The following is a 57,037-nucleotide window of genomic DNA, read 5'->3' as shown; positions in this document are numbered from 1 at the left end:
GCGAGCAGGGTCTTCCTCATGATGATCTTCCTTCGGGTCGGGTCGGGTCGGGTCGGACTGATGGTGGGGATCGGTCATCGGACGGTCACGAGGACCGAGTGGCGGCCGGTCGCGCCGTCGGGGAAAGGCGGCGTCCGCTGCGACGGCTGGACCTCGCCGGCGGTGTCGGTGGCGCGGACCTCCAGGTGGTGGTCGCCGCGCGTGGCCGCCCAGTCCAGGTGCCACTGCCGCCAGGTGTCGGGCGTCGGCGTGGGGGCGAGAAGGGCCTGTGTCCACGGCCCCTCATCCACCCGGACCTCGACCGCGGCCACCCCGCGGTGCTGGGCCCAGGCGGTCCCGGCGATGGTCGTACGGCCCGCGGCGATGCGGGCGAACGGCTTGGGAACCTCGATGCGGGAGGCGGTCTTGATCGGGGCGCTCTCCGCCCATCCGCGGCGGGTCCAGTAGGCCTGCTCGTCGGCGAACCGGGTGAGTTTGATCTCGGTCACCCATTTGGTCGCCGAGACGTAGCCGTACAGGCCTGGGACGATCATGCGGGCGGGGAAGCCGTGCGCGGCGGGGAGGACCTCGCCGTTCATGCCGATGGCGAGCAGCGCGTCGCGGCCGTCCAGGACGGCTTCCACCGCAGTGCCGCCGGTCCATCCGTCGGCGGAGCGCGAGAGGATCTGGTCGGCCCCGGACCGCACTCCCGCCTCGCGCAGCAGCCCGGCCAGGTCGACGCCGAGCCAGCGCGCGTGCCCGGCGTACGGGCTGCCGACCTCGTTCGACACACAGGTCAGCGTGATGTCCCGCTCGAGCAGCGGCCGGGAGAGGATCTGGTCGAAGGTCAGCTCGACCGGCCGGTCGACGAGCCCGTGGATGCGCAGCCGCCAGTCCCGGTACGGCACGCGCGGGACGACCAGGGCGGTGTCGACGCGGTAGAAGCTCCGGTTCGGCGTGGTGAAGGAGCTCAGCCCGGGCAGGCGCAGGTCGCTGCCCGGGGGCAGGGGCCGTGCGGGATCGGAAGGCAGGGGCAGGGTGAGGCCCGCGCCGCCTGCCGCGGCGTCGCGCGCGGCGTTCACCGCACGCGCGGTCCCACCGCTGATCGCGGCGAAGCCCAGCACCGCGACTCCCGTTCGCAACAGTGCCCGCCTGTCGGCACGAACCGTCCCGGGCAGAGGCCCGGGCGCCGTCTTGGGCGCCGTCCGGGGCGCTGTTTCGCGGCGCGGCATCTGCGGTTGGCGGGCCCGGCGCAGCACCAGAAGGGCCGGCACACCGGTGACGGCCGCAATCAGTGACGGCAGCGCGTCGGTGGGCACCGCGTCGGGGCGCGACAGCGCCGCCACGGTCGCGATGGCGCCGAGCGCCGCCAGGCCCCCGGCCGCGACGCGGGGCCGGCGGGTCGACAGGACCCCGACGGCGGCCGCGCACGCGGCGACCGCGGTCACCAGACCGAGCAGCAGGACGGGCTTGTCATTGGCTCCGAACGTGCGGATCGCGAAGTCCTTGAGCCATGCGGGGGTGAGGTCGATGAACGCCGAGCCCACCGCGAGAAGGGGGCTCGCCTGCGGCCGGAGCAGGGCGGCGGCCAGTTCCGCCGCGCCCAGCGCCGCCGTCGCCGCCAGCAGGCCGGAGACGGCCGCTGCGATCGGAGGGCGAGCCCGCTTCTTGACTGTCACATCAGGGCTTCGGAGCCCCCGCGACTTCGGATTGGTCCGTGGCCGATCCGGTTTTCAGGCTGTGGGCAGGTCGAGCAGGAGAAGCGGCTGGGTGGTGGGCTGCTCCGAGCCGCCCGCGGGTTCGACGGTCACTCCGACCCTGGTCGCGCCGTCCGCCGTCGCGGCCACCACCGGCGCTATGTAGCCGGTGCCGTCCTGGCGGAGCAGACCCGCCGAACGGGCTCCCTGCGGGCCGATCTGCCAGAGCTGGTAGGTGCTGCTGTCCGGCAGGGCGGCCAGCCCCGAGGCGAGGAACACCATCTTGCCCTGGGAGCGGGAGACCACCACGGTTCCGCCCGCGGCTCCCGCCGGAACCGTGGTCGAGCGCGCGTCCGGTGCCGCGAGGACGGCGGTGACCTCCCGGTCGGCCGCTCGCAGCTGATCGAGGCCTGTCTGGGTCCGGACCGTCACGACTCCGAGCACGACCGCGGCCGCCACCGCCGTCGCGGCGATCGCGGCGGCGAGCCGGGGCCGCCAGCGGAGCCATCCGGCCAGGAGGCCCCGCCATGACCGAGCTGGAGAGCCGGAGAGCCCGGAACGCGGCGACGGCGCGACGAGAGGAGGCAGCTGACGGACCTGGCCGATCTCCGCCATGACCCGGTCACGCAGCGCGGGAGAGGGCACCACGGCCGCGGCCTGACCCAGCCGCGATGCCGTCTCCGCGAGTCCGCGCACCTCCTGGGAGCACTCGGCGCACCGGGCCAGATGTCTTTCGAACCGGCGCAGTTCGCCGTCGTCGTCGATGGCGTGCAGCGCGTAGGCCCCTGCCAGCGCGTGCACGTCGGACCCACCGCCCTGGCCGCTCATCGTTCCACCCCCAGGCAGTCGCGCAGGCGGATCAGCCCGTCTCGCATCCGTGTCTTCACCGTCGCCAGCGGGACCTTCAACAGCTCGGCGACCTCACGATAGGAGTATCCGCCGTAGTAGGCGAAAGTAACCGATTCCCGTTGAAGATCGGTCAATCCCGTCAGGCATCGCCGGAGCCGTTCCTGCTCCAGCCGGGCGGCCACCGACTCGGCCACCTCGTCGAACGGCCGGTGCACGTCCATCCGCGCCGCACGGGACTCCCGGTCGGCGCCGGCCTGGGCCGAACGGACTCGATCGATGGCGCGGCGATGGGCGATGGTCATCACCCACGCCATCGCCGAGCCCCGCTCCCGGTCGTAACGGGCGGCGGCGCGCCACACCTCCACCAGGGCCTCCTGCGTGACTTCCTCGCTCTGGGCCCGATCACGGACGATGCGCAGCACCACCCCGTAGACGGGTGCCGAGACCAGCGCGTACACCTGCTCGAACGCACCTCGGTCACCTCGCGCCACCCGGCGCAGCAGTTCGTCCAAACCGGGCGGGCCGGCATGCGGACGCCCCTCCGGCGGAGACTCGTCCTCCGGTCGCATGCGCGCCCTCCCATCGCAGCGTCGAGTCACCCGATGAAATCACCGGGCGGAACCATCCGCCCAGACTTCGGAGCCGAACGTCTGGCGGATTGGTCCCGTTACGCGACGCGTCGGCGATGGGCGGCGGACGGCGGCTGAGACACGACACCGCCCGTCCCTGAAGGGGGAGGGCGGCGTCGTGCCCGCGGTTCCGCAGGCAGGGGGAGTTGCCTGGGTCGGTCGCGGGGACGGTCCTGCCCCCGCGACCAGCGTCGCGGCTCAGTGGTGGTCGTGGCCGTGGTCGTCCTTGCGGCCCCAGGGTCCGGTGATGGCGAAGACGTAGCCGGGCGTCTGGATGTTGGCGAACAGGATCTGCGCGTCGTGGCTGAAGGTGGGGCCGGTGAACTCGCTGTCGTTGAGTTCGTTGCGCGCCAGCGTGTACGGCTTGCCCTGCTCGGTGACGCCGACCAGGTGGGACAGGCCCGCGCCGTCCTCGGCCAGGATGACGCCGCCGTACGGTGAGACGGTGATGTTGTCCGGGCCGTCGTAGTCGGTGTCGGCCTCCGGGTCCGGGTTCACGCCGAAGATCGTCTTGAGCGTGATCGTCTCCGAGTGGGGGTCGTAGAACCAGACCTGGCCGTCGTGCTCGTTGCGGCTGCCGTCGTCGTGGCGGGCGTAGCTGGCGACGAAGTAGGCGCCGCCGTCGCCCCACCAGGCGCCCTCGAGCTTGCGGCTGCGGGTGATCTGGTCATCGGTGAACTGCTTGCGCACCGAGACGGTCTTGGCGTCGCGGTCGGGGACGTCGACCCAGGTGACCTTGTAGCGCGTGCCCGGGGCCGTGGCCTCCGACAGGTCGCCGATGTGCTTGCCGCCCTTGGAGCACTTCATGGCCTGCAGCTTGCCCGCGGTGTCGCCGCCCCTGCCGAGCGCCAACTCCCGCAGTTCGCCCTTGCGGCCGTGGAAGTGCTTCGGGGGGAGCCAGCGGAAGTACAGCCCGTTCGGGCCGCTCGCGTCCTCGGTCAGGTAGATGGCCGAGGTGTGCGGGTCGACCGCGACCGCCTCGTGGGCGTACCGGCCGAGGAACTTCAGCGGGACCGGGTTCTGATTGGCCTTCCGGTCGAACGGGTCGACCTCGAAGACGTACCCGTGGTCCTTCTGGAAGACGCCGCCCGCGCGCTGTTCGGTCTCCTCGCACGTGAGCCATGTGCCCCACGGCGTGATGCCGCCCGCGCAGTTGTTGTGCGTGCCGGCCACGCTGACGTACTCGCGGACGCGGTTGCCGTGCCGGTCGACCTCGATGGTGGTGGTGCCGCCCTGGGCCCCCGGGTCGTAGGTCAGTCCGGGGAGGGGCGGCACGCCGTACGGCTCGCCCCCGCCGATCTCATGGTTGTTCACCAGGACGAAGCCCTTGGGCCCGCGGAAGCAGCCGGTGCCGTCGGCGTCACTGGGTGTGGGCTGGCCCGTCTCGAGGAGGGTCTTGCCGGCCTCGGCGACGATCTTGTAGGAGAAGCCCCGGGGAAGTGAGAGGAGGCCCTTCGGGTCCACGACGACGGGCCCGTAGCCGACGGTCCTGCCCGCGCCCGCCTGAGCGGCCTGTGCCGCCGCGGGACCGGCGATCGCCTCGATGCTGCCGCCGATGGCGATGCCCAGACCGCCGACCGCACCGGAACGGAGGAGGTTTCGACGAGAAATAGGAGAGGTCACAAGTGCACCTTTCTGGACGTAAAAGTTCAGATTTGGAGTGCAGATGATGAAACCCAATTCCGCCTGATTTAACAGTTACTTCCTTGTTCCGAACGCGAGGGTGAACGGGCGGCCAACGATCGGCTCCCAGGGTCTCACGCCGTCGAGCGACGGGGCGGCCGCGTCACGCGGCCGCCCTCGGTCACTCGTCGCCGGCGTCGCGGGCCTCGTCGGCCGCGAGGTTGGCCAGGGCCTCGTCGAGATCCTCGTCCAGGGGGTCGTCGAGCTCGGCGTCCCGGTCCACGTCCTCGTCCGTGAGGTGCACGGCGGCCTCCTCGGCGCTCGACGCGCCGGAGTCGATACCCACGTCACGACCCAGGAGCTCCCCGGAACGGTCCCCCTCCTCGCCGATCAGCCGGCCGCTGCGCGGCTCCTCCTCGTCCCAGCGTCCGGCGAGCAGGGCCGGGTCGAGTTCGGGCTCCTCCTCGGCCAGCAGTTGGTCGAGCGACTCGCCCTCCTCAGCCTCGGCCTCGGTCGTGCCGTACCTCTGACCGGCCGACCAGCGCTCGGCCGCCGTCAGCCCGGTGTCGAGCGGGTCGTCGCCGAGGTCGTCGGTCAGCAGGGAGTCCGAAGGCTCCAGGACTCCGTCGTCCTCAAGAACGTCCTCCTGGAAATCGCCGTCGAAGTCGTCGTCTTGGTCGGCCATGGAAAAGCCCCCTCCGCGGTGATGATCGGTATGACCCTGGTGTGTGGCGGCCGATCATGTCCAGTCGCCTGCGTGCCGCCGGACTTCACCCGGGACGGCACGCTTTCCTTCCGTCTCGAAAGATAGTGCCGTCTTCGTCCCGGCCGACCGGCAGGTGCCCGCCCCGGTTCCGCCCGGCCGTACGGCACGGCCAGCGGGTGCGCGACGGAGAGGGCGCCGGCCTCGCCGCGGCCGCCCGCCCGGGGGCGGCTCCCGTGTTTCGCCGAGCTGTGGGGGAACCGCGACCCGTGCGTGCCGTGCCGTACCGTCTCTGGGGGTGCAGACGATCATAGGATTGCGCCGCAGGTCAGGGCAGGTTCTACGGAGGAGGGGCGGGCCCGATGGAGGCGAAGCCGCGCATTCTGGTGACCGGCGCGGGCGGCGGTGTCGGAGGCGTCGGCCGCATGGTCGTCGAGTCGCTGCGCGAGCGGGGCGTCCCGGTACGCGCGATGGTGCATCGCGACGACGAGCGCGCCGCCCATCTGCGCGCCCTGGGCGCGGAGGTGCTCGCGGGCGACCTCACGCGGCCGGACGCCGTGGCCGAGGCGCTCGACGGCGTCGAGCGGATGTTCTTCAGCCTGAGCGTGTCGTCCTCCTACCTGGAGGCGACGGCGACCGTCGCCACGGTGGCCCGCGCGGCCGGGGGCCTCGAAGCGCTGATCAACATCTCGCAGATGACCGTGTCCCAGATGACCGCGGTGAGCACCGAGGAATCGAGCCAGCAACGGCTGCACTGGTTGTCGGAGCAGGTGCTGGACTGGTCCGGGCTCCCGGTCGTGCACGTACGCCCCACGGCCTTCCTGGACAACCCGCTCTTCACCACCCTGGTCGCACGGCCGGTCGCGGAGGCGGGGACGCTTCCGCTGCCTTTCGGCGACGGCCGCACGTCGCCGGTCGCCGCGGCCGACGTCGCCCGCGTGGTGCTCGCCGTCCTGGACGACCCGGGCCGCCACATCGGTCAGGTGCTCGAGCTGACGGGACCGCGGTCGCAGGACATGAACGGCGTCGCCGCCGAGTACTCCCGCGCGCTCGGCAGGCCCGTCACCTACGTGGACGTGCCGCCTGACGTGTGGGCCCGGCGGCTCGCCGCCCACCCCGAACTGCCGCCCCACGTGTGCCAGCACATCATCACGATGGCCCGGCTGACTCGGCACAACCGGTACGACCGTTCGACGCGCACCGTCGAGGAGATCACCGGGGTTCCGGCGCAGAGCGTCGAACAGTTCGTCGCGGAACACGCCTACCTGTTCACCGGGCCGGAAGGCCCGCCGAATGCACACTGAGCCACTCGACGGGCGGATACGCCGCGACGTGCGGGTGGAGGGCGTCGTCCAGGGCGTCGGCTTCCGGCCCTTCGTGTACGGCCTGGCCACCCGGCTCGGCCTCGCGGGCAGAGTGGGGAACGACGCGGGCGGCGTGTTCGTGGAGGTCGAGGGGACCCCCGCCGGTGTCGACGCCTTCCTGGCCGCGCTCGAACGTGACGCACCTCCGCTGGCCGAGATCGAGCGGGTCACCGTCAGAGCCGGCGAGCCCGGCGGCGCCGGCGGGTTCACGATCGTGGACAGCGACGGCTCGGGACCGCGGCGGGCCCTCGTCTCCCCGGACGGTGCGACCTGCGACGACTGCCTGGCCGAGCTGGCCGATCCCGCCGACCGCCGCTTCGGCTACCCGTTCATCAACTGCACCAACTGCGGGCCGCGCTTCACGATCGTGCGCGACGTGCCGTACGACCGCCCGAACACGACGATGGCGGCCTTCCCGATGTGCCCGGCCTGCGCGGCCGAGTACAGCGACCCGGCCGACCGGCGGTTCCACGCGCAGCCGATCTCCTGCTGGGACTGCGGCCCCAGGCTCCGGCTGGTGGACGCGCACGGGGCCGATCTCCCTGGCGATCCCGTGCGGGAGGCCGCGGCGTTGTTGCGGGGGAGCGGGGTCCTGGCGATCAAAGGCCTCGGCGGCTACCACCTGGCGGTCAGAGCCGACGACGAGGTCGCCGCGTCGACGTTGCGGGCCCGCAAGCATCGTGAGGACAAGCCGTTGGCGGTGATGGTCCCCGACGTGGAGACGGCCGCCGCGCTCTGTGAGGTCGACGAGACCGCCGCCGCCTCGCTCACCGGCAGGGCCCGGCCCATCGTGCTGCTCCCGCGACGGGGCGCCGCGACCCTGTGGTCACCTGCGGGGCCGTCTCCTGGGCCGTCTCCTCAGCCGCCGCCTGGGTCGTTTCCTGGGCCGTCGCCGTTCGCTGAGCCGGTCGAACGGCCGCCCGTGGCGCCCTCCGTGGCTCCGGGGAACCGCCGGCTCGGCCTCATGCTTCCGTACACGCCCGTCCACCTTCTGCTGCTCGCGGAGCTGGGCGTCCCGATCGTTTTGACCAGCGGCAACGTGTCCGATGAGCCGATCGCGTACGACGACGCCGACGCGCTGGGGCGGCTCTCGGGCATCGCGGACGCCTTCCTCGTCCACGACCGGCCCATCCACATCCGCACCGACGACTCCGTCGTGCGCCCGTTCCTGGGCAGGGAGTCGGTGCTGCGCCGCTCCCGGGGCCACGTGCCCGACCCCGTACGGCTCGGCCCTCCGGCGCGCCGGCCGATACTCGCGTGCGGCGCCGAGCTCAAGAACACGTTCTGCCTCGTCAAGGGGCGGCACGCGTTCGTCTCGCACCACATCGGAGATCTGGAGAACTACGAGACGATGCGGTCGTTCGTCACTGGCATCGACCACTTCACGAAACTCTTCGACGTCCGGCCCGAACTCGTGGCGCACGATCTGCACCCCGAATACCTGTCGACCAAGCACGCGCTGGAGATGACCGGTGTCGAACTGACCGGTGTGCAGCACCACCACGCGCACATCGCGTCCTGCCTCGCCGACAACGGAGAGGCGGGTCCGGTGCTCGGCGTGGCCTTCGACGGGCTCGGCTACGGCGCCGACGGCACCATCTGGGGTGGCGAGTTCCTGCTCGCCGACCTGGTCTCCTTCGAACGGCTCGGCCACCTCGCACCGGTCCCCATGCCGGGCGGCACGGCGGCGATCCGGCAGCCGTGGCGGATGGCGGCCGCCTATCTCGACGCGGCGTACGGCGGTCGGGCGCCCCAGGGCCTGGACGTGGTCCGCCGCAACCAGGCGGCGTGGGCGGACGTCCTCACGCTCGGCAGGGCCGGCCTGAACTCTCCGGCGACCTCCAGCGCGGGGCGGCTGTTCGACGCGGTGTCCGCCGTGCTCGGCCTGCGCGACACGATCACCTACGAGGGGCAGGCGGCGGTCGAACTGGAGCAGCGCGCCGACCCCGCCGAGCGCGGCGCCTACCGCGCGGCGATCTCGCGTGGACGCCCGCTCCAGGTGGCCGGCGCGGACCTGGTCCGAGCGGCGGCGGAGGACGTGCTCGCGGGTGTGGAGCCCGGGGTCGTCGCCGCCCGGTTCCACAACGGGGCAGCCGATGTCATCGTGCGGACCTGCGAGATCCTGCGCGACTCTTCCGGCGTCTCGGTCGTGGCGCTGTCCGGAGGGGTCTTCCAGAACCTGCTGCTGCTCGGGCGGACCGTCGGCGGGCTGAACGCGAGCGGCTTCCGGGTGCTCACGCACGTCCGGGTGCCGACGAACGACGGCGGGATCAGCGTCGGGCAGGCGGCCGTCGCAGCGGCGAGGGACCGCCTTCCGGTGACCGGGGACGGCTGAGGGCAGGTCCGGGGACGGCTGCCGGCGGCGGGGCGCGGGCTGCGGCGCGGCTGGGTGAAGGTGGTGCAGGGACACGGCGCGGAGCCTTTGCGCCACGTGTCCGCGGTCCTACGGTGCGTGTATGTCGGTACCTGGACAACACCATCGGATCGGCCCCGATTGCGGCACGCTGGTCGTGAAGACCTCACGGCAGGGCCTCGCCGGGCGGATGGGCCACGATCTCACCATCGAGGTGCGGCGGTGGGCGGGCGAGGTCTTCGTGGCGGAGGACGACCTCGCGGCGAGCACCGTGACCGTCACGGCCGAGATGGGATCCCTGCGGGTCGTGGAAGGCACGGGCGGCGCCGTTCCCCTCATGGACAGGGACAAGCGGGAGATCACGCAGACCGCCGGGAAGCTGCTGGACGCGGACCGGCATCCTGAGGTGAGATTCGTCTCCAGCGGGATCACCGCCACTGGTCCTGACGAGGGCGTCGTCGAGGGCACGCTGTCCGTTCGCGGTGTGGAACGGCCGTTCCGGCTTCAGGTCACCCGGACGGAGACGGGCCGTCTCCGGGGGACGGGCACGGTCATGCAGTCCGACCACGGCATCAAGCCGTACAGCGCGTTCTTCGGCGCGCTGCGGCTGGCCGACCCTGTCGGCGTGGAGGTCGAGCTCGACCTGGGGTGAGCGGAGGGACCCGGCCGGCGTGGCGCGGGCATGGGGTGTGCGGGTCGGGCCCTGGTCAGTGCGGATCGGTCACGGGAACGAAGTCGACGTCGTCCAGCGCCACCGCGTTGCCCGACTCGTCGACGAAGGCCACCGAGAGGCGCTCGTCGGTGGCGCGGCTGCGACGTTCCGAGGAAGGAGAGTCGTCGCCGAGACGGTGCCGATCACCCCACTGCTGAAGTGCGCCGAGCACGAGACGCAGTTCCCTGCCCGTGGGGGTGAGGTGGTAGCTGTGCCGCGCACGCTTGCCGGGCTCGTTGTAGGGGCGCTTCTCCATGACACCGGCCTCGACCAGAGTCGTCAGGCGGTCGGAGAGCAGATCGGTGGAGATGCCGAGGGCGGCCCCGAAGTCGCCGAATCTCGTGACTCCCATGAACGCCTCGCGCAGGATGAGAATCGTCCAGGGATCTCCGACGACCTCCAGGCTGCGCTGGATCGAGCACGCGGAGTCCTGCAGGGCGTCACGGGTGGTCCTTCTCACGCGACCAATGTACCTCCTGACTTGCTTTATCCAAGCAAGAGTGGCTAGCTTGGATTGCCGGACCTAGATGACCGTATCGCTTGAGATGACCGGTCACTTCGGAAATCCGACGCGTACGGCCGGTCGCTGACCGTCGGCCGGCGATGTCAGGTCCCACTGTGAAAGGGAGCACCATGAAGATCGAGAACTCTGTGGCGATCGTGACCGGCGGCAACCGCGGGCTCGGCCGTCAGTTCGTCGCACAGCTGATCGAACGCGGAGCGAAGGTGTACGCCGCCGCTCGCAGGCCCGAGACGGTGGACGTTCCGGGGGCGGTGCCGCTGCGGCTGGATCTCACCGACCCGGAGTCCGTGGCGGAGGCGGCACGGATCGCCACTGACGCGACCCTGCTGATCAACAACGCGGGCATCTCCACCCATACGCCGTTGATCGACGGTGATTTCGACACGATCCGTCTTGAGATGGAGACCCACTACTTCGGGACCCTCGCCGTGACGCGGGCGTTCGCGCCGATCATCGAGTCCAACGGCGGGGGCGCGATCCTCAATGTGTTGTCCGTGCTCTCGTGGGTCCACCCGGTCGACTACGGCGCGTACTCCGCGGCGAAGGCCGCGGCGTGGGCGATGACCAACGTGGTGCGGCAGCAACTGACCCCCAAGGGCATCCACGTCGCCGCTCTGCACGTCGGCTACATGGACACCGACATGGCCTCCTACGTCGACCCGGCCCACAAGATCGACCCGGCGATCGTCGCGTCGGCGGCCCTCGACGGGATCACCGCCGGGACACCGGAGATCATCGCCGACGAAGGCAGCCGCCTCGCCAAGCAGAACCTGTCCGCACCCCTGGCGGCCTCGGTCTGACGCCTGTACGGCGATGCGCGGGCCTGCCCGCCCGCGCATCGATCCGCCAGAGGTGGCCGCGTCCGCGGACCGCGCGCCGCCAGGCGGCGAATCCGCTGCCGGGGCTGTAGAGCGGCGTCAGCGGGCGGCCGCGGGGAGGTCGTCAGGTTCGTCGGCGCGCCGGCGCCCGAGTGCCAAGCCGAGTGCCGAGCCGGCGACCACACCCATGGCCCAAAAGACGATCATGACGACGATGAACTCGGGGCGCAGCACGTCGAGGACCGCCGCCTGCCACGTCGGCGGGACGGCGTCGCCGGTGCTCAGGTAGCCGGCCCGCTCGCGCATCCAGACCACGGCCTCGGGGATGCCGACGGCGAGTATGGCCACCAGGGCCCCGATCCCTCCCAGCGCTCCGGCGCGCAGCCCCGACCCGAAGGATCGGTCGCGCCAGGCCGTGGCGAGCGCGACGGCGAGCAGCAGTGCGCTCGGGGCGGGCACCCAGAAGCCGAGTATGCCGCCCCGGTCATGCGCGAGCGACCAGCGCGAGGCGGCGAACGACCCACCCGCCATGAGGAGTGCCACCCCGGCCGCCTGCATCCACGCGCCGTGCGGCCGCCCGGACCGCAGCGCGGCCCACGCCCCTCCGAAGGCGAACCTGCGGCGCTCGGCCGGCGGGTCGATCGCCGCGAGCTCGGACCGCAGCGCGGCACCCCACGCGGACCGGTTGCCGGGCAGGTCGGCGGTGGCCAGGTCGAGCAGGAGTTGCCACACGTCGCGTACCGCGTGCCGGCGGCCCGCGGTATCGGCGCGGGCGCCGAGCGCTGCTCCGAGGACGGGCCACGGCAGGGCCCAGATCAGCGCGGCGAGGAACACCTCGAACGGTATGAGCAGGTCGCCGCCGGCGAGGTTCACGACGACGGGAAAATCGCCGGGCGCCGCCAGGAAGGCGGCGCGCAGCGGCAGGTGCACGGATGCGGTGCCCGCGGCGACGGCGACGAGGGCGAGCAGCCCGGCGATGGTCCCGGCTCCGAATCCGCGGGCGCGGGCCACCGCGGCGGCGGCCAGGCCGGCGAACGCGCCACACCCGGCCGCCGCGAGCAGTCCGAGCACGATGGACAGCAGCACCACGTCGAAGCCCCAGCGCGGGCCGTTCGTGACCGTGGCCAGGTACGCGCGCCCCAGGCCGCCGGTGGTGAGCGCCGCACCGGCGGCGACACCGATCAGCGCCGGCCACACCGGGCGTCGGGTGCCGCCCCGCCATGCTGCGCGGATGCGGGCGGCGAGCGTGCCCACACCGCCCCGGCGTACGGCGCCACGCAGCCGGGCCGCGAGCACGACGATCGCAAGCAGGGGCGCGGGCGCGAGCACCCCCAGGAAGAGGAGGAAATCGAGCATCGAGGGCCTCCGAACGACAGGGCGGGCCGGGGGTCGGATGGTTGCGGGCCGGGTGGTCCGCGGGTCGAGCGTCGAGTGGTCACGGGTCAGGTGGACCGCGGGTCGAGCAGTCTCGGGTGGTCGTGGGTCAGGCGGTCGCGAGTCGGGTTGTCGCGGGGTCAGGTGGTTCTGGGCGCGAGCCGGGCCGCGCCGGGGGCGGGTGCACTGTCACCGGCGCGCGCCGGTACGGCGACGGAGCGCGCGAGCTCGGCGCCCGCGATGGTGAGCCGGTACAGGTGCCGGGCCGGCCGCCCGCGTGGCGGGTCGGTCTCCCAGGAGGTCTCCACCAGCCCGCGCTCGAAGAGGCGGATGAGGATCGGGTAGACCGTGCCTGCCTTCAGGCCGAGGGCGCGGCACAGGTCGTAGCCGTGGCTCCAGCCCACGCCCGTCTCGGCGAGGGTGGTGAGCACGGCCGCGGTCTGCGGGGAGGGACGTCGTGCGCGTGCCATGACTCTAATATCTACCTAGATAGAGTTAGTGCGCAAGACCCTCCCGCGCGACGCGGCACCAGCGACTCCGGCGGGCTGCCGCAGCCAGGCCGCAGCCAGGCCGCAGCCAAGTCGCGGCCAGGCTCGCCGACTGCCGGCGACTACGCCGACGCCGCGTACGCCGAGCCGACCACTTCGGTGCCGCCGTTGTCGCCCTCCTTTGCTGCCGCCGGCTCACGCAATGAGATGACCTCTAAGGATCACGGCGGTGATTGCTCGACTTGAAAGCGGTCATAGCACCCATAAAGGGCATCCGAAATCGGATATAAATGACATTTCAGATCAAAACAATATTTATAGGGTCAACATCGTCAATAGATTGATAAGTGCTGGATAAAAGGCGATGCTCACCGTTTGTCGACTGGATGGCGCGGAAATCAAGGCATTGCAGGCACGGCCTATCAAAGGTCGATAGAAAGACATTTTCCATAGTGTTTGGAAAAAGTCAGAGCATATAGGGCGACAGTCCTTTCAAGGGAGAAATTAAATGCCCAACTTCAAGAGCCTCGTCGGCGCTCTCGCCATCAGCACCGCGCTGACCGGCGGGGCGGTCGCCCTCGGCGCAGCGGTCACCACCAGCACTGCGAGCGCCGCCACGGTCATGGGCTGCGGCGGTGGCGGATGCGGCGGCGGTTGGGGCCGGAGCCACCGGAACAGCAACCACAACCGCAACCACAACAGGCAGTGGCAGCAGGCACGCCAGCACGAGCACCAGAGCCAGCACCTGATGCGCGACTTCACCTTGGTCGTGTCGCCGTTCCAGCGCAACGACAACGAGGCCACCCCGTGGCAGAAGCAGGACGGCGACTCCAAGTCGGAGGCGGAGGCCGAGGACTAAAGCCCTCGCCGAGGCCCCGCGCCCTATCCGGCGTGGGGCCTCGACGCGTGCACGCCGAGACGACCGGCACCGCCCGTCTCTGGGCCGGCGGACTCCCTCGGGAAAGCGCAGAAGGCCGCTGAAGTAATGCCGTGCGGAAATCCGCACTCATCCCGAGCTTTTTCGTTTCTCACGGAAGCCGTCCGAGATTCCATGAGAAACGAAACAACGGCCCCTTGTTCCCGCATCCGCGAGCGGTCTCTCATTTCCTGGCGTGGCCGCCGTGGCGGCAGCCCTGCGGCCGGCCTAGGAAAGCGCCGGTCAGGCGGGACCGCCTGGGGCGAGGGCAGTCGAAGTCTGCGCTGCCGCCTGCGCCACGATCCAGGGATTACGGGAAGGGAACGGAGGCGGCGCTCACCGCCTCCTCCCAGGTCGCCTGGGCCGAGGTGCCCCCCGCCGCCCGAGTCGACAGTGAACCGCAGGCCGCGGCGATCCGCAGCGCGGCGGCCGGAGGCAACCCCCGCAGCAGCGCCGCGACGAACCCGGCGTCGAGACTGTCACCGGCCCCGACCGTGTCGACCGGGGTGACCGCCACAGCCGGAGCGCGTACGGCTCCCGCATCCGTCCACGCGAGCACGCCGTCCCGTCCGAGCTTGACGACGGGGAGCATGCCCCGCGCGGCCAGATCACGCGCGGCGGCCTCGACGGCGGAGGGCCCCGCGGAGGCGCCGGCCGAGAGGGTCGGGGGCACAAGAGTCGACGGCGCATGAGCGGACCGCGAGCCCTCGGCGGCGGTGATCGCCAGCACTTCGGCCTCGTTGGGCAGCAATATGTCGGTCTCCGCGAGGACCTCCGCCAGCCCCTCCCATCGGCCCGACGGGTCGTCGTTGGTGTCGAGTGACGTGGTCGCCCCGTGAGATCGCGCGACGGAGAAGAGGGACGGAAGGTCCGCGGCCAGCCGAGGCTGGAGGAAGAACGACGCCGCGTGCACGTGACGGGCGGACGCGAGAAGTTCCCGGGGGACGTCCGCTCCGGACAGATACGGCAGGCACCCCGGCGCGGTGAGGATGGCCCGGTCCCCGCCGCCCTCGCCGATCGGCCCCTCGACCGTGTCATCGCCCACCTCCCCGCGTGGGCCTCCCGCGTCGCCTGGCGCTCCGGCCGGGGTCCGCGCCTCGGCTCGGCTCGGCCGACCGCCACGGCCTCCGTCGACCAGCACGACCGTCAGCGCAGTCGGCAGCGCGGGGTCCACGACGCAGGCCGACACGTCGACGCCCCGTGCCTCCAGCGAGGACAACATGAAGCGGCCGGCGTCGTCGTCGCCCACCCGGCCCACGAACGCCGTGCGCAGACCGAGTCGCGCCGCTCCGCACGCCATGATCGCGCCGGAGCCGCCGACGGTGAGGACGCCGGTGTCGACGAGTTCCTCGCGCTGGCCGTACGCCGGACGCCGGGGGACGCCCGAGAGGATCACGTCGGGATTGGCGTCGCCCACCACGAGGAGGTCGAACATCGCTCGGGACTCCATTTCGTGCGAATTAATGCTCGAAAGCATTGCGAATCGAGCTAATACGCGCAAGTCTTGAGCCAGTCTCGAGGAAGGAAGCCGGACGAGGCGTGCTGACATGGTCCTGCTGATCACTATGGGTCATGTCACTCCCACCGCATCGTGGGCCGAGCGGTGAGGGAGAGTGAGGAACAGCACGCATGACGCCCCTTGCCTGAACGTCAGTCCATGCGAGGAGTGCACATGCGCTATCTCAAGGCGTTGTTCACCGCCGTCTTCGCGGTCAGCCTGATCGTCACCGCGAGCCCCGCGCAGGGCGCCGCCCTGCCGGCCCCCGTCGCCTGCCCCGGCTGCTGGCATCCCGCCCTGCGGACCAGTTGGCAGTGGCAGCTGTCGTCGCTGCCGACGAGCCCCTATCTAAATGTCGATATGTACGATATCGATGGATTTGATGCCCCCGCCGCTCTGGTCTCCGATCTGCACGGCACGAGGCAGGGCCGCAAGGTCGTCTGCTACATCAGCGCCGGTTCCTTCGAGGACTGGCGGCCCGACGCCGGCCGGTTCCCGGCCGCGGTGCTGGGCAAGGACCTCGACGGCTGGGCGGGGGAGCGCTGGCTGGACATCCGCCGGTACGACGGCCCCCTCGGCGCGATCATGCGGGCCCGTCTCGACATGTGCAAGGCGAAGGGCTTCGACGCGGTCGAACCCGACAACGTCGACGGCTACACCAACAAGACGGGCTTCCCCCTCACGAAGGCCGACCAGCTCGCCTACAACTCGTGGCTGGCGAACGAGGCCCACAAGAGAGGCCTCTCCGTGGCCCTGAAGAACGACAACGCCCAGATCCCGCAGCTGTTGCCGTACTTCGACTGGGCGCTGAACGAGGAGTGCTTCACATACAAGGAGTGCACGACCGCGGACAACGGCGGCTACGGCTACGACCAGTTCGTCGCCGCGGGCAAGGCCGTCATGCAGGTCGAGTACGACCTCGCCACGTCCAAGTTCTGCGCGAAGGCCAACGCGCAGAACTTCAACTCATTGAAGAAACATCTGGAACTGGACGCCTACCGCGTGGCCTGCCGCGGCGTCTGAACCACCCGGGGTGGGCCCTCATCTGGGCCCACCCGCTAGGAGCGACCCATTGAAGATCGTTTTCATCGGCGCCGGCAGCGTCGTGTTCACCCAGGGCCTGCTGGCCGACCTGGCGAGCTTCCCGGAGCTCGCGGAAAGTGAGATCGCCCTCCACGACATCTCGGCGGAACGGCTCGCGGTCGCGGAGACCGGAGCGCGCAGGATCGCCGGCGAGAGCCGTACCGGTCTGGTCATCACCACTCACCGCGACCGGCGCGAGGCGCTCGCCGGAGCCGACTTCGTGATCAACATGGTCCAGGTGGGCATGCACGCCGCCACCGTGACCGACTTCGCGATCCCCGCACGGTACGGCCTGCGCCAGACGATCGGCGACACGCTGGGCGTGGGCGGGATCTTCCGGGCGCTGCGCACCTTCCCCTTCCTGGACGCGCTGGCGGCCGACATCGCCGACGTCTGTCCCGGCGCGTGGCTGCTCAACTACACCAACCCGATGGCCATGAACATCACCTACCTGGCGCGCAAGCTGCCCAGGGTGGTCGGCCTGTGCCATTCGGTCTACTGGACGATGGACGGCCTGGCCGACCTGGTCGGCGTGCCGTACGAAGAGATCGACTACCTGTGCGCCGGCGTCAACCACCAGTCGTGGGTGTTGCGTTTCTCGGCGAACGGGGAGGACCTCTACCCGCGTCTGGACGCGGCCATCGAGAAGGACCCCGAACTGCGGCGGCGCGTCCGGGTGGAGATGTACCGGCGGCTCGGCTACTACCCCACCGAGTCCAGCGAGCACTCCTCCGAATACCTCCCCTGGTTCCTGCGCCACGACGAGGAGATCGAGCGGTTCCGGCTGAACGTCGGCGAGTACCTCCAGATCAGCGCGGACAACGTGGCCACGTACGAGCGCGCCCGCGCGGGGGAGTTCGAGCCGCCCGACGCCACGATGGAGTACGCCCCGCAGATCATCCACGCAATGGTGACCGGCCGGCCCCGAGTGGTCTACGGCAACCTGCCGAACCACGGGCTGATCTCCAACCTGCCCTCCGGCTACGCCGTGGAGGTCCCCTGCCTGGTGGACCGGCTGGGCGTGCGTCCGATGGCCGTCGGGGACCTCCCGCCGCAGTGCGCGGCGCTGAACCGCTCCTTCGCCACCGTCGGCGAACTCACCGTCCGGGCCGCCGTCGACGGCAGGCCCGAGCACATCCGCCACGCCGCGATGGTGGACCCGAACACCGCGGCGACCCTCACCCTGGAGCAGATCTGGGAGTTGTGCGACGAGATGGTGCGCGCGCACTCCGACCTGCTGCCCGAGTCGCTCCGAGAGGAGATGAAGCCATGATCCGCAAGCTCGCCATCGTCCTTGCCATCGTCCCCGCGCTCGGCTTCGCGACAGCGTGCGGCGGCCAGTCCGGCGATGACGGAGGCAAGGTCAAGGTCGTGTGGTGGCACGGCCAGACCGAGGCCGAAGGCCAGATCCTCAAGGACCTCGCCGACGAGTACAACAAGTCGCACCCGGGGGTTGAGGTCGACCCCGAGGTCGGCACGACCAACGTGGACGAGATGCTGCAGAAGGTCCAGGCCGCGCTGGCGGGCGGCGAGCCGCCGGACGTCGCGTACATGTACGGCTCCTGGTCCTCGACCCTCGCCGACACGCCCAAGGTCGTCGACCTGTCCTCGATGGTGAAGGACCCGGCGTTCGGCTGGGACGACTTCTGGCCCGCCGCGCGTGAGGCTGCCACGGTCGACGGCAAGGTCATCGGCGTCCCGTCCGTCGTCGACAACCTGGGACTGATCTACAACAAGAAGCTCTTCGACGCCGCGGGCATGCCGTACCCGACGAAGGACTGGACCTGGGACGACTTCCGCACGGCGGCGAAGAGGCTGACCGATCCCGGCAAGGGCGTCTTCGGCACGTCATACGTGGTCACCGGTGACGAGGACACCGTCTGGCGCTTCTGGCCCATGGTTTGGCAGCAGGGCGGGGCGATCCTGAACTCCGACGGCAAGACCGCCGCCTTCGCCTCGCCGCAGGCCGTGCAGAGCCTCGACCTGTGGCGGGCCATGGCCGTCGACGACAAGTCGGTCTACCTGGACCAGAACGGCGAGAAGTTCCTGCCGCTCTTCTACAGCGGCAAGGTCGGCATGGAGATGGCGGGCCCCTGGGCGATGCGCGACCTGGCCGACCACAACGTCGACTACGGCGTGGTGCCGCTCCCGGGTTATGGCGGCAACCACCAGACGATCTCCGGCCCGGACAACTGGGTGGTGTTCGACAACGGCTCCAAGCGGGCCCAGGCGGCCAAGGACTTCCTCGCCTGGCTGACCAAGCCGGAACAGGACGCCCGCTGGTCGCTCGGATCGGGCAACCTGCCCATCCGCCAGGCGACCTCGAAGCTGCCCGCCTACAAGAAGTTCGCGGAGCAGTTCACCGGGGCGGACGCGTTCCTGGCCAACCAGGCCAACGCGGTGCAGGCCCGCCCGTCGATCGCGGGGTATCCCGACATCTCGGCGAAGGTCGGCGATGCGATCGACCGGGCACTCCTCGGCCAGGAGACGGCCCAGCAGGCACTCTCCGGCGCCGCCGCGGAGGCCGACAAGATCCTGGCGAAGGGCTGACATGGCCGCCGACGCGCTCACGATGCGCGGACGGCGGGCCAGGCCACGGGTACGGCTGATGCCCCACCTGACCGGGTGGGGCTTCGTCGGGCCGGCGACGCTCGTCATCGTCGGCCTGTCGATCTTCCCGGCGGTCTGGGCGCTGATCCTCTCGCTGCGGGACGACAACCTGCTGGCGCCCGGCTCGTTCGTGGGGCTGCAGAACTACCGCGACCTGCTCGACGATCCGGATCTGCGGGCGGCGACCCTGCACACCCTGCTGTACTCCGTCCTGTACGTCCCGGGGTCGCTCATCATCGGGCTGCCGATCGCCCTCGCGCTCAACCGGCCGATCCGGTTCCGCGCGTTCTACCGGACCTGTCTGTTCGTGCCGTACGTCGTCTCGGCGGCCGCCACGGGCATCCTCGCCAACTTCATCCTCGATCCGCAGTTCGGCATCGTGAACGACCTGCTCGCGGGCGCGGGCATCGCCCGCCAGGGGTTCCTGCAGGACCCCTCGCAGGCCTTGCTCACCTTGGTCGTGGTGTCGCTCTGGGGCTCGGTGGGCCTGCCCATCGTGGTCTACCTGGCCGCGTTGCAGGACATCCCGCGTGAACTGCTCGAAGCGGCGCGGGTCGACGGCGCGGGCGCGTTCCGGGTCTTCCGGGCGGTGACCCTGCCCCAGCTCAGGCCCGCCACCGTCTTCCTGGTGATCTGGCAGACGATCGACGCGCTGCAACTGTTCGACCTGGTGTACACGACCACCAAGGGGCAGCCTCTCGACTCCACCACCGTGATCGTGTTCTACCTGTACCAGCAGGCCTTCCAGCTGTTCCACGCCGGATACGGGGCGGCCGTGGCCTACGCGCTGTTCGTGGTCACCCTGGTCGTGTCCGGGGGCGCGCTCTGGTACGCCCGGCGAGGGGAGGCGCCCTCATGAAGCGTCAGTGGCCCTACCACCTGATCCTCATGCCGCTGTCGTTGTTGTTCGCGGCGCCGCTGGTGTGGATGCTCATCACGTCGTTCATGCCCGACGCCGAGATCAACGCCTTCCCGCCGCGCCTGTGGCCCAGCCACATCGACTTCGGCGGGTACCTCAAGGTCCTCACCGAGGACAGCTACCCGCGGTGGTTCGGCAACACGCTGCTGGTCACCGCCGTCGCCGTCGTCTCCCACCTGGTGTTGTGCTCCCTCGCCGGGTACGGCTTCGCCCGGCTGCGCTTCCGCGGCAGGGGCGTCGCCTTCGTGGCCATCATGGCGACCGTCATGGTGCCGACCCAGGTGCTGATGATCCCGACGTTCCTCGTCTTCAAGAGCTTCGGCCTGATCGACACGCTGGCCGCGGCGTTCCTGCCGTGGCTGGCGACGGCGTTCGGGGTCTTCCTGATGAGGCAGTTCTTCCTCAGCCTGCCGCGCGAACTGGAGGAGGCCGCCCGGATCGACGGCTGCAACCGCCTCGGCGTGTTCTTCCGCGTGGTGTTGCCGCTCGCCCGTCCCGCGCTCGCGACCCTGGCCGTCTTCACGTTCCTCGGCGCGTGGAACGACCTGATCTGGCCGCTGATCGCCATCAACTCCGAGGAGACGTACACCCTGCAGGTGGGTCTCACGACGTTCGCGGGAGCACGGCACACCCAGTGGTCGGCGCTGATGGCCGGCAACGTGCTGGCGACCTTCCCGCTGATCGCGGCGTTCGTCGTGGCCCAGCGGCACTTCATCGCGACCATGTCGTTCAGCGGGCTCAAGGGATGACCCGCGGAGAGGATCGAGCATGAGCCGGCCGGTCACACTGGTCGTCGTCGGAGCGGGCATGCGGGGCACGGTCTACGCGCGCCACGCCGCGGCCGCGGGCGCCCGAGTGGTCGCCGTCGCCGATCCCGACCCGGCGCGCCGGGCGGCCTTCGCCGCCGAGCACGGGCTGGCGCCGGAACACGTCCACGCCGACTGGACGGCCCTGGCCGCCCAGCGGGCGGCGGACGCCGCCGTCATCGCCAGCCCGGACGGACAGCACGCCGAACAGGCGGTGGCGTTCGCCCGTACGGGCCACCACCTCCTGCTGGAGAAGCCGATGGCCACCTCGGAGGCCGACGCACGGCGCATCGTGGACGCGGTGGAGGCGGCCGGAGTGATCCTCACGGTCTGCCACGTGCTCCGCTACACCGTCTACACCCGCGTGCTCACCTCGCTTCTCGCGGCCGGACGGGTCGGCGAGATCGTGAGCGTGCAACACCTCGAGCCGGTCGGCTGGTGGCATCAGGCCCACTCGTTCGTGCGCGGCAACTGGCGGCGTGAACAGGACGCGCCCATGTTGCTCGCGAAGTCGTGCCACGACATCGACTGGCTGCTCCACATCACCGGCCGCCCGGTCGAACGCGTCTCGTCGTTCGGGTCGCTGAAACACTTCACCGCGGCCAACCGGCCGGAGGGCGCCGCCGACCGGTGTCTCGACTGCGCGGTCGAGGCCACCTGCCCCTATTCGGCGCCCCGGCTCTACCTCGACTGCCTGAACGATCCGGACCGCACGTTCTGGCCGTTGAGCGTGGTCACCTCCGACCACACCGAGGAGGGCGTGCGGCGGGCCCTGCGCGAGGGGCCCTACGGCCGGTGCGTCTACGCCTGCGACAACTCCGTCGTCGACCATCAGGTGGTCTCCTGGGAGTTCGCCGGGGGCGGCACCGTCTCGTTCACCATGACGGCGTTCACGCCGCAGGAGCAGCGCAGGACCAGGATCTTCGGCACGCACGGCTACCTGGAGGGCGACGGCACCCTGCTGAAGCTCACCGACTTCCGTACGGGCCGGGAGGAGGTCGTCGACACGAGCGCGGAGAGCGGAGCCTCGGCGGCCGAGGGCCACGGTGGGGGAGACGGAGCCCTCGTGGACGCCTTCCTCCGGGCCGTGGCCGCGGGCGACCCTTCGCTGGTCTGGACAGACGCCGCCACGAGCCTCGCCTCCCACCGCGTCGTATGGGCCGCAGAACAAGCCCGCCAATCCGCCACCGTCATCCCCCTACCCCCGCCGTGATCATGCACAGGTTCGTGTGCGGCGGTGCTGGCCTGCGCAAACCTCTGTCGTGATCATGCGCAGGTTCGTGTGCGGCGGTGTTGACCTGCGTGAACCTCTGTCGTGATCATGCATGGATTCGTACGCGGCCGTGCTGACCTGTGCATACGGTCCGCGTGATCATGCGCGGATTCGCTGACGGCCGCTCTGACCTGGGCATTCCTCTTGCGTGATCATGCGCAAGATGCGGGGCCCAATTGACCTGTGCGCAACTTCCGCGAGAACGCTGCGACCATAGCCGCAGCGACCGCGCGCAGGTTACTTCGCGTTCTCTGCTCGACGGGCGATGTGTCCGCCGAAACTATTCGGGCGCCCCTTCGATGTCGCCGATCGAATAGGTGGAGACAATGAACTCCCGCAACCGTGTGCGTGCCGCGTATAGAGCGCGCGTGGTTTCCACGGCGTCATCGATCAGAGCTCTAGGCTCATTCTCGGAGTTGATCGCGAACACGGTGGCGGCGATGCTGTGGGCGTGGAGTACGTGTCCAGAGTGCCGCGACCGCCGCTGGACGGGCTGATCGACGACCTTTACTACCTGGAGGGTGCGCCGCCGTACGCCCGGCTGATGCTGCCGCCGATGCCGTCGGCGTTGCTCATCGTCAACCTCGGGGCGCCGTTCCGCATCCGCGCGGGCACCGACATCGAGACGGCCGAGTACGCCGACGGCTGCGTGGTCACCATGCCCACCCGCGCGTTGGAGTTCGGCTACCCACTCCGGACCCGGTCCGTCGGCGTGCACGTCAAGCCGTGGGGGCTGGCGCCGTTCCTGCCGATGCCCGCGGCCGAGCTGTGTGACCGGCCTGTGACGGTAGAGCAGGTTTGGGGCCGGCCCGCCATTGCTGAGCTGCGAGACCGGCTGGCCACGGCGGACGGACCGCACGAGATGCTGACGCTGCTCGAGGAGGAGCTGATGCGACGGCTGTGCGAGACCGCCGGCCTGGGGCTGGTCCGCCATACGAGCAGTGTCATCGCGGCGACCAGCGGGGCGGTGGCGATCGGCGACCTGAGGGTGGCAGCCGGTGTCAGCAGCACTCATCTGGCACAGCGGTTCAAGGAGCTCATCGGCGTCACGCCGAAGCGGCTGGCCCGAACCTACCGCTTCGCCGCCACCGTTTTCGCGATCAACCCCGCCGGACCGATCGACTGGGGCGACCTCGCCGGTGGCGCAGGCTACTTCGACCAGGCCCACTTCGGCCACGAGTTCCGGGCGTTCACCGGGCTCACGCCGACCCGGTACGTCGAAGTCCGGCGGCGGTTCCTGCGCGAACATCCCGGCCACGTGATGGACGGCTGGCCGCTGCCGGCCGATTGATTTCTTACAAGAAGCGACAGCTCACGACACGCTAATTTGAGGGCACCCCAAAGCAGAGGAGAGCCCCGTGGGCAAGGTGGTCATGTACAGCTCGGTGTCGGTGGACGGCTTCGTCGCGGACGAGAATGACCAGCCCGGACCGCTGTTCGACTGGTTGTCCAGCGGTGACGTCCCGTTGGACGAGAGCGGCGAGCTGAAGGTGTCGCAGACGTCCTACGACTACACCCGGCCGTACTGGGACCAGATCGGAGTCACGATCGTCGGCCGCCACGTCTTCGACATGACGGACGGCTGGGACGGGAAGCCTCCGGGCGGGATCGATCACGTGGTCGTCGTGTCGCACCGGCCGATGCCCGAGGGCTGGGACCCCGAGGCGCCGTTTCACTTCGTCGACGGCGTCGAGGCAGCCGTGGCCAAGGCGCAGGAGCTTGCGGGTGACCGCATGGTCGAGGTCGCCGCTGGCGACGTCGGTGGCCAGGTGCTTGCCGCGGGCCTGATCGACGAGGTGCGCATGGACGTCGTACCCGTCGTGTTCGGGTCCGGCAAGCGCTACTTCGGGTCGGTCCACGCGCAGCACCTGTTGGAGGATCCTGAGGTGGTGATTCAGGGCAACCGGGTGCTTCACCTGCGCTATCGGGTGCGCCGTTGACCGATCTGAGCGGGTACGCGAAGAAGTCCACTGCGAACGGTGACACAAGATCGGGCCTCCGGCTGCGTTTGCGCATCGCTGTCCCTGGTTGGGCAGCCGACACCGATCCGCCCCAGCACCTCACCTGGCGGCAACTTGCTCAGGGTGCGGCCGAGCTTGGCGATCTCGACCAGCGGCCTGGGGACGCCGGCGCTGAGCGACTCGATCAGCTTGACCATCAGCTCGCGGCCTGCGGCTGGGTCGGGTGCCGGCAAGCGGCGATCATCCGCTGGTAGATGCCCCAGGTGGCCTCGACCTCGACGTGCTCATCGATGGCGAACAGGGCCGTGAGTCGGGCGGCCTGCTTGTCGGTGAGCAGGTCGGCATCGGTGTGCAGGGTTCGCCGGGCACGGTAGAGCGGGTCGTTCTTACGGCCGCGGCGGCCGCGGGTGGTCTGCTGAACGCGGCGGCGGCAGTCGTTGAGGGCGTCGCCGGCAAGGCGCACCATGTGGAAGGGGTCCATCACCGCGACCGCGGCGGGGATCTCCTCAGCGGCGGCGGTCTTGAAGCCGGTGAACCCGTCCATCGCGACGACTTCCACGGCCTCGCGCCACGCCTGGGGGCGCTGGGTAAGCCAGGCCTTGAACGCGGCCTTGGAGCGGCCCGGGATCATGTCCAGCAGCCTCGCTGGACCCGTACCGGCGCGCAAAGGCGACGTCGAGACCCGCCATGACGCAGCATGAGAATGTCTTCATCGCGCTTTCCTTGCGGCCGCACCGGGCCGGAATCTAGCCTGCACGGATGCAGGCCGAGCCACGCGGCACGATGCACGGCTGGATCTGGCGTGCGAATCTGTTGCCGTTCGCCCAGACGATTGCCGATCTTGTCCGGTGCCGACTCGATGACGGCACGCTCACTGCCGGCGTCGAGGGCTCCGACGCCGACGACGACAGCTGGTTCACGTTCGTCCTGGACGGGCGGCCCCGCGTCGAGATGCACTTCGCGCGCACTCGCACGGACGACACAGTGCTGGTCGACGTGGAGTTGGACGGCATCGACAAGCCACTCGAGATCAGGACTGCTCTGTTGCTGGACGTCTGCAACCGATACCGCCTGACGCCCGAGGCAGGCTGATCTGAACCCAACGTCCACGCTCACGGACAAACATCCGCTGCAGGAGGAACCCTCATCGGCCACACCGTCGATGCCCACCATCATCACGATGAAAATGGCTCAATGTAGAGCGGCACAAGTAGGGTCGGCATATCGACACTGGCGACGGAGACGGAATTGATTCCTGGACTGGCCGATGTGGAAGCAATCGCCCGCGGCGGGTCTACAATTCTCGGCGCGGTGAGAAAATCCGACCAGCATTTACGGCAAGACGTACGCGAATCACTTATGGAGCTCTTCGCGATTCTCGACGACTGGTGCGACATGGCGGAGGAGACGGCGGTCTTCCTCACGCCAGGAATTGATCCCCGAGAGCTACGAATCGGTCCCCGGCAGTTGCGTGCCGATGTCCTTCGGGTGACCTTGAAGGATATCGACGGCGTCTACACGGAGAAGGCGCCGATACTGGTGCGCTGGCGGGCTTCGAAGCGTCGTCAGGCGGCCCGTCGCAGCCTCCGGACGTTCCTCAAGATCTATTGTCCTGAAGTGTTCGATCAGGTCGTCAACGCCACAGAGGATCGTGCGGAATGGATTCTCCGATACAAGGCGCAGGTCGACGGTCTTCCGAATTCAGAGAATGAGCTTAGAGCTCTGATCGATAACGCCGTGGAAACCACGCGCGCTCTATACGCGGCACGCACACGGTTGCGGGAGTTCATTGTCTCCACCTATTCGATCGGCGACATCGAAGGGGCGCCCGAATAGTTTCGGCGGACACATCGCCCGTCGAGCAGAGAACGCGAAGTAACCTGCGCGCGGTCGCTGCGGCTATGGTCGCAGCGTTCTCGCGGAAGTTGCGCACAGGTCAATTGGGCCCCGCATCTTGCGCATGATCACGCAAGAGGAATGCCCAGGTCAGAGCGGCCGTCAGCGAATCCGTGCATGATCACGCGGACCGTATGCGCAGGTCAGCACGGCCGCGTACGAATCCGTGCATGATCACGGCGGAGGTTTGCGCAGGTCAGCATGGCTGCGCACGAACCTGTGCATGATCACGGCATGCGGTGGGGGTCATGACAGGACGTTGAGGAGATGGGTGACCTCGCGGGCGACGGCGTCGCGCCCGACCCTGACGTACGCCCGGGAGTCGACCACCGACGGGTGCGTGTCGAGGTGACCGCGGACGGCCTCGGTGAAGGCCTTGTTGAGATGCGTGGCGATGTTGATCTTCTTCATGCCGTGCCGTACGGCGGCGCGGAGGGTGTCGTCGGGCACTCCCGAGGAGCCGTGCAGCACGAGCGGGACCGGCACCGCTGCGTGGAGCTCCGCGATGAGGTCGAGGTCGAGCACGGCGTCCTTGGTGGTCATCGCGTGGGAGCTGCCGACGGCCACCGCCAGGGCGTCGACACCCGTACGCGCCACATAGTCGGCGGCCTCGTGTGGTTTGGTGCGGGCGCCCGGCGCGTGCACCCCGTCCTTCCCGCCGACCTCGCCGAGCTCGGCCTCCACCCACACGCCGCGCTCGTGGCACCAGGCGACGACGTCCGCTGTGGCCGCCACGTTGGCCTCGTCGTCGAGCGCGGAGGCGTCGAACATGACCGAGCCGAGCCCGAGCGTGACGGCCTCCTCGACCAGGGCGCGGTCGGTGGCGTGGTCGAGATGTACGGCGACGGGCACGGCCGCGGCGCGGGCGACGGCCAGTGAGGCCACCGCGATCGGGGCCAGAGCCCCGTGGTAGCGGACCGCGTTCTCGCTGATCTGCAGGACCACGGGGGTGTCCGCGGCCTCCGCTCCCGCGACGATCGCCTCGGCGTGCTCCAGCAGGATGACGTTGAAGGCGCCGACGCCCGCCGGAGCGTGACGGGTGATGTCGCCGATGCCGACGAGGGGCATGGCCGGCCTCCGTTTCTGTGGTGCTTCGGGTGGGGGGTCAGGCGACGGGCTCGATGCTGATCGCGGGGTGGAGGGTCCGGTAGACGCCGGGGTCGAAGTCGCCGGCGAGGGGAGCGGCGACGGCGGCGGCTCCCAGCGCGGTGGCGCGGCGCAGCCGGTCCGGCCAGGGGGTGGCTTCCACGAGGCCGAGGGCGAGCCCCGCCACCAGGGCGTCTCCCGCGCCGGTCGGGTTTCCCGAGATCTCGCGCGGCATGTGGGCCCGCCAGGATCCGCCAGGTGTCACCGCGAGCGCCCCGCCTGCTCCGAGTGAGACCACGACGGACTCCGCGCCGGCTCTCCGCAACGCCTCCGCCCGGGCCGCGTCGGGAGACGGGTGCGACGTCACCCGGCCCTCGCCGGGCATGGCCCGCGCGAGTTCCTCCGCGTTGGGTTTGACGATCGCGGGACGGCCGCTCAGGGCGTGGCGGAGCGGCGCGCCGTCGGCGTCCACGATCGCGGGCACGCCTCGCTCCGCGGCCATGGCCGCGAGCCCGGCGTAGAAGTCGGCGGGAACGCCGGGCGGCAGGCTCCCGGAGATCACGACGGCGTCCGCCCGGCTGGCGAGACGGGTGAAGTGGCGGGTGAAGCGGACGAGGTCCTCGTCGGTCACCACCGGGCCCGGCTCGTTGAACAGCGCGTTCCGTGGGGCTGCGGCCGCACCGGACGCGGACGCGCCGGGGTCGGAGACCACGAGGGTGGTGCGTGACTCGGCGGCTATGGGGGTGAAGTCCGCGGCGACGCCCGCGAGGGCGAGGTCGGCCAGAACGGCGTCGCCGGTACGGCCTCCGGCGAGGCCCGTGGCGAGGACCTCGTGGCCGAGAGAAGTGAGCACGCGGGCGACGTTCACGCCCTTGCCGCCCGCGCGGCGGTGGACCGCGCTGACGCGGTTCATGCCGTTCCAGTCGACATCGCCGACCACGTAGGTCACGTCGAGAGCCAGGTTGAGGGTGACGGTGAGGATCATGCCGCGAGTTCTGCCTGGTCGCATGCGTCGGTGGGGGAGATCACTGCGGCCTCCCGACGGAGGATGGTTCGTTTATGCATCTTTCATAGCATTAATGAGCAGATTTGTGCAGCGATGAACCGTGCGTGATGTGCGTCACAGCGACGCCCATCGGATGATCTAGCCGATCCGTGCAGGCCCGCGAGCGATAGATCAGATGTCGGAAATGTCGCTAAGGTGACCGAAGGCGAGGCTGTCGTGCAGAGGCCGTCGTGCCCTTTGCCCGGGGGAGGACGCCGGTTCGAATCCGGCCTGCCGTGCCGCTCATTCGTGAGGAGAGTCGATGGCGTCGAACGCCCCGGATGCGGACGTGATCGCGGACGCCCTCACCCGGCCGGAGATCGAGACCTGTCTGCAGGTGCTCGCTCAGGCGCGCGCGACGGACCCCGCGGACCCGCGGTGGGCGGCCGTGCACGAGGCCGTGGCGGAGGTCTACCGGGCGGGCAGGAGGGCGCGGAAGGCGGCCAGGCGCGCGGACCGCAGGCGCCGCGACCGTGAGGCCATGGCGGCCTCCGAGCGTTACCAGGAGCAGGATCCCGGTCCCGAGCCGCCGAGGCTGGACGCGGGACATCCGGTCGGCGCCGGGGACGCCGCGCCGGCGCCCGCGGTCCTGAGGCCGCTGGTCGGCGCCCACCGGTGCTACGTGTGCAAGACGATGTACGGCCACGTGCACCCCGTCTACCACCTCATGTGCCCGGACTGTGCGGCCGAGAGCCTGAGCCGCCGTCACGCGCGATGCGATCTGCGCGGGCGGCGGGCGCTCGTCACCGGCGGCCGCATCAAGATCGGCTTCCATCTCGTGCTGAAGATGTTGCGTGACGGCGCCGAGGTTCTGGTCACCTCCCGCTTCCCCCGCGACGCCGCCCGCCGTTTCGCGGCGGTGCCCGACTCCGCGGAGTGGCTGGACCGCTTACACATCCACGGCGTCGACCTGCTGGACTTCGCCGGCTTGGCCGGCCTGCTCGAATCGGTGCACGACCGTTTCGAGCACCTCGACATCCTGGTGAACAACGCGGCACAGACGATCAGACGGCCCCAGGCGTATCACCGTGAGGTTTGCTCGAAAGAGAACGAGCCGCTGACGGGGGCGGCGGCGCGGGTCCGGATCACGGCTCCCGCGAGGCCGGCCGCGATCGCCTTCCGCGAGGTGGTGGAGGTCGCCGCGCTCGGCCCCGCCGGCCGTGCGCTCGCGGCTGGTGAGGACGGGATGGAGTCGCTCTTCCCGGCCGGCCGTACGGACGAGACGGGCCAGCCGCTGGACCTGCGCGCGCGCAACACCTGGAATCTGCGCCTGCACGAGGTCGATCCCGTGGAGTGGCTGGAGGTGCAGACGGTGAACGCCTTCGGGCCCTTCCTCCTCACGTCCCGGCTGCGCGGGCTCATGGAGGCGTCGCCGTTCCCGGATCGCTACGTGGTGCAGGTCTCGGCCATGGAGGGGAGCTTCTCGCGAGTGAACAAGACCGTCCGGCACCCGCACACGAACATGGCGAAGGCTTCGCTGAACATGCTGACCCGTACGGCGGCCGCCGACTATGCGGCCTCGGGGATTCACATGAACAGCGTGGACACAGGCTGGGTGACCGACGAACGTCCTCATCCTGCGAAGACGGCGCAGCGGGAGTCCGGGTTCCGGCCGCCGCTGGACGTCATCGACGGCGCCGCGCGCGTCTACGACCCCGTCGTACGGGGCGTCGGCGGGCAGCGGATGTCCGGCCTGTTCCTGAAGGACTTCCAACCGGTGGAGTGGTGATGACCCAGCCGACGCCCGTGCGCTGCCCCGTGATCGAGCATCCCGATATGCCGCTCGTCGACCCCGCGGCGCTCAGCCCGCTTCTCGCCAGGCTGGCGACCTCGGTCCCGGTCGGCGCCGACGAGACGTTCCCGGTGGGAACCGTACGGCCGGACGGGCGGGTCGACCTCTGCAAGCAGGGACTCGGCGCGGCGGGCGTCATCCGGCTGCTGCCTGTGGTGACCGCCTCGCCCCACGTCGCTCACCTGCTGCTCGGCACCAACGCCATCGGCTCCGAGGGGGCCCGGACGATCGCCGGGGCGCTGAAGCCGGGCCACTCGCTGCGGACGTTGTATCTCGGCTGCAACCGCATCGACCCGGGTGGAGCCGCCGCGTTGGCCGACCGGCTGGCCGGCGACGACACCGTCCACGGCCTCTGGCTCAAGCGCAATCCGATCGGCGACGCGGGAGTCCGGGCGCTCGCCACGATGGTGCGCCGCAACACCACGCTACGCACGCTCGACCTGGTGAACACCGGGCTCACCGTGGACGGGCTGGGTGCGCTGCTCGCCGCCCTCACCGGCAGGGCCCGGCCGATCGAGCGGCTCTTCCTCGGAGGCAACGGCCTCGGTCCCGACGCCGCCCCCTTGCTGGCCGCGCTGATTCGCGACGCGGGTGTCCGCGAGCTCTACCTGGCGGCCAATCATCTGGGCGACGAGGGTGCCGCGGCGCTCGCGGCGGCGGCCGACCCCGCGCGGCCGATAGGGCTCGGCCTCGGCGGCAACGGGATCGGACCCGCCGGTGCGCGTGCGCTGGCCGCGGCTCTCGATGGGATCGAGGTGCTGGACCTCGGCCGGCCGCCGTCCGAGCGTGCCCTCGGCGCACCCGCCAACGTCACCGGGGACCTCGGTGTGGAGGCGCTCACCAGCGCCCTCGCGGGCAGCCCGCTCCGCCGGCTCGAGCTCCGCCACACCGGGGTGACCGGAAGGGGCGCCACGACCCTGCTGGAAGGTGTCCCCGCCGGCACCCGCCTGGAATATGTGGGTCTGGGCCCGGGCGTGCCCCGGAAGGTGAAGCGTTCCCTCGCGCCGCGCCTGCGCCCGGCCTCGAATACGCACCCCGACCTGCGTGCGATCGCCAGCGTCTACCGGTGACCTGCGAGCTCCAGGTCCTGCCCGGTGAGCCGGCCGCCGATCCGCCGCCGTGCCGTACAGCTCTGGATGTACGACGGGTGGTCCGGGTGCCCCGTCAGGACTCGTCGGCGGGGAAGTCGGCGGACCTGCTGACGTCGGCCCACTTCTCGGCTTCCGCGGCGCGCGCCTTGGAGGCCTGCTCCGCCAACTCGACCGCGCCTGCGCCGAGCAGGAGGCGCAGCGGCGGCTCGTCGAGACTCACGACGTCGGTGATGATCCTGGCCGCGCGTTCCGGGTCGCCCGCCCACCGGTGCACGGTGGACTCCCGGTAGCGGTTCATCGCACCGACCGTCTCGTCGTAGTCCTCGCTCACCGGCGGGGTGCGCATCGAGGAGCCGCCCCAGTCGGTGCGGAAACCGCCGGGCTCGATGATCGTGACCTTGACGCCGAAGGGCTTCACCTCGTTGCTGAGGACCTCCGAGAAGCCTTCGACGGCCCACTTGGCGGTCTGGTACGCGCCCATCCCCGGGGTGCCGCCGACGCGTCCGCCGATGGAGGAGAACTGGATGAAGTGCCCCGACCGCTGCCGGTGCAGCACGGGGAGGGCGGCCTTGGTGACGTTGACGACGCCGAACAGGTTCGTCTCGATCTGGGCGCGGAAATCGTCGTCGGGGGTGTCCTCGATGGAGGCGCTGTTGGCGTAGCCGGCGTTGTTCACCACGACGTCGAGCGTCCCGAACTCGTCGATCGCGGTCTGTACGGCGGCGCGGGCGGCAGCCGCGTCGGTGACGTCGAGCGCGATCGCCCGTACGGCGTCGCCGTACTCCTTCACGAGATCGTCGAGCTGCTCCGGACGCCGCGCGGTCGCGACGACCCTGTCGCCGTTGTCGAGCGCCGCCTTGGCGAGCTCCCGGCCGAAGCCCCGGGAGCTGCCGGTGATGAGCCAGGTCTTGGACATGAGGAGTTCCTTCATTAACTAACTGACCAGTTGGATACGAGCCAGGAAACACCCGCCCGGCGGGTTGTGTCAACTAACCGGTTGGTTGGCCCGAGTGGTAGGGTCGCGGGCATGGTGCGGGATGCGGATCGGACGAAGAAGCGACTCCTGGAGGCGGCGGCCGACGAGTTCGCCGCGCGCGGCATCGCGGGGGCCCGGGTCGATCGCATCGCCGAAGCCGCCGGATGCAACAAGGCGATGATCTACGCGTACTTCGGCAACAAGGACCAGTTGTTCGACGCGGTCTTCACCGCCCTGGTCGCCGCGACCATCGAGCACGTGCCGTTCGACGCCGCCGACCTGCCGGGGTACGCCGGGCGGCTGTTCGACCGTTACGAGGACGATCCCGCGACCGTCCGCCTGGCCACCTGGTACCGGCTGGAGCGGCCGAACGGGGCTCCGCTGCAGGCCATCGTGACGTCCAACGTCGGGAAGCTGGAGAAGGTGGCGCGGGCGCAGCGAGAGGGCGTCTTGTCAGATCACTACACGCCGGTCGAACTCCTGACGCTCGTCATCTCGGTGGCGGGGGCGTGGGCATCGGTCACCCCCGAGTTGGGCACGAACGCTCCGGCCGACCGCGACCGCCGTAGGCGCACCGTCGTCGACGCCGTGCGTCGGCTGATCGCCGACGGCCTTCACGAGGCCTGATCCGCCCCGTATAGGTATGGTTTGCGCCGTACCTTGCTCGCCTCGATCGCGGTGCCGATGGTGCTGCTCGGTTTCGGTTTCGGCCTGCCGGGCGCGTGGACGGCGAGGCCCCGTCCCGCCGTCCCGCCGTACGGAAGCGGGGCGACGGCCGGGGTGCTCTCGCGTTATGGAGTGTGCCGTCAGGCGGGGAGGATCACCGACCGGGTGAGGTGCAACGGCCGGTCGGGGTCCAGACCGGCGGCGTGGGCGCGGGCGACAGCCACCCGCTGGACGCGGATGAGTTCGGCCATGGGATCGAGGGTCGTCTCCAGGAGCGTGCCGCCGGTGGCCTCGACCTGGTCGCGCATCCCGCTGGGAGCCGCGCCGAGCGTCCAGGTGATCCGTCCCGGTCCCGCGATGGCGATGGGGCCGTGGCGGTATTCCATGGCGAGGTGGGCCTCGGTCCAGGCCCGGCACGCCTCCCGCATCTTCAGCGCCGCCTCCTGGGCGATGCCGTACGTCCAGCCGGTGCCGAGGAAGGAAAACTGCTCGGCGGCGATCAGCGACTCCGGTAGCGGTTCGGCGAGCGCGTGCTCGGCGTCCGCGATGGCGGAGGCCAGGTTCTCGCCGAGGTGCGTGCGGAGGAGGGCGAGCTGGGTCGTGGCGAAGCGGGTCTGCACCACGGACCGCTCGTCGGCGAAGCCGAGGACGATCGTCTCGTCCGCCAGCCCGGTCACCGGCGTGTCCGCGTCCGCGGTGATGGCGGTCGTCCTGGTGGAGGAGCCGGACTCCTTCACTTGGCGAAGGAGATCGAGGACCTCGGTGGTGGTCCCCGACCGGGTGAGGGCGAGGATGCGGTCGTAGGGCCGCCGGAGGGGCGTCTCGGAAGCGGGGAATGCGTCGGTCTCCCCGTGTCCCGCACGCTCGCGGAGGGCCGCGTAGCTCTGGGCGATGAACCAGGAGGTGCCGCAGCCGACGACGGCGACGCGTTCACCGGGGGCGGGCAGGGCCTGGGCCGGAATGGCGGCCACCTCGCGCCAGCAGTCCGGTTGTGAGGCGATCTCGGCCTCGGTATGGGTGGTCATGCCGCCTCCAGGTATGGTTCGTTTCTGCATATTTCATAGCATTATTGAACAGCTTTGTGCAGAGCTGGGGGTGGGATCCGGTGTGTGTGCCAGGCTGTTGCGCGGCGGGTGCGCCGGGAGGCGGGGCAGCGTGAGTAGGCAGGGTGAGGCACGGTGAGCAGGTACGAGCGGTGGAACGCCATCCTCGAACTCCTCGCGGAGGAGGGCCGGTTGTCGGTCGAGCAGGCCGCGCAGTCGCTGGAGGTCTCCACCGCGACGATCCGGCGTGATTTCGACGAACTGGCGGGCCAGCAGTTGCTGATGCGGACGCGGGGCGGCGCGGTCACCCAGAGTGTGAGCTACGACCTCCCCCTGCGGTACAAGACGGCCAGGCACGCGGGGGAGAAGCAGCGCATCGCCAAGGCGGCCGCGGCCCTGGTGGAGCCGGGCGCCGTGGTCGGGATGAACGGTGGCACGACCACCTCGGAGGTGGCGCGAGCGCTGGCCACGGTGGCGGATCCGGAGGTCGGCTTCACGATCGTCACCAATGCGCTGAACATCGCGGCGGAGTTGACCGTCCGCCAGCACGTGAAGATCGTGGTCACCGGCGGGGTGGCCCGGCCGCAGTCATACGAGCTGATCGGCCCGCTGGCGTCGGGGGTGCTGGAGCAGGTGGCGATCGACGTCGCCTTCCTCGGGGTCGACGCGATCGACGTCGACGCGGGGGCGACCGCGCATCACGAGGGGGAGGCGAGCGTCAACAGCCAGCTCATCGAGCGGGCCGGCCGCGTGGTGGTCGTCGCAGACGCGTCCAAGGTCGGCCGCCGGGCGTTCGCGCGGATCTGCGCGATCGACGCGATCGACACCTTGATCACCGACGACGGGCTGTCCGATGACGCTGCGGCTCGTCTCACCGAGGCAGGCGTCACCGTGACCAGGGTGTGAGCATGACCAGAGCGTGACGCACAGCCAGGAAGCGTGATCATGCACAGGTTCGACAGAAGTGTCCCTGACCGGCCACATCTTGGGCCGTGATCATGCACGCATTCGGTGAAGGCTGCCTTGACGTGGCGCTTTGTTGTTCGTGATCATGCACAGGTTCGGGGAATGCGGCTCTGACCTGGGCTGAATGGCTCGGTGATCATGCACGTACGTGTCGCGTGCGTGGATCACTAACCGTCGACGTGGGGAGTCCGGCATCTCAGCCACGAATTCCTGCATGATCACGGATGGCATTGTTGCTGGTCGGAGGCAATGCGACCGAACCTGTGCGTGATCATGGGGTGGATTCAAGCAGGTCGGAGGGGGTTCCGCCGAACCTGTGCATGATCACGCCCGATGTCGGGGCTAGTCGGGGGCGGTTTTCCCGAATGTGTGCATGATCACGAACAAGGTCGGGGCTGGTCGGGGGCGGTTTTCCCGAATGTATGCATGATCACGCCGGGGAGAGATGGAGGGTCAGCGGCGGGATTCGTGGGCGGTGACGAGTTGTTTGGGGGCGGTCAGGCACCATGCCTCGGTGACGAGCTCGAACAGCTCCTCCCGATCGATCTTCGCCAGATGCACGACGACCCAGCCGAATCTGCCCGTGGTGAACTGGACCTCGAACACGTCGGGGCGCTCGGCCACCAGCGCGATCTGCTCCTCGATCGTCGCCTTGAGGCCCACGGTCTCGGTCCGCTCCCACAGGTAGCCGAAGCCCTTGCCCCGCACCTTCAGCGCGATCCAGCTGTCGCTGTCGCTCAGCTTGACCTCAGGGAGATCGCCCAGCATCTTCAGGAACTCGTCGACGGTCACACCCATGGCTTTACATGTACCAGAGCGCTCCGACATTTCTCCGGGATCGCCCGGATCTCGTCTCCTGCGATACCGCCAGTGCATGATCACGGAAGAGATCTGAGCAGGTCGGCGACACTGTCGCGGAAAGTGTGCATGATCACGGATGGGGTTTGGCCAGGTCAGTGATGCCGTGACCGAATGTGTGCATGATCACGCCCGGGGTTGGGGCAGGTCACGCGTGCTTTTGCCGAAGGTGTGCATGATCACGCCGGAGGGGTGGGGCGGGTGGGTTTTTCGGCGTGGCCGCCGAACTCGCTGCGCATCGCGGACAGGGCCGCGTCGGTGAACTGCCCGAGCCCGCGCGATTCGAAGCGCTCGATGAGGGCCGCCGTGATGACCGGGGCGGGGACGCCCTCGTCGATCGCCGCGTCCACCGTCCAGCGGCCCTCGCCGGAGTCGGAGACGCGCCCCTCGAAGCCGTCGAGTTGGGGCGAGCGGGCGAGCGCGTCGGCGAGCAGGTCGACGAGCCACGACGAGATGACGGAGCCGCGGCGCCAGACCTCCGCGACCTCGGCGACGTCGATGTCGTACTGGTACGCCTCGGGGTCGCGGAGCGGCGCCGTCTCGGCGTCGATCTCGCGGCCCTGCTTGCCCACGTTGGCGTGGCGGATGATGGACAGGCCCTCGGCGATCGCGCCCATCATTCCGTACTCGACGCCGTTGTGGATCATCTTCACGAAGTGCCCCGCGCCGCTGGAACCACAGTGAAGGTAGCCCTCCGCGGCGGTCCCATCGCTCTTGGCCCTGCTCGGCGTGGGTTCCACGCCGCCGGCGCCGGGCGCGATCGTACGGAAGATCGAATCAAGCCGCTCGACCGCCGCGGCCTGGCCACCGATCATGAGGCAGTACCCGCGATCGAGGCCCCAGACCCCGCCTGACGTGCCGCAGTCGACGTAGTGGATGCGCTTCGCGGCGAGCCGTTTGGCCCGGGCGATGTCGTCCCGGTAGTAGGAGTTGCCGCCGTCGATCACGACGTCGTCCTCGTCGAGCAGATCGGTGAGCTTGCCGAGCATCGGCTCGACGACGGCCGCGGGCAGCATGAGCCAGATCGCCCGCGGCCTGTCCAGCTTGGCCACGAAGTCCTGGAGGGAGGTGGCGCCGGTGGCGCCCTCGCCTTCGAGTCCGCGCACGGCGCTCTCGTCGACGTCGTAGACGACACAGCGATGGCCGTCCCGCATGAGCCGGCGGACGAGGTTGGCCCCCATCCGGCCGAGGCCGATCATGCCGAGCTGCATGGGCCTGTCCGTCGCCATTGCTCCTCCCGTCCCGCCCGGGTCTTGCCCGAGCGTCGCGCCCGGCGAAGTCCGAGCGTCCCGCCCGGGCCGCCCCGAGCATCGCGCCCGGGCTTCGCCGGGCTCAGGTGGGGCCTACTTGAGCCCCCGGTATCGGCGGATGAGGGTGTCGGTGGACGAGTCGTGGGCGAGTTCGGGCTCCTCGTCGCTCAGCAGTTCCGGGGCGATCTGGCCGGCGAGCACCTTGCCGAGCTCCACGCCCCACTGGTCGAAGGAGTCGACGCCCCAGATCGTCCCCTGGACGAAGACGATGTGCTCGTAGAGCGCCACCAGTGCCCCGAGCAGGTGGGGGGTGAGCCGTTCGGCGAGCAGCACGTTGGTCGGCCGGTTGCCCTCCATGACCCGGTGCGGCACCACGTGGTCCGGGGTGCCCTCGGCCCTGACCTCCTCCTCGGTCTTGCCGAAGGCGAGGGCCTGCGCCTGCGCGAAGACGTTGGCCATCAGCAGGTCGTGGTGGTCGCCCAGCGGGTTGAGGCTCTTCCCGAAACCGATCAGGTCGACGGGGATCAGCCGCGTGCCCTGGTGGATGAGCTGGTAGAAGCTGTGCTGGCCGTTCGTGCCCGGCTCGCCCCAGTAGACGGGGCCGGTGTCGTAGTCGACCGCCCGGCCGTCCAGCGTCACGTGCTTGCCGTTCGACTCCATGGTGAGCTGCTGGAGGTAGGCGGGGAACCGCTTCAGATACTGCTCGTACGGCATGACGCCGATGCTCTGCACGCCGAAGAAGTTCACGTACCACACGGAGAGCAACCCCATGATCACCGGCAGGTTCTCCGCGAGCGGCGCCGTGCGGAAGTGCTCGTCCATCTCGTGGAAGCCCGCCAGCATCTCGGCGAAGTGCTCGGGCCCGATGGCGAGCATCGTCGACAGGCCGATGGCCGAGTCCATCGAGTACCGGCCGCCGACCCAGTCCCAGAAGCCGAACATGTTGGCGGTGTCGATGCCGAACTCCGCGACGCGCTCGGCGTTCGTGGAGACCGCGACGAAGTGCCGCGCGACCGCCTCGTCGGTGCCCAACTGGGCGACGACCCAGTCACGCGCGGAGTGGGCGTTGGTGAGCGTCTCCAGCGTGCCGAACGTCTTGGACGAGACGATGAACAACGTCTCGTCGGCGAACAGGTCGTGGGTCGCCTCGGCGAAGTCGGTCGAGTCGACGTTCGAGACGAAACGGAACGTCAGGTCGCGCTTGGTGTAATGGCGCAGCGCCTCGTAGGCCATGACGGGCCCGAGGTCGGAGCCGCCGATGCCGATGTTGACGATGTTCTTGATGGGCTTGCCCGTGTGGCCCTTCCACTGGCCCGACCGGACGTGGCGGGCGAAGTCGGCCATCCGGTCGAGGACGTCGTGGACCTCGGCGACGACGTCGGTTCCGTCGATGACGAGCGAGGCGTCCCGCGGCATCCGGAGCGCGACGTGGAGCACCGACCTTCCCTCGGAGGTGTTGATCTTTTCGCCCTGGAACATCAGGTCCCTGCGCCGCTCCACCTCCGACTCCCGCGCGAGATCGGCCAGCAGGCCCATCGTCTCGTCGGTGACGCGGTTCTTCGAGTAGTCGAGATACAGCCCGGCCGCTTCCGCGGACATGCGCTCGCCCCGCCCGGGGTCCTCGGCGAACAGCTCACGCAGGTGGCGGCCGCTGATCTCGGCGTGGTGCCGCTCGAGCGCCTTCCAGGAGGCGCGGTCACGGAGCGGGGTGGTGGACATCGGTAATTCCTCCGGTCGCTGGCGAGGTGGCCGCCGCGCGGGCGGTCGCTGCGAGATTTCTCAGTGATTGCATCCTTCCCCATGCGTTCGGTCCGCCGCTCACCCGGGATCCGCATCGGACACACGCGTGCCCCCCACGAGGTCGCGGGCGATCCCCGCCACGCGTTCCGGAGTGAAGCCGAATTTCGTGAGCAACTGCTTGAGAGGCGCGGAGGCGCCGAAGGTGTGCATGCCGACGACGACGCCCCCGTCGCCGACGTAGCGGTCCCAGCCGAGGGTCGAGGCCTGCTCGACCGCCACCCTGGCCTTCACCGCCGGCGGCAGGACCTCGTCGCGGTACTCCCTGGGCTGGCGGTCGAACAGCTCCCAGCACGGCATGCTCACCACGCGGGCGCCGATGCCCTCCTCGGCCAGGTCGTCGCGGGCGGCGAGGGCGATCGACACCTCGGAACCCGTGGCGAGGATGATGACGTCCGGATCGCCCGAGGGCGCCTCCGCCAGAATGTAGGCGCCCTTCGCCACCCCGGAGGCGGCGCCGTACCGGGACCGGTCGAGCGTGGGCAGCGCCTGCCGGGACAGGACCAGCGCGGCAGGCTCGTGCCGCAGTCCCGCCACGATCCGCCAGGTCTCCACCACCTCGTTCGCGTCGGCCGGCCGGAAGACCAGCAGACCGGGCATCGCGCGCAGCGAGGCCAGTTGCTCGACCGGCTGGTGCGTGGGCCCGTCCTCGCCGACGCCGATCGAGTCGTGCGTGAAGATGTGCAGAACCGGGATCTCCATGAGCGCCGACAACCGGATGGCCCCCCGCGCGTAGTCGGAGAAGATCAGGAAGCCCGACCAGAACGGGCGGAGCTTGGTGAGGGCCATGCCGTTCGCGGCGGCGGCGGACGCGTGTTCCCGCACACCGAAATGGAGGTTGCGCCCGCCCGGCTCGCCTGGTTGGAAGTCGCCGGCGCCCTCGAAGGACAGGTGTGTCTTCGTCGAGGGCGAAAGGTCGGCGGACCCGCCCAGCAGCCACGGGATCGCCTGCGCGAGCGCGTTGAGCACGTGGCCGGAGGAGTCTCGGGTGGCGAGGCCCTTGGGGTCGGCCGGGAAGACGGGCAGGGCCTCCTCCCATCCGTCGGGAAGCTCCCTGCGCTGGATCCGGTCGAGTTCGTCGGCGAGGTCGGGATGCACGTCCCGGTACGCCGCGAGGGTCGTCTCCCAGGCGCTCCTCGCCTTGGCCCCGCGTTCGCCGATGCCCCGGGCGAAACACTCATAGACCTCCGGCGGGACGTGGAAGTCGGCGTCCTCCGGCAGGCCGAAGAAGCGTTTCGCCGCCCTGACGCCGTCGGGCCCGAGCGGTTCCCCGTGGGCCTTCGGGGTGTCCTCGACGGGGGAGCCGTAGCCGATGTGGCTGTGGACCACCACGAGGGTGGGCCGCTCGTGCTCGGCCCTGAACGCGTGCAGGGCGCGGCTCACCTGGTTGAGGTCGTTCGCGTCCGACACCGTCGTGACGTTCCAGCCGTACGCGATGAAGCGGGCGGCGACGTCCTCGGTGAAGGTGATCCCGGTGCGGCCCTCGATCGTCACCCGGTTGGAGTCGTAGATCCAGCACAGCTTCGCCAGGCCCAGATGACCCGCGAGCGAGGCGGCCTCCGACGAGACGCCCTCCATCATGCAGCCGTCGCCCGCCAGCGCGTACACGTCGAAGTCGAACAGCGGGAACCCTTTCCGGTTGTAGCGCGCGCCCAGCCACCTGCCCGCGATCGCCATGCCGACCGACGTCGCCACGCCTTGGCCGAGCGGGCCGGTGGTCGTCTCGACGCCGCTGGTCAGCCGGTATTCGGGGTGCCCCGGCGCGTGCGACCCGAGCTGGCGGAACGTCTTGAGGTCCTCGAGCGTGACGGCCGGACGGCCGAGGATCTCGTAGTCGGGATCGACGGCGCGTACGCCGCTCAGGTGGAGCAGGGACCACAGCAGGGCCGAGGCGTGGCCCTCCGAGAGCACGAAACGGTCGCGGTTCGGCCAGATCGGGTTGGCCGGATCGAACCTCAGGAAGCGCTGCCACAGCGTGTACGCCACGGGCGCGATGTCGAGCGGGGTGCCGGGGTGCCCGGAGTTCGCCTTCTGCACGGCATCGACGCACAGACCGCGGATGGTGTTGATCGACAGCGTGTCGAGGTCGGTCATGGGCGCACCTCGGTCGGTAGCCAGCGGCCGCCTGGGGCGAGCCGGTCCGCCGCGGCAGGCCCCCAGCTGCCGCGTTCGTACGGCTCCGGCGGAGCCTTGGCGTCGAGGATGGGATCGACGATGCGCCAGGCCTCCTCGACGGTGTCCTCACGGGCGAACAGCCGCGGATCTCCGGAGAGCGCGCCGATGAAGATCCGCTCGTAGGCACTCTCGGTGTAGCCCAACTGGCTGGCGAAGTCGACCGAGACGTTCACCTCGCGGGTGCCCACGGGGGTGTTCGGATCCTTGGCGAGCAGGCTGAACGTCACCCCCGGGCCGGGCTGGAGCCGGAACCGCACGACGTTGGGCGCGGGACGTTCGCAGTCGCGGGACAGGAACAGGACGCGCGGCGGCCTGCGGAACTCGACGGCTATCTCGGTGGTGGTGACCGCGAGCGCCTTGCCCGCCCTGATGAGGAAGGGGACGTCGGCCCAGCGCCAGTTGTCGATCCAGAGCCGTGTCGCCACGTACGTCTCCGTCGTCGACCCCGCGGCGACTCCCGGAGTGTCCAGGTAGCCCGCGTACTGCCCGCGCACCGTCTCGCCGGGGTCGATCGCCCGCACCGCGCACAGCAGCCGCCGCTTCTCGTCGCGCTCGGCCTCGGCGCCGACGTCGGACGGCGGGTCCATCGCCAGGTAGGCCAGCACCTGGAGCAGGTGGTTCTGCACGACGTCCCTGACGGTCCCGACCGCGTCGTAGAACCTGCCCCGGTCGGCGACGTCGAACGACTCGGCCATCGTGATCTGGACGGAGGCGACGTGGGCGCGGTTCCAGACCGGCTCGAGGATGCTGTTGGCGAAGCGGAACATCAGGAGGTTCTCGACGGCGTCCTTGCCGAGGAAGTGGTCGACCCGCAACAACCGCTCCTCGGGGAAGTGCCGATGGAGCTCCTCATTGAGGCGCTCGGCGGACTCGAGGTCGTCGCCGAACGGTTTCTCCACCACCAGTCGCGCGTCGGCGGTGAGGCCCGCCGCGTCCAGCCCCTCGGCTATCTGCGCGAACAGGGAGGGCGGCACGGCCAGGTAATGGACGGCGAATCCCCGGTCGCCGATGGCCCGGCCGACGTTTTCGTAGGTGGCGTGGTCGGCGAGTTCGCCGGAGACCAGTTCGATCCGGGAGACGAGCGACTCCGCGGCCGCCTCGTCGACCTGCCCGCATGCGGCGGCGACGCTGTCGTGCACGTGCCGCCGGAGCTGATCGTGATCCAGGTGGCCGTGGGCGACGCCGACGATCGGCAGGTCGAGCTTCTTGTGGAGGGTCAGGCGGTACAGCGCGGGGAGGACCAGTTTCCTGGCGAGGTCCCCGGTGATGCCGTACAGCACCAAGACCTGGCCCGGTCGCTCGTTCACGGTGCCCCCTCTCGCCGTCCCGCCGGGATGAGAGGCGGGGCCTGCCCCGGACATTCCTCTCGGCACCTATACCCACAGTCCACCCATTGGTACGCAAAGCGCGCATACCTCTTATATGGCGTTGAGATGGGATAAAGGGTTCACCGACATCGTCGACCGGCCCGTCCACGCGGGCAGGGTTGGGACGCCAGGGGAATTCGCGATGACCTGGACGGCTCGGGCCGGCACGCACGATGCTCGCCATAGTCCGAGCGAGGGAGCCCAGCCCCGATGTCCGAAACTCCGGAACACGCCCGGCCGAGGACGCCTCGGTGTGAAGTGATCAATCATCCGTATGGAGGCACCTGCGACGCGATCGCGACCTGGTCCGCCGTCTTCTCGTGCGGCTGCTTCCACACCCGTGAACGACGCGTCTGCGACGGGCATCTGGATGGCCGGGTGGCATGCGCGGAGTGCCTCGAGACGGGCGACCACCAATGCCGGATGGTTCCGGGGCCGCCGGAGAAGCTCGACTGAGCCCCGGGTGCTTCCGGGGGTGTCTCAGACGGCGCCCCCAGGGATGTCTCAGAGGGCGGTCTTCGCCAGCCAGTGGGCGAGCAGGTCGCGGTCGCCGAACACCTCGAAGCGCCCGTCGGACGGCTCCCGGCGGCCGTACAGCAGGAGCAGGAGATCGCTCATCGGCCCGCGTACGGCGACGTCGCCCTTGCCGTGGCCGCGCGTCCACGTGAACGCGCCGGGGCTCAGCGTGATCGTCCACTCGCCGGAGTCACGGTCGTGCGGGTGGCCGCCGGGGACGCCCGCACCGGCGGCGTCGGCGCCGCGACCGGGGGCGTCGGTGGCGTGGATGTGGAGGGTCTCCCCGGCCCCGGCCAGTTCCCGCAGGGGCTCGGTCATCCACGGGGCCATCTTGATGTTGGCGAGGAACTCGTCGACGCCGTCGGCGGCCGTCCCGGCCTCGATGTGAGGATCGCGGCCGAGGGCCAGTTCGGCGTCGGCGCGGTGGACCGTGGTCTCGTGCAACATCCGCCGAGTCCAGAAACCCGCATCGGGCCGCGCGCTCCACGACCACACCGCAGTGCCGGGATCAGCGGCCCGCAATGCGGCGACCAGGTCGGCGCCTCCCTCCGCCAGCCAGTCCGGGTACGCGCCGGGGTCGCCGGGCATGGTGACCGGGAGGTCGCGCGGCCACAGGGGCTCGGTGACCCGCTCGGCGACGAGATGGCGCACCCAGCGGTGAACGACGCCGACGTGCTTCAGCAGCCTCGTCAGGGTCCACCCGGGGCAGGTGGAGACCTCGGCCACGGGGTCGCCGCCCCGCACGCCGTCCACCAACCGGTCGATCTCGGCGCTGAGGAGCGAGCAGCGGTCCTCGTGCGACAGGGCGCGTTCGCCTGAGTTCATGGGCTCGAGCATAGATCGACCGGCCGGAGGCCGGGGAGTCTCAAGCGTGGATCAGCCGACGGGTGGAGGAGGGAGGCCCGGGGAATCCGGTCAGGATCGTTCGGCCGACTCGTCCACGAGGATCTCGAGGATCGGGATCGCCGCCGCGAGCGCCTCGCGCTGTTCCCGGTCCAGCCGGTCGATGCGCCGGTTGAGCAGCGCCGACCGCTCCCTGCGGATGCGCGCGAGGGTCTTCCTGCCGTTCGCCGTGATGTCCACCAGGAACGACCGGCCGTCCTCGGGGTCGGCGGCCTTGCCGATGAGCCCGGCCGCCGACAGGGGCGTGATGGTCCGGGTCATGGACGGCGCGGAGACGCCCTCCCGTGTGGCCAGCTCGCCCAGGCGGATCGGCCCGCGCTGCTCGATCCGCGCGAGGGCCGACAACTGGGCGAAGGTGAGGTCCTGGCTGCCGGAGGCCTGGGCCATCTGGCGGTGCAGCCGGGCGATCACCAGCCGGAGCCTGCCCACCTCCTCCGGGTCGAGATCCCCGCCTGTGGCCTGCCGGGTGTGCTGCCCGGTCGGGTCACCCATCGTTCCTCCGGTCCTCTGCCGACTCCCGTACGGTCCCTACCGTACGGGCTGGGCCGCCCGGTCCATACACCCACAGATCGGGACATCCAATGCGCCCGCCGTACGGGTGGGACCGTGACGGCCCGTCAGCCCGCGTGCTCTCAGCCCACGCGCGCGGGACTCTGGCCGCCAACGCTATCGGGCTGGGATTGCGCACCGTCGCGCCCGCGGACGAGGGAGGCGGCCGCCGCGATGAGCGAGATGACGATCGCGAGCCAGAACACCACCACCAGTCCGTCGTGGAACGGGCCGGAGATCAGGTTGGGGAAGAACTCTCTGCCGGTGAGGGCGTGCGCGTTGGCCGCCGGCAACTGGCCCAGCGTCTGCGGGCCGAGGAGTTGCTGGATGGGGTTGTAGCCGAGGAAGGCGGCGAACAGGGTGCCCACCGGGGGCAGCGCGGCGATCGCGTTCGCCGACGCGGCGGGGACTCCCTGCGCGGTGAGACCCGTGCTGAGCGTGTGCGGCAGCGAACTCGCGAGGCCGGCCACCATCAGGGAGAAGAAGACGCCGATCGACAACACCATGCCGGCGTTCTGGAAGGTGGCCCGCATCCCGGACGCGGCGCCGCGGGCCTCCGCGGGCACGGCCGACATGATCAGGGACGTGTTGGGCGCGGCGTACAGGCCGCCGCTGAGGCCGTTGAGGAAGATCAGTGCCGCGAAGGCCCAGTAGTCGAAGTCCGTCGGCAGCGCCAGCAGGCCGAGGAACGACACCGCCATGAGCACGAGCCCGCTCGCCGCGAACAGGCGCGCGCCGAACCTGTCGGACAGGTAACCCGCGAGCGGCCCCGCGGCCAGGAACCCGACCGTGAGCGGCAGCAGGTAGATGCCGGCCCACAGGGGAGTGTCCTCGTAGTTGTAGCCGTGCAGGGGCAGCCAGATCCCCTGCAACCAGATGATCAGCATGAACTGGAGGCCGCCGCGCCCGATCGATCCCAGCAGGGTCGCGGCGTTGCCGCCGGCGAAGACCGCGTTCCGGAACAGCTTGAGCGGGAACATGGCGTCGGTGACCCGGGTCTCGATGTAGCAGAAGAGCGCGAGCAGGACGACGCCGCCGATCATGCCCGTGAGCACCCAGGGGTTCGTCCAGCCCATCGTGTTCCCTCCGTACGGCTGGATGCCGTACGTGATCCCGGCGAGCAGCGCGGTGAGCCCGACGGCGAAGGTGACGTTGCCCCACCAGTCGATCTTCGCGGGCCTGCGCACGCCGGTGTCGTGCAGCGAGCGGTAGGCCCAGATGGTCCCCACGATGCCGATCGGCACGTTGATCCAGAAGATCGACCGCCAGTTCCACTCGGCGAGCAGGCCGCCCAGCACGAGGCCGATGAACGAGCCCGCGATGCCGGCCACGATGTTCACGCCGAGCGCCATGCCGCGCTGCCGGGCGGGGAACGCGTCGGTGATGATCGCCGCCGAGTTCGCCATCAGCATCGAGCCGCCGATCGCCTGGGCGACGCGCCAGCCGATCAGCCAGAGCGCGCCCGCGCCCCCGTGGTACGGATCCAGCGACAGCGCGATCGAGGTCAGCGTGAACAGCAGGAAACCGGCGTTGTAGATCTTGATCCGGCCGAAGATGTCGCCGAGCCGGCCCAGACTGACCACGAGGACGGCGCTGACCAGCATGTAGCCCATCAGCATCCAGAGCAGGTAACTGACGTTGCCGGGCTCCAAGGGGTCGAGCCGTATCCCGTTGAAGATCGCCGGAAGCGAGATCAGCACGATCGAGCTGTTGATGGTGGCGATCAGCGTGCCCAATGTCGTGTTGGACAGGGCCACCCACTTGTAGTGGGGATGATCGGAGTCGATCCGTGGCGCACCGCCCCACCTGCGCTTCGACGTGGACTCGAGCGTTCCGTCAGCCGTCATCGGCCAGCCCCCTCGGCACTCCGCAACTAGTTACCTAATGTCAACTAACTATATGGCAGGACTCGCGGCCGGTATGTGTAGGTCCGGAGACCGAAGTGATAGATCATCGTTTTCATGGCTACGTGCCCAAGACGTTGAGATCAGCGGAGTAGGTCCCGAACCGTGCGGATATGGCGTGGTCCGCTAGGCGACGGAGGGGGCGTGCGGGGTCTGGTTCGGCAACTCTTCACCACGTATTCATCCGCGGAAGTACATGGCTGATGCGTGACTTGTCCCGTAGAGGTCGTATCAGTAAAGTCGCGCTCCGGCCGCATTCGACCCGACTCCTCGGAATCGTGTTCGCGGTATGACGCCGGCGGATGCGAGAACGTGAGAGAGGTTCGGATGAACTGCCACCGGGCGAATGCCGGATATGCCGGCGCTGGTGTTCCTCATGCTCACCGGCTCGCGCGGTGAGCCGGGCAGGTTCAGCGGGATCCGTTCGCTGACATCCCAGGGATGTCACGTCCTGTCATCAAAATGGTGTCCATATGGGCCCATTTGGCAACGATGTGACATCAACGGCTCTTTATCGCCCAGCCGCTCGACATCCTGCGAGCAGTGAGGGGCGTCAGGCAACCCCGATCAGCGGCGCAGGGGCGCCCGTCGCTGATCCGCGTCCCCCCGGTGCGCCCCGGATCACCGAATCATCTCGAATGGACGACACAATGGTTCTCCCCGACCAGCCCCAGTCTCCGTACCCGTACGCAGACCCCGGCGCCGCGCCGCAGCCCAGGACCACGAACGGGCTCTCCATCGCCGGCTTCATCCTGGCGTTCTTCGTCGCCCCGATCGGGTTCATCCTCAGCATCATCGGCCTTGTCACGGCGGGCAGGCGCGGCCAGAAGGGCAAGGGTCTGGCGATCGCGGGCATCATCATCTCGCTGCTCGCCATGGTGGCCGGTGTCGCCCTGGTCGTCACCGTCTTCAAGAACGCCGCCACCATCCTCGACCCGGGCTGCACCGAGGGTAAGGCCGTGATCCTGAGTGAGGACGCCACCAACCTCTCCTCGGACCCGGAGACGCTGAAGAAGCAACTCGGGACCACCGTCGACAAGCTCAACGCGGCCGCCGCCAAGGCGAACAGCGACGACGTCCGCAAGTCCCTGACGGCACTGGCGTCGGACTACGACTCGCTCGTGAAGGCGCTCGAGAACAAGGAGGCGCCGCCCGCGGACCTCCAGACCAGGGTCACCCAGCACGGCAACGACCTCGATGCCCTGTGCACCATCGGCGGCGCGCAGCAGTAAGCGGTTCGCGGTCGCCGGGGAGGCGGGCGTTCCGGTCGGCCGCGTGCGACGCCGCACGGCCGACCGGACACTCGCGACTCCTCTGCGGCGGACGTCGCCCGCGGAGCCGAGCCCGTGGGCGACGTACGTCGCGACGGCGATCCCCGCCGTAGCCCCGTAGCCCTGAGGATCAGGAGGCCCGGGGGAGGCGGCGGGTGAGCAGGGAGTCGCGGATCTCGCCCGCCCGGACGGCCGTCGTGGACAGCAGGGTCGAGGTGAGACCGTGGCTGTGCTCGGTTCCGCCCTGGAGGTAGATGCCCGCCGTCACGCCCGGGGTCAGTTCCAGGCGGTGGTCGCGGGCGACGCGGACGGCGTCCTCCTCGTCCCGCAGGCAGAGCTTGGCCGCCTCGCCGAGGAGCGTGCCGATGTCGTGCGGGCGGTAGCCCGTCGCGTGCACCAGGACGTCGGAGCTGAGGACCTCGCGCTCGCCGGTCGGCAGGAACTCCACCGTGACGTCCAGCCGGCTGTCCACGGGACGGACGTCCCTGATGCGGGAGACGTTGAGCATGCGCAGGCGCTCGCGCCCCTGGACCTTCTCGCGGTACATCGCCGCGTACAGCGACTCGATGAGGTCCATGTCGACCACCGAGTAGTTGGTGCCGCGGTGATAGTCGATGAGTGACTGCTTCACGCCGGGCGGGGAGTTGAAGTACACGTCGACCGCTTCCGGGTCGAAGATCCTGTTGGCGAACGGGCTGTCGTCCGCGGGGGTGTAACCGTACTTGGCGAAGACCGCGCAGACCTCGGCCTCCGGGAAGGTGCGGTGCAGGTAGTCGACCGCCTCGGCGGCGCTCTGCCCGGCGCCGAGGACGATGGCCCGGCGGACGGGAGCCCCGGTGCCGGCCAGTTCGGCGACGCGCGGGATCAGTTCGCTGTTGTGCCAGACCCGTTCGGACAGGACGGTGCCCGGCGGCAGGTGGGGTTCGAGACCGATGGCCACGGAGATGTTGCGGGCCCGCCGGACGACCGTGCCCCCGGGGGCGGACAGGTCGCGGCTGACGACGTCGAACCAGCGGATCTCGCCGTCCTCGGTCGTCACCGGTTCCACGGCCACCACCTCCGAGGAGTACCCGACCAGGTGCCCCACTCGGGCGGCGGCCCACTCGAAGTAGTCGTGGAACTCGACGCGCAGCGGGAAAAGGGTCTTCTGGTTGAGGAAGTCCACGAGCCTGTCCTGTTCCCGCAGGTAGGACAGGAAGCTGTAGTCACTCGTCGGGTCGCGCATGGTGACCAGGTCCTTCAGGAAGGACACCTGCATCGTGGCGTCGTCGATGAGCATCCCCCGGTGCCAGCCGAAGCGCGGCTGCTTCTCCAGGAACCCGGCACGTATGCGCTCACCTGCGGGCAGTCCTGCGTTGTGCTCCTCCACGGCTATCGCGAGCGCCAGATTCGACGGCCCGAAGCCGACCCCCAGGACGTCATAGATGGTGTCCGGACCACTCTGCAGTGTCTTCACCGCGGCATCGCCTCCCTCAGCGGGCCACATGCTAGATAAGGTTAGCCTTACCTTGCAAGAACAGGTTTTGACGGAGAGGATTCACACCATGCGGGTCGCCATGTTCGGCTACCAGACCTGGGGCCATCGCACGCTGCAGGCACTGCTGGACTCCGACCACGAGGTGGTGCTCGTCGTCACCCACCCCAAGAGCGACCACGCGTACGAGAAGATCTGGGACGACTCGGTCGCGGAACTCGCCGACAAGCACGGCGTCCCGGTGCTGTTGCGCAACCGGCCCGACGACGGCGACCTGCTCGCCGCGATCCGGGACGCGGCGCCGGACATCATCGTGGCCAACAACTGGCGGACCTGGCTGCCCCCCGAGGTCTTCGATCTCCCGCCGCACGGCACGCTCAACGTGCACGACTCGCTGCTGCCGGCCTACGCCGGCTTCTCCCCGCTCATCTGGGCGCTCATCAACGGGGAGGCCGAGGTCGGCGTCACCGCCCACCGCATGAACGCCGAGTTGGACGCCGGCGACATCCTGCTGCAACGGGCCGTGCCCGTGGGGCCGGCGGACACCGCGACCGACCTCTTCCACCGTACGGTCGACCTGATCGGCCCGATCGTGCGTGACGGGCTCGACCTCATCGCGTCGGGGCGTGCCGAGTGGATCCCGCAGAATCGCGCCGACGCGAGCTTCTTCCACAAGCGGTCACTCGAGGACAGCCGGATCGACTGGACCTGGCCGGCGGAGGACCTGGAGCGCCTGGTGCGCGCGCAGTCCGACCCGTACCCCAACGCGTTCACCTACCACCACGGCGAGCGGATCCGGATCGTGTCGGCGGCGGTGTCCGAGGCACGGTACGGAGGGACGCCGGGGCGCGTCTTCATCCGCGAAGACGACGGCGTGGTCATCGTCGCCGGCGCCGACGCCAGGAACGGCAGGAGGCGGGGACTGGCCATCAGGCGGCTGCGCACCGACGACGGCACGGAGCACGCGGCCGCCGACTACTTCACGGCCATGGGCGGCTATCTCACCGCCCGGCCCTGACCTCCGTGCCGCCGTCCGCCGTCTCCTGGGCCGCGCCGTCGTGGTGGCGGCCCATCGGGATGACCAGGGGCGTGCCGCTGACCGGATCCGTCATCACCTGACAACGCAGGTCGAAGACCTCCTCGACCGACTGGGCGGTGATGACGTCGGCGGGCGCGCCCTCCGCCACGATCCGGCCCGACTTCATGGCGACGACGTGATCGGCGTAACGACAGGCCTGGTTGAGGTCGTGCAGGACCATCACGACCGTGCGGTTCTCGCGCCGGTTGAGGTCGGCGACGAGGTCCAGGACGTCGATCTGGTGGGCCAGGTCCAGGTAGGTGGTCGGCTCGTCCAGCAACAGCACCTCGGTGCCCTGAGCCACGGCCATCGCGATCCAGGCGCGCTGACGCTGGCCGCCGGACAACTCGTCGACCAGACGGTCGGCGAGGCCGGTCAGTCCTGTTGCGGCCAGCGCGCCGGCGACGGCGCGCTCGTCGGCCTCCGACCACTGCCGCCACCACGTCTGGTGGGGAGACCGGCCGCGGCTGACGAGGTCGATGACGGTCAGGCCCTCCGGGGCCACAGGAGACTGCGGCAGGATGCCGAGGCGCTGGGCCAGCTCCCTCGTCGGCACGGACTGTAGCGCCCGCCCGTCGAGCCGTACGGCACCGCCGCGGGGCGTGAGCAGCCGGGCCAGTGCCCGCAGCAGCGTCGACTTGCCGCAGGCGTTGGCGCCGACGATGGCGGTCACCCGGCCGGGCGGGACCGCCAGATCGAGGTCGTCGACGATCAGCCGGTCGTCGTACGCCAGACGCAGCCCGCTCGCCCGCAGGTCCGGGCTTGTGGTCGACATCCGTTCAGCCTCCTGAGCCCGCGCGGTTCGCGCGGATGAGTAGCCAGAGCAGGACCGGCGCGCCGAGGGCGCCGGTGACGATTCCGACCGGAAGTTCCGTGCCGGGGATGAGTGTTCGCGCGATGAGGTCGGCGGACAGGACGACGAGCGCCCCGGTCAGCCCGGACGCCACCAGCGGCGGCCACGCCGTACCGGCCAGGCGCTGTGCGATCTGCGGCGCCGCCAGTGCGACGAACGCGACCGGGCCCGCCGCGGCGGTGGCGAAGGCGATCAGCCCGACGCCGACGAGCAGCAGTGCGAGCCGGGCCCTTTGCACCGGAGTCCCGAGGCCCGTGGCCAGGTCGTCGCCGAGTTGGAGCGTCCGCATCCAGCGGCCGAGCAGCAGCGCGGCCGGCACCAGGGCGGCCATGGTGACGGCCAGCGGACCCACCTGGGCCCAGTCGCGGCCGTTGAGGTTGCCGACGAGCCAGCCCAGCGCGGCCTGCGCCTGGAACCGTCCGCCGCGCGCCATGAGGAAGTCGGTCGCGCTCGTGCACATCCACGCGACCCCGATGCCGACCAGGATGATCCGGTAGCCGGTGGTCCCGCGGCGCCAGGCCAGCAGGTAGACCAGCAGGGCGGTGGCGAGGGCCCCGAGCAGGCCCAGCGCCTGGGTGCTGAGACCGCCGTCCCAGCCGAGGACGATGCCGGCCACCACCGCGGTCCCCGCGCCCTCGATGATGCCGATCATGTCCGGGCTGGCCAGCGGATTGCGGGTCATGGTCTGGAACAGCGCGCCGGACAGGGCGAACGCGACGCCCGCCAGCAGGCCGACCATGGCGCGAGGCAACCGCAGCTCTCTGACGACCAGCAGCGTCCCGGGATCCCCCGAGCCGGCGAGCGCCTTCATCACGTCGGCCAGGCCGACCGGGTAGTCGCCGATGGCGACGCCCCAGCAGAAGACCAGGAAGGCGCCGACGGCGAGGGTCACGCAGACCGCGACGAGCCGGGGCCGCAGCACACCGGAGACGGGTGGTACGGCCAGCCGGAATGTGCGCCGCGAGGAGCCCGTGAGCACAGATGGGGACGGGGTCACGCTCACACCTCCGCGAGCCGTCGGCGGCGCACCAGGGCGATGAAGAACGGCGCGCCGATGAACGCGACCAGGACCCCCGCCTGGATCTCGCTCGGCCGGACGACGAGGCGTCCGATGACGTCCGCGGTGAGGACCAGGCAGGGTGCGAGCACCGCCGACAGCGGCAGCAGCCACCGATGGTCGGGGCCGATGCCGGCCTGCTGGGCGAGGACCCGTGCGACATGCGGGACCACCAGCCCGACGAACACGACGGGCCCGATGGCCACCACCGCGCCTCCCGTCAGCAAGGTGACCGCGGCCACCCCCTGCAGCCGCACCAGGCCGAGCCGCCGGCCGAGCGAGGCCGCCACGTCGTCGCCGAGCGCGAGGCTGTTGAGCGCGGGCGCGCTCGACAACGCCAGAACGGCGCCCACGATGAGGAAGGGCAGGACCTGAAGCACCACGCCGCCGTCCCTGTCGGCGAGCGATCCCGCGTTCCAGAACCGGTAGCGGTTGAGCGCGTCGGGATCGGTCAACGCGATCGCGCTGGTGAGCGAGGTGAGCAACGAGGTGACGGCGACTCCGGCCAGCGCCAGCTTCACCGGTGTCTGCCCCGAACGGCCCAGGCCGCCGAGCAGGTAGACGAGCACGCTCGCCACGAGCGCTCCCGCGAAGGCGAACCAGATGTAACCCAACACCGACCCGACGCCCAGGACCGCCACCGACAAGACGATCGCGAACGAGGCGCCCGCGCTGACTCCGAGCACCCCGGGGTCGGCGAGCGGATTGCGGGTGAGTGCCTGCATGAGGGCGCCGGACAGGCCGAGCGCCGCACCGGCCGCGAGACCGAGGGCCGTGCGGGGGATCCGCACCGACCAGATGACGTTCTCCACGCGCGTGCTGTCGGGGTGGCCGAACAGCGTGCGGACGACCTGGTCGAGCGGGATGTTCAGCGCGCCGAGTGCTATCGACAGCAGGCAGAGCACCACGAGGAGGGCGGCGAGCACCGCCGCGAGGAAGACGGGGCGGAGCCCCTTGTCCCGCGTCACCGGGCTCTCTCCAACGACTCAGCATCCTTAGGTTAGGCAGGCCTTAACTGTAGCCCGGGACGGTCTTGTGTAGTTAGGTAATCCTTACCTTAGTATGTCGGGCGGCCGGGGCTCACCGTGTCCCGTTCCGTTCAGATTGGGAGGCTTGGTCACCTGTGTCCGGTAGAGCAGATGTCACTGAGGCGGCGACGGCGTATTGGCACAGGCGGCTCGCGCCGCTCCCGCAGGAAACGACTCTTCCGGCTGACTTTCCGTACCGGCCGCAGGAGTCCGGGGACCGGGAGACGCGTGAACTGGCACTCGACGCCGGAGCGGACGTCGCGGAACCGGCGCTGCTCGCGGCGTACGTCGCGTTGCTCCACCGGTACGGCGGCGCGGACGACGTCACCGTCGGGTACGACGGGCTGCCACTGCGGATCGCGGTGAGCGGTGGCACGAGCTTCGGCGAGCTCGTGCGGAGGGTGGACGCCGCGGTCGCCGAGGCGCGGGCACATCGGGTGCCGCTTTCCGCGCTGGTCGACGCGCTGCGGCCCGAGCCCACACGAGGCGGCGGGTTCTTCTTCAACACAGGGTTCACCACGGGCTCCGGCGCCGGTTTCGGCGCGGGCCTGGTCGCGGAGGTGAGCGCGGGGCCGCTGGATCTGGTCATGCACGTCGCGGGGGGAAGGGCGCGGGTGTCCTACCGCCCGGACCTCTTCCGGGCCGCCACCGCCGAACGGCTCCTCGGCCACTACGCGACCCTGCTGTCCGACGGCCTGGCCCGGGTGGACGCGCCCATCGGCGCGCTGGAGACGCTGACCGGCGAGGAACGGCACCGGATCCTCGTCGAGTGGAACGCGACCGGCCATGGTGTGCCGTCGCTCACCTGGCCCGAGCTGTTCGCCGAGCAGGTCAGGACGCGGCCGGACGCCGTCGCGCTGGTCTTCGAGGACATGCGTCTCACCTACGCGGAGCTGGACGAGCGCGCCAACCGGCTGGCGCACGCGCTGATCGCCCGCGGCGCGGGGCCCGAGCGTGTCGTGGCCCTCGCCCTGCCGCGCTCGGCCGAGCTGATCGTCGCCGAGGTGGCGGTGCTGAAGTCGGGCGCCGCCTACCTGCCGGTGGACACCGACTACCCGGCCGACCGCATCGGCTACATGCTGGCCGACGCCGCGCCCGCCTGCCTGGTGGCCGTCGCCGAGACCGCGGCCGACGTCCCAGTCCGTGACGGCATGGACGTGCTGGTCCTCGACGCGCCGCAGACCGTGCGAGAGCTGGCGGGACGCCCGTGCCACGATCCCACCGCGGCCGACCGCGGGCCGCTGTCGGTCTTCAACCCGGCCTACGTGATCTACACCTCCGGCTCGACCGGCCGCCCCAAGGGCGTTGTCCTGTCGCACACCGGCGTCGCCAAGCTCGTCGCGACCCAGAGTGAGCGTTTCGGCGTGGGGCCCGACAGCCGGGTTCTGCAGTTCGCCTCGCCGAGCTTCGACGTGGCCTTCTGGGACCTCTGCCTCGGCCTGCTGTCCGGAGGCCGGCTCGTCGTGGTCCCGGCCGAGCGCCGCGTGCCCGGCGCGCCGCTGGCCGACTACGCGAACGCCAACGGCATCACGTTCATGATCCTTCCTCCGGCGCTGCTCGCCGCCATGCCGGACGACGTCGAGCTGCCGCCGTCCGCCACGTTGCTCGCGGGCACGGAACGCGTCTCTCCCGAACTGGTCGGCCGCTACGCGCGCGGCCGCATGATGTTCAACGCGTACGGACCGACCGAGGCGACCACCAACTCCACGCTGGGATTGTGCGACCCGGACATCCCGGCGGGCTCCATCGTGCCGATCGGCGGTCCCGACCCGGGGACCTGCGCCTACGTCCTCGACGCGCGGCTCAGGCCCGTGCCTGCGGGAGTCCCCGGTGAGCTCTATCTCGGCGGCGCCGGGCTCGCGCGCGGGTACCTCGGCCGGCCCGACCTGACCGCCGAGCGGTTCGTCGCCGACCCCTTCGGGCCGCCGGGGGAGCGGTTGTACCGTACGGGCGACCTGGTGCGCTGGACGGCAGACGGACGGCTGGAGTTCCTCGGCCGCGCCGACTCGCAGGTGAAGATCCGCGGCTTCCGCATCGAACCCGGCGAGATCGAGTCGGTGTTGCGGAGGCATCCCGCCGTCGACCAGGCCGCGGTCGTGGTCCGTGAGGACAGGCCGGGGGACCGGCGGCTCGCGGCGTACGTCGTGCCGTCCCTGGACGCCGCGGCCGCGGACGAGACCGAGCGGGTCGAGGAGTGGAAGGACCTGCACGAGCTGCTCTACGCCGCCGCCGGGTCGGACGGCCTCCGCGAGAACTTCGCGGGCTGGAACAGCATGTACGACGGCCTCCCCATCCCGGTGGAGGAGATGCGGGAATGGCGCGACGCCACGGTCGGCCGCATCGGGGAACTGCGGCCGCGCAGGGTTCTGGAGATCGGCGTCGGCAGCGGGCTCATCCTGTCCCGCGTCGCCCCCGGCTGCGAGGCCTACTGGGGCACCGATCTGTCCGAGGAGGCGGTGCGCGCCCTCCGCGCGCAGGTCGACGCCGTCCCCGGTCTCGCGGAGCGGGTGGAGTTGCGGACCCGGCCCGCGCACGACATCGAGGGCCTGCCCCGGGGCTTCTTCGACACCGTCGTCGTGAACTCGGTCGCGCAGTACTTCCCCGGCGCCGACTACCTCACGGACGTGCTGGGCAAGGCCGCGACGCTGCTGGCCCCCGGCGGCCGGATCTTCGTCGGCGACGTGCGGAACCTGCGCCTGCTGCGCTGCCTGCGCGCCGCCGTCGAGACCAGGCGCGGGACCGACCCCGAGGACAAGCAGGCCCTGCGGGCCGCCGTCGACAGGTCCGTGACATGGGAGGGCGAACTCCTGCTCGACCCCGGCTATTTCGCGGCGCTGGACGAGTTCGAGGCCGACATCCGCGTCAAGCGCGGCGCCCACCACAACGAGCTCACCCGCTACCGGTACGACGTCGTGTTGCGGAAGCGGGCGGACCTCGCGGACCTGGGCACTGCGGGGCCGTCCGGCGAAGAGGAGGTCCGCTGGGCGGACCTCGACGGCATGGAGGCGCTCGGCGCGCTCCTGGCCGATCGTGCGCTCCTGGCCGATCGTGCCCTGCCGGCTGATCGTGCCCTGCCCGCTGATCGTGCCCTGCCGGCCGATGGCACCCTGTCGGCCGATCGCGCGCGCACCGCCGGAGCGGCCGTCAGGCTCCGGGTCAGCGGCATGCCCAATGCCCGGCTGGCCGGGGACCTCGCGACCCTGGGCGCCCTGGGTGACGGCAGCCGCCCGGCCGCGCTCGCGGACGGCGCCGACCCCGAGGCTCTGCACGTCCTCGCCGCCCGGTACGGCCACCGTGTGGCGGTCACCTGGAACGGGGACGCCGACGACGGCGCCCTCGACGCCGTCTTCGTCACCGGCGACGCCCCCTTCGGGCGGCTCTACCGCGGCGGCGTCTCGCCCGACTTCCCGCGTGATCTCCCCGGCGGGTTTCCGCACGCCAACACGCCCGCGCCGTTCCGCGACGTCGCGGCACTGATGCGGACCCTGCGCGCGCACGCGGCCGAATGGCTGCCCGACTACATGGTCCCCTCGGCCTTCGTCCCGCTGGACCGCCTTCCGGTCACGCCGAGCGGCAAGCTCGACGGCGCGGCCCTCCCGGTGCCCGACCACGCGTCGCTCAGCTTCGGCCGCGCTCCCCGCGACCCCCGCGAAGAGTTGTTGTGCTCCCTGTACGCCGAGGTGCTCGGACTGCGGTCCGTCTCGATCGACGACGACTTCTTCGCGCTCGGCGGCGACAGCATCGTCGCCATCCAGTTGCTCGGCCGCGCCCGCCAGGCCGGTGTGCGGCTCACGCCCAGGGACGTCTTCCGCCATCGCACGGTCGCGGCTCTGGCCGAGACCGTCGCCACGCTGCCCGATCAGGCGCTCCGCGCCGCCGCCGGCTCCGGTGAGGGCGATGACGGGACCGGTTCCGAGGCCGCCCCGCTGGTACGGCTCGGCGACGCCGACCTCGCGGAACTCCAGAGCGAGCACCCGGTCACGGTCGGGGAGGTGCTCCCGCTCGGGCCCCTGCAGGAGGGCTTCTTCTTCCACGCGCTCGTGGACGGCTCCGACCACGACGCCTACGTCGTGCAGCAGGTGGTCGAGCTGGCCGGCCCGGTCGACGGCGAGGCCCTGCGCCGCGCCGCGCGGCGCCTGCTCGACCGGCACGCCCCGCTGCGCGCCTGCTTCCGTCAACTCCAGGACGGCAGGCCGGTGCAGATCGTCGCGTCGGGCT

General features: G+C 70.3%; 48 protein-coding genes and 1 pseudogene (2 of these 49 only partly in view). 22 read left to right on the top strand and 27 right to left on the bottom strand.

Annotated elements, in window-relative coordinates:
- The 6 genes from Pmi06nite_RS07745 to Pmi06nite_RS07720 all read right to left on the bottom strand — a co-directional run.
- Nucleotides 1-20, bottom strand: the beginning of a protein-coding gene (locus Pmi06nite_RS07745) for a fasciclin domain-containing protein (RefSeq protein ID WP_203952196.1). 598 nt of this gene lie to the left of the window's left edge; only the first 20 of its 618 coding nucleotides appear in the window; its start codon is at nucleotides 18-20; the stop codon falls past the left edge of the window.
- Nucleotides 21-74: 54 nt separating this feature from the next.
- Nucleotides 75-1,658 (bottom strand): molybdopterin-dependent oxidoreductase, encoded by a 1,584-nt coding sequence (locus Pmi06nite_RS07740; RefSeq protein ID WP_203952195.1) that lies wholly within the window; start codon nucleotides 1,656-1,658, stop codon nucleotides 75-77.
- A 54-nt stretch (nucleotides 1,659-1,712) separates the two neighbouring features.
- Complete coding sequence (locus tag Pmi06nite_RS07735; RefSeq protein WP_203952194.1) at nucleotides 1,713-2,504, bottom strand: anti-sigma factor; 792 nt, start codon at nucleotides 2,502-2,504, stop codon at nucleotides 1,713-1,715.
- Nucleotides 2,501-3,094: an ECF RNA polymerase sigma factor SigK gene (gene sigK, locus Pmi06nite_RS07730; RefSeq protein ID WP_203952193.1), complete on the bottom strand. Its 594-nt coding sequence runs from the start codon at nucleotides 3,092-3,094 to the stop codon at nucleotides 2,501-2,503. Before sigK ends, Pmi06nite_RS07735 begins: the two co-directional genes overlap by 4 nt.
- Before the next feature lie 258 nt (nucleotides 3,095-3,352).
- On the bottom strand, nucleotides 3,353-4,777 hold the full coding sequence (locus Pmi06nite_RS07725) for an alkaline phosphatase PhoX (protein ID WP_239113747.1): 1,425 nt from the start codon (nucleotides 4,775-4,777) through the stop codon (nucleotides 3,353-3,355).
- A 181-nt stretch (nucleotides 4,778-4,958) separates the two neighbouring features.
- Complete coding sequence (locus tag Pmi06nite_RS07720) at nucleotides 4,959-5,462, bottom strand: DUF5709 domain-containing protein (RefSeq protein WP_203952192.1); 504 nt, start codon at nucleotides 5,460-5,462, stop codon at nucleotides 4,959-4,961.
- A 380-nt stretch (nucleotides 5,463-5,842) separates the two neighbouring features.
- Between Pmi06nite_RS07720 and Pmi06nite_RS07715 the strand changes: the two genes are divergently transcribed.
- From Pmi06nite_RS07715 to Pmi06nite_RS07705, 3 genes are all read left to right on the top strand, one after another.
- A complete protein-coding gene (locus tag Pmi06nite_RS07715; RefSeq protein WP_203952191.1) occupies nucleotides 5,843-6,784 on the top strand; it encodes an NmrA family NAD(P)-binding protein in 942 nt (313 codons plus the stop codon).
- Complete coding sequence (locus tag Pmi06nite_RS07710; RefSeq protein WP_203952190.1) at nucleotides 6,774-9,179, top strand: carbamoyltransferase HypF; 2,406 nt, start codon at nucleotides 6,774-6,776, stop codon at nucleotides 9,177-9,179. Before Pmi06nite_RS07715 ends, Pmi06nite_RS07710 begins: the two co-directional genes overlap by 11 nt.
- 121 nt (nucleotides 9,180-9,300) lie before the next feature.
- On the top strand, nucleotides 9,301-9,849 hold the full coding sequence (locus Pmi06nite_RS07705; RefSeq protein WP_203952189.1) for a YceI family protein: 549 nt from the start codon (nucleotides 9,301-9,303) through the stop codon (nucleotides 9,847-9,849).
- A 55-nt stretch (nucleotides 9,850-9,904) separates the two neighbouring features.
- Here Pmi06nite_RS07705 and Pmi06nite_RS07700 read toward each other — a convergent pair whose 3' ends face one another.
- Nucleotides 9,905-10,369, bottom strand: a complete 465-nt coding sequence (locus tag Pmi06nite_RS07700) for a winged helix-turn-helix transcriptional regulator (protein ID WP_203952188.1) — start codon at nucleotides 10,367-10,369, stop codon at nucleotides 9,905-9,907.
- Nucleotides 10,370-10,542: 173 nt separating this feature from the next.
- On the opposite strand from Pmi06nite_RS07700, the gene Pmi06nite_RS07695 reads away from it, so the two are divergent.
- On the top strand, nucleotides 10,543-11,232 hold the full coding sequence (locus Pmi06nite_RS07695) for an SDR family oxidoreductase (protein ID WP_203952187.1): 690 nt from the start codon (nucleotides 10,543-10,545) through the stop codon (nucleotides 11,230-11,232).
- Between the two features lie 117 nt (nucleotides 11,233-11,349).
- On the opposite strand, the gene Pmi06nite_RS07690 is transcribed toward Pmi06nite_RS07695, so the two are convergent.
- Both Pmi06nite_RS07690 and Pmi06nite_RS07685 read right to left on the bottom strand, forming a co-directional pair.
- A complete protein-coding gene (locus Pmi06nite_RS07690; protein WP_203952186.1) occupies nucleotides 11,350-12,606 on the bottom strand; it encodes a hypothetical protein in 1,257 nt (418 codons plus the stop codon).
- A gap of 158 nt (nucleotides 12,607-12,764) precedes the next feature.
- The gene (locus Pmi06nite_RS07685) at nucleotides 12,765-13,094 is read right to left on the bottom strand and encodes a PadR family transcriptional regulator (protein ID WP_203952185.1); all 330 of its coding nucleotides are present in this window, start codon (nucleotides 13,092-13,094) and stop codon (nucleotides 12,765-12,767) included.
- Between the two features lie 526 nt (nucleotides 13,095-13,620).
- Between Pmi06nite_RS07685 and Pmi06nite_RS07680 the strand changes: the two genes are divergently transcribed.
- A complete protein-coding gene (locus Pmi06nite_RS07680) occupies nucleotides 13,621-13,971 on the top strand; it encodes a hypothetical protein (RefSeq protein WP_203952184.1) in 351 nt (116 codons plus the stop codon).
- Between the two features lie 367 nt (nucleotides 13,972-14,338).
- On the opposite strand, the gene Pmi06nite_RS07675 is transcribed toward Pmi06nite_RS07680, so the two are convergent.
- The gene (locus tag Pmi06nite_RS07675) at nucleotides 14,339-15,463 is read right to left on the bottom strand and encodes a carbohydrate kinase family protein (protein ID WP_203952183.1); all 1,125 of its coding nucleotides are present in this window, start codon (nucleotides 15,461-15,463) and stop codon (nucleotides 14,339-14,341) included.
- 237 nt (nucleotides 15,464-15,700) lie between these two features.
- Between Pmi06nite_RS07675 and Pmi06nite_RS07670 the strand changes: the two genes are divergently transcribed.
- The 8 genes from Pmi06nite_RS07670 (at nucleotide 15,701) to Pmi06nite_RS07635 (ending at nucleotide 24,157) form a co-directional block, all read left to right on the top strand.
- A complete protein-coding gene (locus tag Pmi06nite_RS07670) occupies nucleotides 15,701-16,549 on the top strand; it encodes an endo alpha-1,4 polygalactosaminidase (RefSeq protein ID WP_203952182.1) in 849 nt (282 codons plus the stop codon).
- A gap of 49 nt (nucleotides 16,550-16,598) precedes the next feature.
- On the top strand, nucleotides 16,599-17,882 hold the full coding sequence (locus Pmi06nite_RS07665) for an alpha-glucosidase/alpha-galactosidase (RefSeq protein ID WP_203952181.1): 1,284 nt from the start codon (nucleotides 16,599-16,601) through the stop codon (nucleotides 17,880-17,882).
- Nucleotides 17,879-19,159: an ABC transporter substrate-binding protein gene (locus Pmi06nite_RS07660; protein WP_203952180.1), complete on the top strand. Its 1,281-nt coding sequence runs from the start codon at nucleotides 17,879-17,881 to the stop codon at nucleotides 19,157-19,159. Before Pmi06nite_RS07665 ends, Pmi06nite_RS07660 begins: the two co-directional genes overlap by 4 nt.
- A gap of 1 nt (nucleotide 19,160) precedes the next feature.
- Nucleotides 19,161-20,078: a carbohydrate ABC transporter permease gene (locus Pmi06nite_RS07655; protein ID WP_203952179.1), complete on the top strand. Its 918-nt coding sequence runs from the start codon at nucleotides 19,161-19,163 to the stop codon at nucleotides 20,076-20,078.
- Nucleotides 20,075-20,887, top strand: a complete 813-nt coding sequence (locus Pmi06nite_RS07650; protein ID WP_203952178.1) for a carbohydrate ABC transporter permease — start codon at nucleotides 20,075-20,077, stop codon at nucleotides 20,885-20,887. Before Pmi06nite_RS07655 ends, Pmi06nite_RS07650 begins: the two co-directional genes overlap by 4 nt.
- Nucleotides 20,888-20,906: 19 nt before the next feature.
- Nucleotides 20,907-22,157, top strand: a complete 1,251-nt coding sequence (locus tag Pmi06nite_RS07645) for a Gfo/Idh/MocA family protein (RefSeq protein ID WP_203952177.1) — start codon at nucleotides 20,907-20,909, stop codon at nucleotides 22,155-22,157.
- Between the two features lie 511 nt (nucleotides 22,158-22,668).
- Entirely contained in the window at nucleotides 22,669-23,508 is an 840-nt protein-coding gene (locus tag Pmi06nite_RS07640; RefSeq protein WP_203952176.1) for a helix-turn-helix domain-containing protein, read from the top strand.
- 67 nt (nucleotides 23,509-23,575) lie between these two features.
- Nucleotides 23,576-24,157, top strand: coding sequence for a dihydrofolate reductase family protein (locus Pmi06nite_RS07635; protein ID WP_203952175.1), 582 nt, complete (start codon nucleotides 23,576-23,578; stop codon nucleotides 24,155-24,157).
- Between the two features lie 134 nt (nucleotides 24,158-24,291).
- Here the strand turns inward: Pmi06nite_RS07635 and Pmi06nite_RS07630 are convergent.
- A pseudogene (locus tag Pmi06nite_RS07630) lies at nucleotides 24,292-24,848 on the bottom strand (ISL3 family transposase); the annotation flags it as partial.
- Nucleotides 24,849-24,937: 89 nt separating this feature from the next.
- Here Pmi06nite_RS07630 and Pmi06nite_RS07625 point away from each other — a divergent pair.
- Together Pmi06nite_RS07625 and Pmi06nite_RS07620 are read left to right on the top strand one after the other, a co-directional pair.
- On the top strand, nucleotides 24,938-25,270 hold the full coding sequence (locus tag Pmi06nite_RS07625; protein WP_203952174.1) for a hypothetical protein: 333 nt from the start codon (nucleotides 24,938-24,940) through the stop codon (nucleotides 25,268-25,270).
- 156 nt (nucleotides 25,271-25,426) lie between these two features.
- Complete coding sequence (locus Pmi06nite_RS07620) at nucleotides 25,427-26,014, top strand: hypothetical protein (RefSeq protein ID WP_203952173.1); 588 nt, start codon at nucleotides 25,427-25,429, stop codon at nucleotides 26,012-26,014.
- Nucleotides 26,015-26,320: 306 nt separating this feature from the next.
- Here the strand turns inward: Pmi06nite_RS07620 and Pmi06nite_RS07615 are convergent, their stop codons facing one another.
- Nucleotides 26,321-27,142, bottom strand: a complete 822-nt coding sequence (locus tag Pmi06nite_RS07615; RefSeq protein WP_203952172.1) for a class II fructose-bisphosphate aldolase — start codon at nucleotides 27,140-27,142, stop codon at nucleotides 26,321-26,323.
- Nucleotides 27,143-27,179: 37 nt separating this feature from the next.
- On the bottom strand, nucleotides 27,180-28,145 hold the full coding sequence (locus Pmi06nite_RS07610; RefSeq protein ID WP_203952171.1) for a 1-phosphofructokinase family hexose kinase: 966 nt from the start codon (nucleotides 28,143-28,145) through the stop codon (nucleotides 27,180-27,182).
- A gap of 322 nt (nucleotides 28,146-28,467) precedes the next feature.
- On the opposite strand from Pmi06nite_RS07610, the gene Pmi06nite_RS07605 reads away from it, so the two are divergent.
- Entirely contained in the window at nucleotides 28,468-29,934 is a 1,467-nt protein-coding gene (locus tag Pmi06nite_RS07605) for an SDR family NAD(P)-dependent oxidoreductase (protein ID WP_203952170.1), read from the top strand.
- Nucleotides 29,934-31,067, top strand: a complete 1,134-nt coding sequence (locus Pmi06nite_RS07600) for a leucine-rich repeat domain-containing protein (RefSeq protein ID WP_203952169.1) — start codon at nucleotides 29,934-29,936, stop codon at nucleotides 31,065-31,067. Before Pmi06nite_RS07605 ends, Pmi06nite_RS07600 begins: the two co-directional genes overlap by 1 nt.
- Nucleotides 31,068-31,161: 94 nt before the next feature.
- On the opposite strand, the gene Pmi06nite_RS07595 is transcribed toward Pmi06nite_RS07600, so the two are convergent.
- Nucleotides 31,162-32,004, bottom strand: coding sequence for an oxidoreductase (locus Pmi06nite_RS07595; RefSeq protein WP_203952168.1), 843 nt, complete (start codon nucleotides 32,002-32,004; stop codon nucleotides 31,162-31,164).
- 111 nt (nucleotides 32,005-32,115) lie between these two features.
- Between Pmi06nite_RS07595 and Pmi06nite_RS07590 the strand changes: the two genes are divergently transcribed.
- Nucleotides 32,116-32,691, top strand: coding sequence for a TetR/AcrR family transcriptional regulator (locus Pmi06nite_RS07590; RefSeq protein WP_203952167.1), 576 nt, complete (start codon nucleotides 32,116-32,118; stop codon nucleotides 32,689-32,691).
- A gap of 179 nt (nucleotides 32,692-32,870) precedes the next feature.
- Here Pmi06nite_RS07590 and Pmi06nite_RS07585 read toward each other — a convergent pair whose 3' ends face one another.
- Entirely contained in the window at nucleotides 32,871-33,755 is an 885-nt protein-coding gene (locus tag Pmi06nite_RS07585; RefSeq protein WP_203952166.1) for an SIS domain-containing protein, read from the bottom strand.
- Between the two features lie 153 nt (nucleotides 33,756-33,908).
- On the opposite strand from Pmi06nite_RS07585, the gene Pmi06nite_RS07580 reads away from it, so the two are divergent.
- Entirely contained in the window at nucleotides 33,909-34,679 is a 771-nt protein-coding gene (locus tag Pmi06nite_RS07580; RefSeq protein WP_203952165.1) for a DeoR/GlpR family DNA-binding transcription regulator, read from the top strand.
- Between the two features lie 513 nt (nucleotides 34,680-35,192).
- Here Pmi06nite_RS07580 and Pmi06nite_RS07575 read toward each other — a convergent pair.
- The 8 genes from Pmi06nite_RS07575 to Pmi06nite_RS07540 form a co-directional block, all read right to left on the bottom strand.
- A complete protein-coding gene (locus Pmi06nite_RS07575) occupies nucleotides 35,193-35,537 on the bottom strand; it encodes an MmcQ/YjbR family DNA-binding protein (protein WP_203952164.1) in 345 nt (114 codons plus the stop codon).
- Nucleotides 35,538-35,776: 239 nt separating this feature from the next.
- The gene (gene gnd / locus Pmi06nite_RS07570; protein WP_239113746.1) at nucleotides 35,777-36,826 is read right to left on the bottom strand and encodes a phosphogluconate dehydrogenase (NAD(+)-dependent, decarboxylating); all 1,050 of its coding nucleotides are present in this window, start codon (nucleotides 36,824-36,826) and stop codon (nucleotides 35,777-35,779) included.
- 114 nt (nucleotides 36,827-36,940) lie between these two features.
- Nucleotides 36,941-38,566 carry a glucose-6-phosphate isomerase gene (gene pgi, locus Pmi06nite_RS07565; protein WP_203952163.1) on the bottom strand — a complete coding sequence of 542 codons (1,626 nt, stop codon included), beginning with the start codon at nucleotides 38,564-38,566 and terminating at the stop codon, nucleotides 36,941-36,943.
- A 99-nt stretch (nucleotides 38,567-38,665) separates the two neighbouring features.
- Complete coding sequence (gene tkt, locus Pmi06nite_RS07560; RefSeq protein ID WP_203952162.1) at nucleotides 38,666-40,738, bottom strand: transketolase; 2,073 nt, start codon at nucleotides 40,736-40,738, stop codon at nucleotides 38,666-38,668.
- Nucleotides 40,735-42,126 carry a glucose-6-phosphate dehydrogenase gene (zwf, locus tag Pmi06nite_RS07555; protein WP_203952161.1) on the bottom strand — a complete coding sequence of 464 codons (1,392 nt, stop codon included), beginning with the start codon at nucleotides 42,124-42,126 and terminating at the stop codon, nucleotides 40,735-40,737. Before zwf ends, tkt begins: the two co-directional genes overlap by 4 nt.
- A 564-nt stretch (nucleotides 42,127-42,690) precedes the next feature.
- On the bottom strand, nucleotides 42,691-43,527 hold the full coding sequence (locus Pmi06nite_RS07550) for a maleylpyruvate isomerase family mycothiol-dependent enzyme (RefSeq protein ID WP_203952160.1): 837 nt from the start codon (nucleotides 43,525-43,527) through the stop codon (nucleotides 42,691-42,693).
- Nucleotides 43,528-43,617: 90 nt separating this feature from the next.
- Nucleotides 43,618-44,097 carry a MarR family winged helix-turn-helix transcriptional regulator gene (locus Pmi06nite_RS07545; protein ID WP_203952159.1) on the bottom strand — a complete coding sequence of 160 codons (480 nt, stop codon included), beginning with the start codon at nucleotides 44,095-44,097 and terminating at the stop codon, nucleotides 43,618-43,620.
- A gap of 140 nt (nucleotides 44,098-44,237) precedes the next feature.
- The gene (locus Pmi06nite_RS07540) at nucleotides 44,238-46,001 is read right to left on the bottom strand and encodes an MFS transporter (protein WP_203952158.1); all 1,764 of its coding nucleotides are present in this window, start codon (nucleotides 45,999-46,001) and stop codon (nucleotides 44,238-44,240) included.
- A gap of 695 nt (nucleotides 46,002-46,696) precedes the next feature.
- On the opposite strand from Pmi06nite_RS07540, the gene Pmi06nite_RS07535 reads away from it, so the two are divergent.
- Nucleotides 46,697-47,290 carry a DUF4190 domain-containing protein gene (locus Pmi06nite_RS07535; protein WP_203952157.1) on the top strand — a complete coding sequence of 198 codons (594 nt, stop codon included), beginning with the start codon at nucleotides 46,697-46,699 and terminating at the stop codon, nucleotides 47,288-47,290.
- Between the two features lie 169 nt (nucleotides 47,291-47,459).
- Here the strand turns inward: Pmi06nite_RS07535 and Pmi06nite_RS07530 are convergent, their stop codons facing one another.
- A complete protein-coding gene (locus Pmi06nite_RS07530; protein WP_239113745.1) occupies nucleotides 47,460-48,785 on the bottom strand; it encodes a lysine N(6)-hydroxylase/L-ornithine N(5)-oxygenase family protein in 1,326 nt (441 codons plus the stop codon).
- Between the two features lie 88 nt (nucleotides 48,786-48,873).
- On the opposite strand from Pmi06nite_RS07530, the gene Pmi06nite_RS07525 reads away from it, so the two are divergent.
- Nucleotides 48,874-49,821, top strand: a complete 948-nt coding sequence (locus tag Pmi06nite_RS07525; RefSeq protein ID WP_203952155.1) for a methionyl-tRNA formyltransferase — start codon at nucleotides 48,874-48,876, stop codon at nucleotides 49,819-49,821.
- On the opposite strand, the gene Pmi06nite_RS07520 is transcribed toward Pmi06nite_RS07525, so the two are convergent.
- From Pmi06nite_RS07520 to Pmi06nite_RS07510, 3 genes are read right to left on the bottom strand one after another with little or no spacing between them, the layout of a single operon-like run.
- On the bottom strand, nucleotides 49,805-50,656 hold the full coding sequence (locus tag Pmi06nite_RS07520) for an ABC transporter ATP-binding protein (protein ID WP_203952154.1): 852 nt from the start codon (nucleotides 50,654-50,656) through the stop codon (nucleotides 49,805-49,807). The two genes, Pmi06nite_RS07525 and Pmi06nite_RS07520, sit on opposite strands and share 17 nt — an antisense overlap.
- Before the next feature lie 4 nt (nucleotides 50,657-50,660).
- Complete coding sequence (locus Pmi06nite_RS07515; RefSeq protein ID WP_239113744.1) at nucleotides 50,661-51,731, bottom strand: FecCD family ABC transporter permease; 1,071 nt, start codon at nucleotides 51,729-51,731, stop codon at nucleotides 50,661-50,663.
- Between the two features lie 2 nt (nucleotides 51,732-51,733).
- Nucleotides 51,734-52,759 carry a FecCD family ABC transporter permease gene (locus tag Pmi06nite_RS07510; RefSeq protein ID WP_203952152.1) on the bottom strand — a complete coding sequence of 342 codons (1,026 nt, stop codon included), beginning with the start codon at nucleotides 52,757-52,759 and terminating at the stop codon, nucleotides 51,734-51,736.
- 155 nt (nucleotides 52,760-52,914) lie between these two features.
- Here Pmi06nite_RS07510 and Pmi06nite_RS07505 point away from each other — a divergent pair, with 155 nt between their 5' ends.
- Nucleotides 52,915-57,037 carry the beginning of a non-ribosomal peptide synthase/polyketide synthase gene (locus tag Pmi06nite_RS07505; RefSeq protein WP_203952151.1) on the top strand. The gene runs 18,587 nt beyond the window's last position, so 4,123 of the gene's 22,710 nt are visible here — the first part of the coding sequence; its start codon is at nucleotides 52,915-52,917; its stop codon lies off the right edge, out of view.

It is taken from the genome of Planotetraspora mira (assembly GCF_016863275.1).
GTDB lineage: Bacteria > Actinomycetota > Actinomycetes > Streptosporangiales > Streptosporangiaceae > Planotetraspora > Planotetraspora mira.
This window is presented reverse-complemented; position numbering and strand designations above follow the sequence as displayed.

Coding starts and splice junctions, on each gene's coding strand:
- Pmi06nite_RS07605 (WP_203952170.1), top strand. CDS start 28,468: ATGGCGTCGAACGCCCCGGATGCGGACGTGATCGCGGACGCCCTCACC.
- Pmi06nite_RS07660 (WP_203952180.1), top strand. CDS start 17,879: ATGATCCGCAAGCTCGCCATCGTCCTTGCCATCGTCCCCGCGCTCGGC.
- Pmi06nite_RS07525 (WP_203952155.1), top strand. CDS start 48,874: ATGCGGGTCGCCATGTTCGGCTACCAGACCTGGGGCCATCGCACGCTG.
- Pmi06nite_RS07720 (WP_203952192.1), bottom strand. CDS start 5,462: ATGGCCGACCAAGACGACGACTTCGACGGCGATTTCCAGGAGGACGTT.
- Pmi06nite_RS07645 (WP_203952177.1), top strand. CDS start 20,907: ATGAGCCGGCCGGTCACACTGGTCGTCGTCGGAGCGGGCATGCGGGGC.
- Pmi06nite_RS07715 (WP_203952191.1), top strand. CDS start 5,843: ATGGAGGCGAAGCCGCGCATTCTGGTGACCGGCGCGGGCGGCGGTGTC.
- Pmi06nite_RS07710 (WP_203952190.1), top strand. CDS start 6,774: ATGCACACTGAGCCACTCGACGGGCGGATACGCCGCGACGTGCGGGTG.
- Pmi06nite_RS07680 (WP_203952184.1), top strand. CDS start 13,621: ATGCCCAACTTCAAGAGCCTCGTCGGCGCTCTCGCCATCAGCACCGCG.
- tkt (WP_203952162.1), bottom strand. CDS start 40,738: ATGACCGACCTCGACACGCTGTCGATCAACACCATCCGCGGTCTGTGC.
- Pmi06nite_RS07615 (WP_203952172.1), bottom strand. CDS start 27,142: ATGCCCCTCGTCGGCATCGGCGACATCACCCGTCACGCTCCGGCGGGC.
- Pmi06nite_RS07540 (WP_203952158.1), bottom strand. CDS start 46,001: ATGACGGCTGACGGAACGCTCGAGTCCACGTCGAAGCGCAGGTGGGGC.
- Pmi06nite_RS07535 (WP_203952157.1), top strand. CDS start 46,697: ATGGACGACACAATGGTTCTCCCCGACCAGCCCCAGTCTCCGTACCCG.
- Pmi06nite_RS07675 (WP_203952183.1), bottom strand. CDS start 15,463: ATGTTCGACCTCCTCGTGGTGGGCGACGCCAATCCCGACGTGATCCTC.
- Pmi06nite_RS07735 (WP_203952194.1), bottom strand. CDS start 2,504: ATGAGCGGCCAGGGCGGTGGGTCCGACGTGCACGCGCTGGCAGGGGCC.
- Pmi06nite_RS07610 (WP_203952171.1), bottom strand. CDS start 28,145: ATGATCCTCACCGTCACCCTCAACCTGGCTCTCGACGTGACCTACGTG.
- Pmi06nite_RS07625 (WP_203952174.1), top strand. CDS start 24,938: ATGCAGGCCGAGCCACGCGGCACGATGCACGGCTGGATCTGGCGTGCG.
- Pmi06nite_RS07690 (WP_203952186.1), bottom strand. CDS start 12,606: ATGCTCGATTTCCTCCTCTTCCTGGGGGTGCTCGCGCCCGCGCCCCTG.
- pgi (WP_203952163.1), bottom strand. CDS start 38,566: ATGTCCACCACCCCGCTCCGTGACCGCGCCTCCTGGAAGGCGCTCGAG.
- Pmi06nite_RS07575 (WP_203952164.1), bottom strand. CDS start 35,537: ATGGGTGTGACCGTCGACGAGTTCCTGAAGATGCTGGGCGATCTCCCT.
- Pmi06nite_RS07695 (WP_203952187.1), top strand. CDS start 10,543: ATGAAGATCGAGAACTCTGTGGCGATCGTGACCGGCGGCAACCGCGGG.
- gnd (WP_239113746.1), bottom strand. CDS start 36,826: ATGGCGACGGACAGGCCCATGCAGCTCGGCATGATCGGCCTCGGCCGG.
- Pmi06nite_RS07685 (WP_203952185.1), bottom strand. CDS start 13,094: ATGGCACGCGCACGACGTCCCTCCCCGCAGACCGCGGCCGTGCTCACC.
- Pmi06nite_RS07520 (WP_203952154.1), bottom strand. CDS start 50,656: ATGTCGACCACAAGCCCGGACCTGCGGGCGAGCGGGCTGCGTCTGGCG.
- Pmi06nite_RS07670 (WP_203952182.1), top strand. CDS start 15,701: ATGCGCTATCTCAAGGCGTTGTTCACCGCCGTCTTCGCGGTCAGCCTG.
- Pmi06nite_RS07705 (WP_203952189.1), top strand. CDS start 9,301: ATGTCGGTACCTGGACAACACCATCGGATCGGCCCCGATTGCGGCACG.
- Pmi06nite_RS07545 (WP_203952159.1), bottom strand. CDS start 44,097: ATGGGTGACCCGACCGGGCAGCACACCCGGCAGGCCACAGGCGGGGAT.
- Pmi06nite_RS07650 (WP_203952178.1), top strand. CDS start 20,075: ATGAAGCGTCAGTGGCCCTACCACCTGATCCTCATGCCGCTGTCGTTG.
- Pmi06nite_RS07590 (WP_203952167.1), top strand. CDS start 32,116: ATGGTGCGGGATGCGGATCGGACGAAGAAGCGACTCCTGGAGGCGGCG.
- Pmi06nite_RS07585 (WP_203952166.1), bottom strand. CDS start 33,755: ATGACCACCCATACCGAGGCCGAGATCGCCTCACAACCGGACTGCTGG.
- Pmi06nite_RS07655 (WP_203952179.1), top strand. CDS start 19,161: ATGGCCGCCGACGCGCTCACGATGCGCGGACGGCGGGCCAGGCCACGG.
- Pmi06nite_RS07595 (WP_203952168.1), bottom strand. CDS start 32,004: ATGTCCAAGACCTGGCTCATCACCGGCAGCTCCCGGGGCTTCGGCCGG.
- sigK (WP_203952193.1), bottom strand. CDS start 3,094: ATGCGACCGGAGGACGAGTCTCCGCCGGAGGGGCGTCCGCATGCCGGC.
- Pmi06nite_RS07600 (WP_203952169.1), top strand. CDS start 29,934: ATGACCCAGCCGACGCCCGTGCGCTGCCCCGTGATCGAGCATCCCGAT.
- Pmi06nite_RS07550 (WP_203952160.1), bottom strand. CDS start 43,527: ATGAACTCAGGCGAACGCGCCCTGTCGCACGAGGACCGCTGCTCGCTC.